Genomic DNA, 57244 nt, shown 5'->3' with positions numbered 1-57244 from the left:
GCAGAAGGTGCTCGTCAAGGACCTGCCGATGCTCGCCTACCAGGAGGCGGTCACCAACATCATCTCCGGCCCCAGGGCCGTGGGTGTGGTGGGTGTGCAGGACGGTGGCATGCTGATGGACCGGGTCGGCCTGAAGTAGCCGAACGCCGGTCCCGGATCGCCTCCGGCTGATCCGACACACCGTCACCTCGGGTGTCCGGGAGGCCCGTTCGCAATCCGCGAGCGGGCTTCCCGGCCACCTCCCGGGCCGGAAAAGTCCGGTCTCCCGACACGATTCGACAACTGTCTGTAACGATGTAACAGATCGGCTTACAGGTCGTGCAAGTTGCGCCGAGTGGACCTACGGTGTGCCGCACGCAGTACCGATTCGGCAGTGCCCGCTCCACAGCTCATGGCTCCCGGCACCACTTGTGTTGTTCCCGGCGGAGGTGGCAAGAACGTTGTCTGCACGACGCACGACCGCACGTCGCACGGCTCTCGTCTCGATGATGGTGGTCCTCGGTATCACGGCCACCGCGTGTGGCGGATCGGACGACTCCGGCTCCTCGGGCGGCAAACAGTCGACCGTCCAGGGCGAGGCCAAGTCCGGCGGCAGCATGACCATGCTGGCCGTCCAGGACTCCGCCTCGCTCGACCCGTTCAAGGCCGCGTCCGTCGCGGTGGCGGACGAGCCGCGCCTGGCGGCACTGTACGACCCGCTGTTCTACATCGACGCGGCGGACAACTCGGTCAAGCCGCACCTCGGTGCGAGCCTGGCCACCTCGGACAACGGCAAGACCTGGCAGCTCAAGCTCCGGCCGGGGGTCGTGTTCTCCGACAACACGCCGTTGAACGCCGAGGCGGTCAAGTTCAACTGGGACATGCACGCGAAGGCGGAGACCCAGTCCCAGCACCGCCAGATAGCCGCCGGGCTGACCAGCAAGGTGGTCGACGAGACCACGCTGGAGATCACCCCGCTGGGCATGCCGAACGCCAACCTGGACCGCGCGATCGCGATCGACCTGACCTACATCGCGTCGCCCGCGTCGCTGGCCAAGGGTCCGGACGAGTACCGCAACAAGCCGGTCGGCGCCGGCCCGTTCAAGCTGGAGAGCTGGACCCGCGGCAGCCAGCAGGTCTACGTCAAGAACGAGAACTACTGGCAGAAGGACAAGGGTCTGCCCAAGCTGGACAAGCTGACCATCAAGAACGTGCCGGACGTCAAGCAGCAGTACAACACCGTCAACAGCGGCGGCGCGGACATCTTCGTGAGCTCCGACAACGCCACCATCGCGCAGGCGGAGAAGGCGATCGGCGTCGTCCAGCGCTCGGTCGACGGCGGCCAGATGATCCAGTTCAACATGACCAAGCCGCCGTTCGACGACCCGCGGGCACGGCAGGCGATCACCCTCGCCCTGGACCCGGCCGGCATCCCCAAGACCCTCGCCAACGGCTACGTGCCCGCGAAGGGCTACTTCGCCCAGAAGTCGCCGTTCTACGACGCGGCGAGCGCGCAGGCCGCGCCCGACAAGGCCAAGGCCAAGCAGCTCTTCGACGAGCTCGAACGCGACGGCAAGAAGGTCGAGTTCAACTACCTGCTGCCGCAGAACCCGTCCTCGGTCAAGGTCGCCGAGTGGATGCAGACCCAGCTCGCCGAGTACAAGAACGTCTCGATGAAGCTGGAACCGCTGGAGATCGGCGCCTACATCGAGAAGTACGCGTTCCGCCGCGACTTCCAGGCGATGCTCTTCCAGCAGTGGCTGGTCGACCCCGAGCCGCTGGCCTTCAACAACTGGTTCTCCAAGAGCCCGACCAACTTCATCGGCTGGAACAACCCGGCGGTGGACGCGGCCCTGGTGACCGGCCGCAACTCGACCGACCCGACCATCCGCAAGAAGGCCTACTCGGAACTGCAGAAGGCGATGTCCGCCGACCTGCCGGTGTGGACGTACGCCGAGTCCTCGATCGGGGTCCTGTTCAACAAGAAGGTCACCGGTGTCGCGCAGTACAACACCGGCGTCTTCTTCATGGACCGGGTCGGGCTGAAGTAGTCCCGCCTCCCCGCCGTTCGGCCCCCGTCCGCCTCGCGCGGGCGGGGGCCGACGCGCGTCACGCGGTGGGGAACGGCGCCTCGGGCAGCTCGCGGGCCACCCGGGCGGCCAGGTCGCGCACCGCGGGATCGCTCGGGAAGCGCCCGGCCAGTGCCTCGACGGTGCGCCGCAACCGCACGATCAGCCGCTCGGAGCGCACCCGGGAGGCGATCTCCAGCGCCGCGCCGGCCTGCTCGACCGCGGCCGGCGGGTCGTTCTCGATCAGGAACACCGTGGCCAGCCCCACCCGGGCGAGCGCGAGGCTGCGGACGAACTCGTCGGTGCCCCGCAGCAGCCGTACGGCCTCGCCCAGCCGCTCCCCGGCCGGGGTCACGAACGCCGGTCGGGTGTAGGCGAGATCGCGATACGCGTGCCCGCTCTCGGCGAGCAGTTCGGCCCGGTCGAAGTAGCGGATCCAGTCCGGCTCGGTCCCGGGCCGGCTGTCGGCCAGCGCCTGTTCGGCCAGGCCCAGCGCGCGCCTACATCGATCCGCGTCGCCCAGCGCGGCGTACGCACGCCCCTCCAGCGCGCACAACATCGCCTGGAGCCCCGCTCCGCCGGTGTCCCGGCTGCCGTACTGGGCCAGGTGGATCAATTCCAGCGCGTCCTCGGGCAGCTCGTAGTGGATCATCTGCCGGGACATCACCCCGAGCACGTTGGCCCCGAACGGCGCGTCGTCGCACTCCTTCGCGGCGTGCAGCGCGAGCACCATGTACTTCTGCGCGCCCGGTTGCAGGCCGGTGTCGTAGGACATCCACCCGGCGAGCAAAGCGAGTTCGGCGGTCAGACCGAGCAGCCGGGTCCGGACGGCGGCCGACCGCTCGGTGCGCAACAGGTCGGTGAGCGCGTTGAGTTGTCCGATCACCGCCTTGCGCCGCAGCCCGCCGCCGCCCTGCATGTCCCAGCGCCGGAACAACCGCACCGAGTCGCGCAGATGTTCGGTCGCGGCGGCCGGCAGCCGCATCGGGCGAGCCGGCCCCGAACGGTCGCCGACACCGATCGACGGCGCGCTCGGTGTCGCGGGCAGCGGCGCCGACCAGCGCTGGAGCGGTTCGACCAGATCGCGGCCCGCCGCCAGGCGCAGCGCCGGGCCGACGAACTCCTGTCGGCCCAGCAGCAGATCGCCGCGGGTGTACTCGCCGAGGATCTCCACCACGGTCTCGAACGTCCAGGGCAGGTCCACGCCGAAGTCGCCGTGCGGCTCGTCCGGCTCGCGCAGGCCCAACTCGTCGATGCTGACCACCCGACCGAAGCGTCGGGTGAACAACTCGGCCAGGATCTGCGGTATCGGCTCGCGCGGTTGTTCCCCGTCCAGCCAGCGGCGCACCCGCGAGGTGTCGGTGCTCACGTGGGGGGCCGACATCGCCCGCGCGTGCCGGTTCACCTGGCGGGCCAGCTCGCCCTTCGACCACCCGCTGCGGGCGAACCACGCGGCGAGCCGGTCGTTGGGTTGCCGCCCGCCGTCCGGCTCGTGTTCGTCCGCGGACCCGCCGTCCCGCGTTCGCGTCGTCGCCACCGCATCGCCCCCATGCCCTCAGCGGTCCGGCCGGTCAGGCGTCGGGCCCCGATGGGAACCGTACGCGCAGGCCCGTTCGCCGAACGTATTCGCAACTCGCGCGCAGGCGTCGGTCGATGCGCCAAACGCCAGGCTTCGCCACCCCACGCGCCCGGGACGCGCCAGGGGGGAACCGGCGTTTGACTGATCATCGACACAGCGTCGACGACGACTACCGGTCCTGTTCATATCGCGCGGAGCCGACAGCCGTCGAGATGACGTTCTGCGGTCACACCGTAACCAAACGTAATGAGTGCCGTTGGGGAGGACATGGACATCATGCTCGGATCGCGCCGGCGTACGCGGGCCGCACTGTGGCAGGCGGTGGCCGAGTTCGCGGAGGAACGCGGCTGGCCGGTGGCCCAGGGTGCGCACCTGGTACGCGACGGACGCGGCACCCACTGTTCGTGCGGCCGCGTCACGTGTGCCGCGCCCGGCATGCACCCGGCGGACCCGCGCTGGTCGGAGCGGGCCACCGCGTCGCCGGCCGCGGTGCGCTACCTGTGGTCGCAGTGGCCGGACAGCACGGTCGTGGTCCCCACCGGCCGGGTCTTCGACGCGATCAGCGTGCCCCGCCAGGCGGGCACCCGGGCGCTGGTCCGGCTGGAGCGCATGGGCACGCCGCTGGGCCCGGTGCTGGCCACGCCGACCGGGCGGGTCGCGTTCCTGGTCGCCCCCGGCGCGGCGGCCGAACTGCCCCACCTGCTCTACCAGATGGGTTGGGACGACGCCGTCCTGGACCTGCGCTGCCACGGTGAGGGCGACTACGTGTTCGCGCCGCCGTCGCCGATGGGCATGCTCGGCCCGGTGGAGTGGATCCGCCCGCCCGAGAGCGGCGACCCGGCGCTCCCGGAGGCCCGTCTGCTGCTCGGTACGCTGGCCTACGCGTGCCACCGCAAGGACGCGTCGTCGACCGGCCGAGGACTGTGGCTGGCGTCCTGACGCCACCCGGGTCCGGACCCGAAAACGCCGGACGGGCCGTGTCGGCCCGCCCGGCGTCGCAGCTCGAACCCGCTCAGTCGCCGATCAACGCGTCCACGAACGCGGACGGCTCGAACGGCGCCAGGTCGTCGGGCCCCTCGCCCAGGCCGATCAGCTTGACCGGCACACCCAACTCGCGCTGCACCGAGACCACGATGCCGCCCTTGGCGGTGCCGTCCAGCTTGGTCAGCACGATGCCGGTGATGTCCACCACCTCGGCGAACACCCGGGCCTGGACCAGACCGTTCTGACCGGTGGTGGCGTCCAGGACGAGCAGCACCTCGTCGACCGGACCGTGCTTCTCCACCACCCGCTTGACCTTGCCCAGCTCGTCCATCAGGCCGGTCTTGGTGTGCAGGCGGCCGGCGGTGTCCACGAGCACCGTGTCCACGCCCTCGGCGATGCCCTCCTTGACCGCGTCGAACGCGACACTGGCCGGGTCGCCCGCCTCCGGCCCGCGCACCGTGTGGGCGCCCACCCGCTCGCCCCACGTCTGCAACTGGTCGGCGGCGGCCGCACGGAAGGTGTCCGCGGCGCCGAGTACCACGCTGCGGCCGTCCGCGACCAGGACCCGTGCGAGCTTGCCGGTCGTGGTGGTCTTGCCGGTGCCGTTGACGCCGACCACGAGCACCACGGCCGGACGGTCGCCCCCCTCGCCGCCGGTGTGCCGGGCCGTCTTGAGGGTGCGGTCCAGGTCGGGGCCGAGCAGCGTGAGCAGTTCCTCGTGCAGCAGCGCGCGCAGCTCCGCGGGCGTACGGGTGCCCAGCACCTTGACCCGGGTACGCAGGCGCTCGACCAGTTCCTGCGTGGGCGCCACGCCGACGTCGGCGGTCAGCAGGGTGTCCTCGATCTCCTCCCAGGTGTCCTCGTCCAGGTGCTCGCGCGCGAGCAGCGCCAACAGGCCCTTGCCGAGCGTGCTCTGCGAGCGGGCCAACCGGGCGCGCAGCCGGACCAGCCGCCCGGCCGTCGGCTCGGGCACCTCCAGCGGAACGAGTTCCGGCTCGGCCGGCACGACGACCGACGTCTCCGGCAGATCGACCGTGTCGACGGTGCGCCGGGGCGCTTCGACGGGCGGGGCGGCCTCGTCGCCGACACCCGGCTCGACCGGTGTGCGCGGCGGCGCAGGCGGCGCGCCCTTGCGGCGCGAGCCGACCACGAACCAGCCGGCGGCGCCGAGGACGACGAGGGCAATGACGACGATCAGGATCACAGTCTCCATAGGACCTCCAGTCTCCCAGACCACCCGGCGCCGAACCGCGACCGGCCGCTCCCGGCGGGTCCGCGTCCGGCCGCCCGGCCGTGACCGGAAGACCGTTGAATCCTGACACTGCGTCAGATAGCTTGCCAGAGCCAAGCACCGTCCGGCAGATGACACGTGTCCGAGACGGCTTCGGCTCGACCCGGAAGGTGTTCACGCTCCATGGCTGTCACGAATCTGCGGTTCAACCAGGTCCTCCCCGGTCTCGACCGGCAGGAGATGTCCGCGCGTTATCGGGCCACCGTCGAGATGGCGGCCTTCGCGGACAAGAACGGGTTCGACATGATCAGCCTCGAGGAGCACCACGGCGCGGACAACGCGTGGAGCCCCTCCCCGCTGAGCACCGCGGGCGCGATCTTCGGCGCCACCGAGCGGATCGGCGTGATCGTCTGCGCACTGCTCGCCCCGCTGTACGACCCGATCCGGCTGGCCGAGGACATCGCGGTCCTGGACAACATCAGCGGCGGCCGACTCTCCCTGGTCGCCGGCCTGGGCTACCGGCCCGAGGAGTACGCGGCGCTGGGCAAGGACTGGAAGCGGCGCGGGAAGATCCAGGACGAGGTGCTGGAGACGCTGCTCAAGGCGTGGACCGGAGAGCCGTTCGAGTACCGCGGCACCACCGTCCGGGTCACCCCGAAGCCGTTCACCGACCCGCACCCGATGGTCATGGTCGGCGGCACCGCCAAGGCGTCCGTACGCCGCGCGGTGCGACTGCGCCTGCCGTTCTACGCCGCGGCGCCGATCCCGGAGCTCGAGCAGTACTACTACGAGCTCGCCGCCGAGGAGGGCTTCGAGGGCGGCTTCGCGATCCTGCCCCCGGTCAAGACCCGGATGATCTTCTGCACCGAGGATCCGGACAAGGCATGGGCGGAGTACGGCGAGTACTTCCTGCACGAGGCCACCACGTACGCAGGCTGGCAGACCCCCGACATAGCGTCGGTGGTCGAGTCCTCGGCCACCACGGTCGCCGCACTGCGCGAGGAGGGCATCTACTGCTGCCTCACCCCCGACGAGTGCGTCGAGATCGGCCAGGCCGGCGGCCTGACCGACGCGCTGATCCTGCACCCGCTGGTCGGCGGCCTGCCGATCGACGCGGGCTGGGCCAGCCTGCAACTGTTCAACGACAAGGTGATGCCGCGCAACGTGCCGGCCGAGTAGCCCGGCGCCCCGCACACGGCGGCGGTCACACCCTCGACTCGACCGGGGTGTGGCCGCCGTTCGTGTTCACCCGCTCGCGGCGACCCCGCTCATCGGCTCCGCGTGCTCGGACGCGACCCGCCGGTCCTCCTGCCGCAGCCGCTGGCTGATCACCGTGGTCACCCCGTCGCCACGCATCGAGACGCCGTACAGCGCGTCCGCGACCTCCATCGTGCGCTTCTGGTGGGTGATCACGATGAGCTGCGAACTCTCCCGCAGCTCCGCGAAGATCCCGATCAGCCGCTGGAGGTTCATGTCGTCCAGCGCCGCCTCGACCTCGTCCATCACGTAGAACGGACTGGGCCGGGCCTTGAAGATCGCCACCAGCAGGGCCACCGCGGTCAGCGAGCGCTCACCGCCGGAGAGCAGCGACAGCCGCTTGACCTTCTTGCCCGGCGGCCGGGCCTCCACCTCGATGCCGGTGCTCAGCATGTCGTCCGGATCGGTCAGGATCAGCCGGCCCTCGCCGCCGGGGAACAGCCGGGCGAACACGCCCACGAACTCGCGCGCCGTGTCGTGGTACGCCGCCGTGAAGACCTGTTCGACCCGCTCGTCCACCTCCTTGACCACCGTCATCAGGTCGCGGCGGGTGTTCTTCAGATCCTCCAACTGCTCGGTCAGGAAGTTGTGTCGCTCCTCCAGGGCGGCGAACTCCTCCAACGCGAGCGGGTTCACCTTGCCCAGTTGCACATGCGCCTTCTCCGCCGCGCGCAGCCGCTTCTCCTGCTCGGCCCGGACGTAGGGCCGCGGCAGCGCCTCGGGCGAGTCCGGGTCGCGCTCCTCGCCCTCGGCCGGCGGCGACGGCGGCACAAGTTGGTCCGGGCCGTACTCGGCCAACAGGCCCTCGGCCTCGATCCCGTGCTCCTCCAGCGACCTGGCCTCCAACTGCTCGACCCGCAGCCGCTTCTCCGCGCGCAGCATCTCGTCCCGGTGCACCGAGTCGGTCAGCTTCTCCAACTCGGCGGCGAAGGCGCGGGACCTGCCGCGCTCGCGGGCCAGCTCCGCCTCGTGCGCGGCCCGGGCGCCCTCCGCCGCGTCGCGCTCCGCCCCCGCGCGCGCCAACGAGGCGTCGACGTGGCGCAGCAGTACGTCCGTGCCCGCGAGCACCGCGCCCGCGACCCGCGCCTCCACCGCCATCCGCTCCCGCCGCCGGGCGGCGCTCGCCCGCACCTCGCGCTCGGCCCGCGCGCCCCGATCCAGCGCGTCGGCCCGCCCGGCCAGCGAACGCACCCGCTCCTCGTGCGTGCGCACCGCGAGCCGGGCCTCCATCTCGGCCTGCCGTGCGGCACTCGCACCGCCCGCGAGCCGGTCCCGCTCGGCGGTGTCCGGTTCCTCGTCGCCCTCGGCCGCGTTGTACTCCTCGGCCGCCTCCAGCCGCGCCGACAGTTCCTCGACCTTGAACTCCTCCTGGGCCCGCGCCGCCTCGGCCTCGGCCACCGCGCCCGCCAGCCGCTCCGCCTCGCCGGCCGCCGCCCGGGCCTGGCCGCCGAGCCGGCCCAACTGCTGCGCCGCCGCGGCGGCCTTGTGCTCCGCCTCGCGTCGTTGTGCCGTGATCCGCTCGACCGCGGCAGCCGCCTCGCGCCGGGTCGCCACCGCATCCGCCAGCGCGTCGCCCAGCCGCGCGCACCGCCCGGTCAGCTCGGCCAGCCGCTCGGCCGCCTCGTCCACCGCCGCCTGCACCTCCAGCAGGCTCGGCGCGCTCGCCGACCCGCCGTGCGCGAAGCCCTCGCCGACCAGATCACCCGCCCGGGTGACCGCCCGCACCCCGGGCAGCGCCCGCACCAGGTCCGCGGCGGCGGCGAGGTCCTCGACGACCGCGACCCGATCGAGCAGCCCGGCCACCGCTCCGCGCAACTGCTCCGGTACGGACACCAGACGCGCCGCGTACACCGCGCCCGCCGGCAGCGCAGGCCACCGCGCCGGACCCCCGGCCGCCGACCCCGCCTCCGCGACCCCGCCGAGCAGCAGAGCGGCCCGGCCCGCGTCGTCCTTGCGCAGCAGCCGCAACGCCTCCACGGCCGGCTGCACACCGGTCACCGCGATCGCGTCCGAGGCCGCGCCCAGCGCCGCCGCGACCGCCTGCTCGGCGCCGTGCTCGACGGTGACCAACGCGGCCACCGTGCCCAGCACGCCGGACAACCGGTCCCCCGCCGCGAGCAGCGCGCCCGTACCGTCCTTGCGCCGAAGCCCCAACTCCAGCGCCTCCTTGCGCGCGGTGACCGCCGAGCGCTCCCGCTCGGCCTCCTTCTCCGCGTCGCGGGTGGCCGTCAACGTCTCCTCGGCCTCGGCCAGCGCCTCCTCGGCCGTGCCCAACCGGGCCTCGATCACGGCGAGTGCGGACCCGCCGCCGTCCTGCGGAGCGCCCTCGACCCCGAGCCGGAGCAGCTCGTACTCCTCCTGCGCGGCCGCCGCGCGCTCGTGTGCCTCGTCCCGGGAGCCGACCAGCCGACCGATCTCGGCCTCCGCCGCGGCCACCCGGCTGCGCGCGGCGCCGACCCGGCCGACCAGCCGGGCCAACCCCTCGCGGCGGTCCGCCAGCGCCCGGGCGACCTCCTTGAGCCGGCGCTCCTCCTCGACCAGGGCGCGCTCCAACTCGCCGCGCCGCTCCACCGTCACGGCCAGCTCGACCTGCGCGGACTCGAGCGCGGCGGCGAGTTCCGCCTCCTGCTCGCGGATCCGCTCCGCCTCGCGCTCCATCTCCTCCGGGTCGCGCCCGCGCCGCTCGTCGGCGGGCGCCGAGGTCGCGTGCTTGACCCGCTGCCGCGCCAGCCCTGCCGTCCCGCGCACGCGTTCGGCCTGTGCGGACAGCGCGTACCAGGTCTCCTGGGCCCGGGCCAGCCGCGGCGCCATCGACCGCATCTCGGTCTCCAGGTGCGCCTCGCGTACCTGGACCGCCCCGAGTTCGCGCTCCACCGCGGTCCGCCGCTCGCGCAACGCGGCCTCGTCCGCGACCTCCTCGGCCAGCGCTCGCTTGAGCCCCACGAGGTCGTCGGCGAGCAGCCGCAGCCGCGCGTCCCGCAGATCGGCCTGGATCGCCGCCGCCCGCCGGGCCACCTGGGCCTGCCGTCCGAGCGGCTTGAGCTGCCTGCGCAGTTCGTTGGTCAGGTCCTGCACCCGGTTCAGGTTGGCCTGCATCGCGTCCAGCTTCCGCAGCGCCTTCTCCTTGCGCTTACGGTGCTTGAGTACGCCTGCGGCCTCCTCGATGAACGCCCGTCGGCCGGTCGGGTCGGCCTGGAGCACCGAGTCGAGCCGCCCCTGGCCGACGATCACGTGCATCTCCCGGCCGATACCGGAGTCGGAGAGCAGTTCCTGGATGTCCAGGAGGCGACAGGTGCTGCCGTTGATCTCGTACTCGGATCCGCCGTTGCGGAACATCCGTCGGGTGATGGTGACTTCGGAGTAGTCGATGGGCAGCGCGCCGTCCGCGTTGTCGATGGTCAGGCTCACCTCGGCGCGCCCGAGCGGCGGTCGACCGGCGGTGCCGGCGAAGATGACGTCCTCCATCTTGCCGCCGCGCAACGTCTTGGCGCCCTGCTCGCCCATCACCCACGACAACGCGTCGACCACGTTCGACTTGCCGGAGCCGTTGGGCCCGACGACGCACGTGATCCCCGGCTCGAAGCGCAGCGTCGTCGCAGACGCGAAGGACTTGAAGCCACGCAGTGTCAGACTCTTCAGGTGCACGCGACGAAAGAGTAGTCGGGGGCACTCGGGCGATTCGTCCGGTCGGTCCCTTCCACGGCGTGTCGGGTGCCCCGGATGGGGGTATCAACCGCTGGAAGCGAGTGGGTGGGCGCAAGGGGGCATGGCGGGGACGGGCACAGGGGGAAGACCGAGGTACCGGGCGCGCGGATGGTGGTGCGTGCCACAGGGGTCGCGCGGGACCCCGGGAGAGCGAGTCGCTCAGACATCGGGTTCGCAGACACAACCGGCTTCTCGGACCGGGTGGTTCGGGGCACACTGCGGTTCGAGAACACCTCCGGAAACGACAAAGGGACGCCGGAAGGCGTCCCTGGTTATCGCTTGCGCGGACCTACGCTCGCGAAAGCGCGGGTTCCGCCGCCGCGGATACGTCGAAGCCGGCAAGCAGCTCGTCCGAAGCGGCGGCGTTGAGCGCGTCGTTACGCTCCTGGGCACGGACGAGTTCCGTTTCCAGGTCACGAACACGCTGCTGGAGCCGTCGATTCTCGGCGAGCAGTCGGGGATCGGGGCCACCGACGTAACCGAGAAGCGCCTTCGCCATGAGAGGGTCCTCCACGCTGAAAATGAATGACCACGCAGATTCGCGGGTCTAAATGTGGCACCCGGCCGCAAGGCTCCTGATAGGGTGCGCGGGCTTCCAGCGTCGCACCAAAAACGCAGGAGGTCAATATCATAACGGCACGATAACGAGACCTTCACCCGATCAAACGCGGTTCGACCGCGGACTGGGGTGACGGCTGTCGTGCTGGGTGTACGAGATCATCTTTCGACCTCCACCGTCAAGAAGATTCCGGTTGTCCGCCAACTCCGGACGGCCGTGCCCTAGAGTCACTCCGGCACGACACCCGTTCGGGTGAACTGATATCCCCTGCCGGAAGGTGACTCAACCCTCCATGGCCCGGCACAGCCGCACCTCCTCGACCCCGGCCCGCCCGCGTCGACGACGCGCGAGGGCCCGACGTCGACGCGTCGCCCCCCTGCTCGCCCTGTTGGCCCTTCTCGCGCTCGGCGGGACGGTGGCCGGCCTGGTCGTCTCGGATCGGGCCGGCGAGTCCTCCGGCAACCGGGTCGCCGGTGCCGACAAGCCGTTGCCCGGGCACGGCGCCGACGGGTCCGGCCCGTCGGGCGCCGCCGGAGCCGACCGCACCGGCGACGGAGCGTCCCGAAGCCTGCTCCCGGGCGCGGCGACCACCGGCCGCACCGCGCTGCCCGGCGCGAGCGCCGACCCCACGCCCTCCGCGAGCGCGGTGCCGAGCGCACCGACCACGAGCGCGGCCGGCACCCCGAGCGCGACCGCCTCGCCGAGCAAGCCCGCCCCCACCCCGAGCACGAGCACCCCGACCCCATCCAGCGGCCCCGAGGACAAGGTGCTCGCGGCGGTCAACGAGGAGCGGGCGAGCGCGGGCTGCGGTCCGGTCAAGAACGACGCCAAGCTGGTCGCGCTGGCCCGTGCGCACAGCGCCGACATGGCCGCCCGCGACTACTTCGACCACAACACACCCGAGGGGCTCACCCCGTGGGACCGCGCCGAGAAGGCCGGCGTGAGCTACCTGGGCGCGGAGAACATAGCGCGCGGCCAAAAGACCGCCGACGCCGTGATGCGCGCCTGGATGAACAGTCCCGGCCACCGCCGCAACATCCTCGACTGCGGCCTGACCAAGCTCGGGGTCGGCATCAAGGAAGGCGCCAACGGCCCCTGGTGGACCCAGGAGTTCGGCCGCTGACCCGACGGCCCGGCCCGGGCGGACCCGGGCCGGGCCTCGGCGCGAGCCGAGCCGGCCGAGCGCCTCAGCGCGGCCCCACCCCGAGCCGGTCCGCGAGCAGGCCGAACACGTACAACCCGGATTCGCCCTGGTTGCGGGCGAGCACGAGGTCGACCGCCTGTTCGCCGGCCGCCCGACCCGCCGCCCGCGCCCAGCGCACCGCCGCCGCGACCACCTTCGGGCGGGCCCGGTCCAGCACCTCGCCCACCTCGTCGCGCAGTCGGGCATAGCGCTCGGGCCGACGCAACTCGCCGTCGTCGTCGAAGACCTCCGCGCCGGCCCGGGCCGCCTCCACCTCGAGTCGGCCCATCGCCAGATGCGCCGCCGCCTCCCCCGGATTCAGCCACGCCTCCCACGCGCCCGCCTCGCTCATCCCCTGGACGTGCGCGACGTGCGTCTCGAAGACCCAGCACACCAACACCGGCGAGTCCGCCTTGGCCGCCAACGCCTCCAACCACGGCCGCTCGAAGGCGTACGGGTCGTCCTCGTGCCGCACGTGGGTCGCGGTCCAGCCGTCCGACGACTCCCACATCGTCCGGGCCGGGTGCGCCGCCGTGTCCACGTGCGGCGCGAACTCGGACAACGGCCGCGCCCCACGCACGACGACGATGTCCCCGTTGAATCCCATGACACGCGCTCCCTGGGTTCCGGTGCCTACGCCCCGACCGTCGCCTTGCGTGGCGTCCGCTGACAGGTCGGACAGAAGTAACTGCTGCGATTCATGAACGAGATCCGCCGGATCGGCGTCGCGCACCGGTTGCACGGCTCGCCCTCGCGGCCGTAGGCGTCCAGGCCGCGCGAGAAGTAGCCGCTCTCGCCGTTCACGTTGACGTACAGGCTGTCGAACGAGGTACCACCCGCCGCCAACGCGTCGGTCATCACGTCCCGCGCGGACGTGAGCAGCAGCGTGGTCTGCGCGAGGGTGAGTTTCCCGGTCTGCCGGGCACCGTGCAGCCGGGAGCGCCACAACGCCTCGTCGGCGTAGATGTTGCCGATCCCGCTGACCAGGGTCTGGTCCAGGAGTGCGCGTTTGACCTCGGTGTTGCGCCGGCGCAGCGCCGCGTGGAAGAGCGCGTCGTCGAACAGCGGATCCAGCGGGTCGCGGGCGATGTGCGCCATCGAGGGCGGCAGTTCGGCGCCGCCGCGCTCGACCGCGAGCCCGCCGAAGGTGCGCTGGTCGACGAAGCGCAACTCGAGCCCGCCGTCGGTGAAGGCGAACCGCACGTGCAGGTGCTTCTCCCGGGGTGCCTCGGGCGGCTGGACCAGGAGTTGGCCGCTCATCCCCAGGTGTGCGAGCAGCGCGTCCTCGGGCGCCTCGGCACCGGGCGCCACCAGCGGCAGCCACAGGTACTTCCCGCGTCGGCGGGCGGCGTGCACCCGGGCACCGGCGAGCGCGTCGGCGAAGTCCACCAGGCCCGCCAGGTGGCGCCGGACGGCGCGCTCGTGGGTGACCTCGACGTGTGCGATGGTGCGACCCACCACCCACTTCTCCAGTCCGCGACGGACGACCTCGACCTCGGGCAGTTCGGGCACCTTGCACTCCCCCTGGGGACGGCACAACCGGAGACGACACGACTGGAGAGAACACGAACGCACGGGACACGACACGGACGCCGGCCCGGGCCGGATCCGAGAATGCGAAAATGCCTGCCGGTAGGTGAGATCGTGCCGGGCGACCGTGAGGTCGGCGACCGGTTCGAACTTACCTATCGGCAGGCATTGGCTCGGAGACTACGCGGTGGCGGCCGGCGGCGTGCCGGAACCGTCTCCGTACTTGGCGCGGATCGAGTGCCAAGCGCTTTCGGCGGCCTGCTGCTCCGCCTCCTTCTTGCTCCGCCCGACACCGGTGCCGTAGTCGACACCCGCGACCCGGGCCAGTGCGGTGAAGGTCTTCTCGTGGTCGGGACCGGTCTCGGAGACCACGTACTCGGGGACTCCGATGCCCGCCGCGGCGGTCTGCTCCTGGAGGCTGGTCTTCCAGTCCAGGCCCGCGCCGAGATTCGCCGACTGCTCGATCAGTGGATCGAACAACCGGTGGATCAGCTCGGTCGCCGCGTCGAGACCCTGGTCCAGGTACACCGCACCGAGGATGGCTTCGAGCGTGTCCGCGAGGATCGAGGACTTGTCTCGCCCACCCGTGCCCACTTCACCTCGGCCGAGCCGGATGAAGGCGCCCAGGTCCAGTCGTCGACTGACGCCCGCGAGGGCGCGCGAGTTGACGACCGCGGCCCGCAACTTCGCGAGCTGGCCCTCGGGCAGGTCGGGGTGCCTGCGGTACAGCGTGTCGGTGACGACGAGGCCGAGTACCGAGTCGCCCAGGAATTCCAGGCGCTCGTTGGTCGGGAGCCCGCCGTGCTCGTACGCGTACGAGCGATGGGTGAGGGCGCGTTCCAGAAGGGCGGCGTCGAGCGACCAGCCCAGCCGCCCTTCCAGATCCGCGTATTGCGCGAGTGATTCCGTCACCGGAACGACCACCGGCCTGATCAGACGTCGAGGACCTGGCGGCGGTTGTAGGTGCCGCAGCTCGGGCACGCGATGTGCGACAGCTTCGGCTCACGGCAACGCTCGCAGGTCACCAGGTTGGCGGCAGTGGCCTTCCACTGGCTCCGGCGGTGCCGGGTGTTGCTGCGCGACATCTTCCGCTTCGGAACAGCCACGGCTACTTCTCCTGGTTCTCGTCGGCGCTGGACGCGCCGTCAACGTCGGCTTCGGCGGAAGGTCCGTCGAAGATGTTGGTCAACTTCGCCCACCGGGGGTCGGCGAGCTCGTGACTGTGGTCGGGGTCCTCCGCGAGCAGCGCTCCGCATTCGGAGCACAGGCCCGGGCAGTCCTCCCGGCACAGCGGCGAGAGCGGCAGTGCGAGCACCGTCGCGTCCCGCAGCACCGGCTCCAGGTCGAACAAGTCGTCCGTGAGCCGGAAGGCGTCCTCGTCGGCTTCCGCGTCCGGGTAGACGTACAGCTCCTGGAAACGCACCGTGAGCTCACGCTCGAGCGGTTCCAGGCACCGGACGCACTCACCGGTCAGCGGCACCTGCGCGACGCCGGTGACCAGCACACCCTCCATGACCGCTTCCAGCCGGACACCCAGCTGGATGGGGGCACCTTCGGGCGCGCCGATCACATCTGCCACACCCATGTCCTTCGGGGCCGGCACGGAGCGGGACACCTTCAGCATGGATCCAGGCCGACGCCCCAGCTCGCGTGTGTCGACGACGAGTGGTTTGCGGTGATCCAAGCGGTCCAGGACGTCCTACCTCATGCAGTGCCACCCCCCGGGATGACGGGGGGCTCGAATGGTCAGGGTGCCGACCCTCGGGGCACGCGAAAAACACGCCTCGGGCAGGGTCGGTCCGTAAGAGTATCGCAGCCCGCGCGCCAGGCCCCAAACGGGGCCATTCGAGCGGGACGATCAAGCGGCGATTCCCGCGACGCCCGGACCGACCGGACGCCGCGAGCGGGCGCCGCGAACGGCGGTGCCCGTCGCCGGACAGGGCCTAGCGCCCGCCGTCCTGCTGGAACTGGCGGACGTCGATCAGACTCGTGTCGAAGAAGCTGGTCTCGTCCAGCGACTGCGCGTACTGGGCCTGCGGGTCGTAGGCCTGCTGCTGCCCCGTGCTCGCCGGGTCGTGCTGCGCGGCGTACGGCTGCTGCTGCCCGTGCTGGTCGTACTGCGGCATGTCGTACTGGCCCTCGTAACCGCCGGCGTATCCGGTGTCCGGTCCGGTGCCCTGCGCGTAGGCGGGCTGCCCGTAGGCGTCCTGGCCGTAGCCGTGCTGACCACCGTAGGGGCCGGCCTGCGCGGGCACGGTCGGCGCGGCGGGCGGCGCGGGCGGGTAGTCGGGCTGAGCGGGCTGAGCGGGCTGAGCGGGCTGAGCGGCGAACGTCTCCTCGTGCCCGTCGAGCTGCGCCTGGAGGCTGCCCGGCCGGCCCTTGGCCTGCGCGTCGGCCAACTCCTGCGCCTGCATGTACTCGCCGAGTTCGTCGGACGGGCGGCGACCGCGCATCTTGTCCCGGCCGCGACCGATCGCGCCGAGCGTCTTGGTCAGCACGACCTCGAAGTTGGCCAGCTTCTGGTCGACGTAGTCGTCGGCCTCCTCGCGGATGCGCTGGGCCTCGCGCCGGGCCTCGGACAGGATCCGGTCGGCCTCGCCGTACGCCTCACGGGCCACCTCGGTGTCCGCGATCAGCGAGCCGCGCTCCTCCCGGGCGGTGGCCAACACCCGCTCGGCCTCGCGGCGGCCCTCCTCGATCACCGACTCGCGGTCGCCGAGCACCCGGCGCGCGTGGTCGAACTCCTCGGGCAGCAGGTTCTTGAGTTCCTCGAGCCGGGCCACCACGTCCGCACGGTTGACCACGCACGACGCCGACATCGGCATCGAGCGGGCGTTCTCCACCAGTGCGATCAGTTCATCGAGCTTGGGCTGCACGTCCACGGGCTTGCTCTCTCTCCTCAAACCGACGGTAGCCGTCGTGTTCGCCGGCATCGCGTGACGGACCGACTCGCCGCGGGCGGTCGGCCCGGCGACGAGGCACGTGCCGCGTCAGCCCTGCGCGAGCCGCTCGGTGAGCCGACGTAGCACCGTCTCCGGCACCAGGCCGGACACGTCGCCTCCGTACGTCGCGACCTCTTTGATGAGACTCGACGACAGAAAGCTGTAGAGGGGGTTCGTCGCCACGAACAACGTCTCCACCTCGGTAAGACCGTAGTTCATCTGCGCCATCTGCAACTCGTAGTCGAAGTCGGTGACCGCGCGCAGACCCTTGATGATCGCCGGGATCCCGCGCTCCTGACAGAAGTTGACCAGCAACCCCTCGAACGCCTCGACCTTGACGTTCTTGTACTGATCGACCACCTCGTGGAGCATCTCGATGCGCTCCTCGATGGTGAACAGGCCGGAGCGCTTGGCGCGATTGAAGCCGATCGCCACGTAGACCTCGTCGTACAGGCTCGAGGCCCGTCCGATGATGTCCAGATGACCGTTGGTGACCGGGTCGAACGAACCGGGGCAGACGACTCGACGCAACGGAGGTTCCCCTCGAAATCGGGTGCCGACGGGTCCGGACCCGATGGCCCGCCCGCCTGGTCAGGCTTGCGCGGCGCGACCGTACCAGAGCGTTCCCTCGCCGTAGCGACGGGATCTGATCTCGGCGAATTCGGCGGGCCACGCGAATGGCCCCCCGCGCGTGGCACGTTCGACCACGATCAGCGCCTCCTCGGCCAGCCAGCCGTGCTCGGCCAGCGCGCCGAGCAGCGCGCGCACGTCCTCGTCGGTGACCGCGTACGGCGGATCGAGGAAGACCACGTCGTACGGCTCGTCCGGGCAGGGCACGGCGGCGGTCTTCTCCGCGCGGGCCGGGCGCAGTTCCGCGCCGGGCAGCGCGACGAGCCGGATGTTCGCCCGGATCGTGCCCGCCGCGCGGGGGTCGGACTCGACCAGGAGCACCCGCGCCGCGCCCCGGGACAGCGCCTCCAGGCCGACCGCGCCGGAGCCCGCGAACAGGTCGAGCACCCGCGCGCCGTGCAGGTTGCCGCGCAGCGACTGGAGGGTGGAGAACAGTCCCTCACGGGCCCGGTCCGAGGTCGGCCGGGTGCCCTCGCCCGGCGGTGTGCTCAGTCGTCGACCGCCCGCCGCCCCGGCGATCACCCGGGTCATGCGTGCCCTCGCGGGTACTGGTGGGGCTCGCCGGTGCCCGGCGGGTCGGCCTGCGCGTACGTGTCCTGCATGGCGCCCACGCTATCGACTGGTCGCGGTGGACGAAATCCGGGCCCGTGCACTTTGTGCGACGTGTCATACACACGGAGCCACTGGATCGTATGAGGGGTGTGCACGGCGGGGGCGCCACCGTCGTGCACCGGCGACACCGATCGCCGTCCAGGCACCGACCCCACCCGATTCCCACCCGACCCGGGAGATCCGATGAAGCTCCGTACCTTCCTCGCCACGGTCGTCGCCGGCGCCGCGCTGGCCGCGACCGGCATGGCCCCGGCGGTCGCCGAGACCGCCGCGCCGCACACCCCCGCCGCGAACTGCTACGTCGACAGCAACGGCACCCTGCACTGCGCCAACGGCGCGAGCGACCTGCGCTCGGAGCCGTACTTCCGGGCACCCGTGGTCAGCCGGCTGAACACCACCTACAGCTACTTCAGTTGCTGGACCTCCGGTGACCCGCACTCGGGCGGCAACGACATCTGGTACTACACCGACGGCGACGACGGCGGGCACGGCTTCCTGCCCGCGCAGCGCGTCTTCACGCCGCAGGACCCGATGCCGGGCATGTACCACTGCTGACCGGTATGCGATGAGCCCACGTGGTCGGGGGACGGAGATCGTCCCGTCCCCCGACCACGTGTCCGCGCCGACGCGGCGGCGCCGATCGCACTGCCCCGTCCCCCGGAGTCCCGGTCGCGCTCTCCGGTCAGCGCGCGCAGTCCGGTACCTCGGTCTCGTTGCGGGTGCGCACGCCGGGCAGCCAGCCCTCGGCGTTGGTGCCCAGCACCACCACCCGGTACCAGTGCCGGGAGGCGACGCCGGTCTCGTCGGTGACCCGCGGGCCGTCCGTGAGCAGGCAGACCAGGAGCAGTCGGTCGCCGTGCCACACCCGATCCGCGAGGTCGGCCGTGCGCGAGGACAACTTCGGCTCCTTGAACACGCCCATCGAACACTCGAGCGTGCGCAGCGCCCGGCACGGCACCTCGGAGTTGTGGACCTCGCTCTGCACACTCGCCGCGCGCGCCGCGGGCGGCCTGGGGGCGGGCGCGTCGCTCGCGTCGTGCCGACCGACCAGGAAGGCGCCGAGCCCGACCACGGCCGGGACGAGCACGGCGGCGAGCGCGATCGCGAAGGTGCCGCGCCATCTCGACCGCGGGGCCGGCCGGCGCAGCACTCGGACCGCGAGGCCGGGCGGTTCGACACAGGCGGCCTCCGCGTCGCGCAGCCGGGTGCGCAGTTCGTGGACCGCGTCGTCCGGGTCGTCGAGGTCGGGAGGCGAGGGGTTCACCGGGTGACTCCTTCGTGTCGATCCCGGCGGCGGAACCGGCCGGAGGGGCCGCCGAGGCCGGCGCGCAGCCGGGTCAGGGCACGCTCGCGCGAGCGGGACACCGTCCCCCGGTGCACGCCGAGGATCTCGGCGGCCTGATCGATCGTGTATCCGTCCAGGTCGACCAGGAGCACCGCCGCGGCCTGCTTGGCGGGCAGCGAGCCGAGCATCCGCACGGCCTCCCACTCGGCCTCGCGCCGGGCGATCGGGTCGGCGGCGGACCGGGCCCGCTCCCCCGGCTCGGGCGGTTCGGGCAGCAGGACCTGGCGGCTACGCACGCGCCATATGTCGCGGGTGACACTCACCAGTGCCCGGAAGGCATAGGCGTAGGGCTCGGGATGGCCGAGCAGGCGGTCGGGTCTGCGGGCCAGTTTGAGGTACGTCTCGTGCACCGCGTCCTCGGCGCTGCCCTCGCCGGCGAGCAGCACGGCCCGCCGATACAACCGAGGGAGCAACCCGCAGAAGAGCGCGTCGAAACCCTCGTCCCCCGTGCGTGCGTCCATGGCCCCCATTGGTAGCCAACCGACGGGGTGTTCCGCGTGCTCCGAACGGGTGACCGGTGGGGGCGCGTCGGAGCGGAGGGAGGGCGGTCAGCCCTTGTCGAGGTATTCCGCGCGCTCGTCGTCCAGGATGCTGGCGAGCGCGCTGCGCAGGTCGTGGTGCTCGATCAGATCCGGGTCGTTCGCCACGATCGAGCTCGCCTCCTCGCGGGCGGCCACGATCAGTTCCTCGTCCCGCACCACCTCCAGCATCCGCAACGAGGAGCGCGAGCCGGACTGCGCGTCGCCGAGCACATCGCCCTCGCGGCGTTGCTCGAGGTCGATCCGGGAGAGTTCGAAGCCGTCCAGGGTGGCCGCCACCGCGTCCAGGCGTTCGCGCGCGGAGGTGCCGCCGGGCATCTCGCTGACCAGCAGGGTCAGTCCGGGGGCGCTGCCCCGGCCGACCCGGCCGCGCAGCTGGTGCAGTTGCGAGACGCCGAACCGGTCGGCGTCCATGATCACCATCGCGGTCGCGTTGGGCACGTTGACGCCGACCTCGATCACCGTGGTCGCCACCAGCACGTCCAGTTCGCCGGCGGTGAAGCGGCGCATCACGGCGTCCTTGTCGTCCGGCGCCATCCGGCCGTGCAGCACCTCGATCCGCAGGCCGGCCAGCGGACCGGCGCGCAGCGACTCGGCGACGTCCAGCACGGCCAGCGGCGGGCGCCGCTCCTCGCCGCCCGCGGCGTCCGCGCCGATGTCCTCGGGGTCGTCCAGGTAGGCCTCGGCGGGCAGGTCCTCGTCCCGCGCGGCGGCCTTCGCCTTCGACTTCGCCTTCTTCTTGGCCTTCGGGTCGTCCTCCTCGTCGCCGATGCGCGGGCACACCACATACGCCTGGTGGCCGTTCTCCACCTCCTCGCGCACCCGCTGCCAGGCGCGGTCCAGGAAGTGCGGCTTCTCCTTGGCCGGGACCACGTGCGTGGCGATCGGCGATCGGCCGGACGGGAGCTGGGCCAGGATCGAGGTCTCCAGGTCGCCGAACACGGTCATCGCCACCGTGCGCGGGATCGGCGTCGCGGTCATCACCAGCAGGTGCGGCGGGCGCTTGCCCTTGCCGCGCAGCGCGTCGCGCTGTTCGACGCCGAAGCGGTGCTGCTCGTCGACCACGACCAGGCCCAGGTCGTGGAACTCCACCTTGTCCTCGATCAGCGCGTGCGTGCCGATCGCGATCCCGGCCTCGCCGGTGACCAGGTCCAGGAGCGCGGCGCGGCGCGCGGGCACCCCCATCGAACCGGTGAGCAGGGTGACCTTGGTGCCGATCTCCGACCCGCCGAGCATCCCGGCACCCTCGGCCAGCGGCCCGAGCATCTCCACGATCGAGCGATAGTGCTGCTGCGCGAGCACCTCGGTGGGCGCCAACAACGCGGTCTGCCCGCCCGCGTCCACCACGGTCAACATGCCCCGCAGCGCGACCAGGGTCTTGCCGGCGCCGACCTCGCCCTGGAGGAGGCGGTGCATCGGGTGTTCGGTGGCCAGGTCGGTCTCGATCTCGGCGCAGACCTCCTTCTGGCCGTCGGTGAGTTCGAAGGGGAGGCGGGCGTCGAAGGCGTCCAGGATGCCGTTCGCGCGGCGCGGGCGGGCCACCGCGGACTGGGCCCTGGCGTCCCGGCGGCGGCGGGCCAGGGCGATCTGGAGGACGAACGCCTCATCCCACTTGAGGCGGTCCTTGGCCGAGTTCACCTCGTCCCAGGAGTTCGGCCGGTGCACGTGCCCGAGCGCCTCGGCCAGTCCCGGCATGCCGCGCCGCTCGCGCATCTCGGCGGGCAGCGGGTCGCCGACCTCGCCGAGTGTGTCCAGCGCCATGCCGACGCACTGCGCGATCTTCCAGGACGGCATGTTGGCGGCGGCCGGATAGACCGGGATCAGCGCGCCCGCGAACAGGTTCGCCACACCGTCCTGATCGTCCTCGCCGATCAGCTGGTAGTCGGGCTGGCTGAGCTGGATCACGTTGTTGTACCGCCCGACCTTGCCCGCGAACAGGCCGCGCCGACCCGGGCGCAGCTCCTCCTCGCGCCAGGCCTGGTTGAAGAAGATCAGGGTGAGCTTGCCGCGCCCGTCGGTGACCTCGACCTCCAGGAGGTTGCCGCGCCGATTGCGGAACTGGCGCTTGTTCACCTTGGCGATCTCCGCCATCACGGTGACGTGTTCCTCGGGCTCCAGGCGGGAGAGGTCGGTCAGGCGCCCGCGCTCCGCGTAACGCCGGGGGTAGTGGCGTAGCAGGTCTCCGACGGTGTCCAGCTTGAGGGACTTGGCCAGCACCGTCGCCGTGCGGTCGCCGACGAGTTTCTTCAGCGGTTCGTCAAGGCGCGACATGCCGCCCAACGGTACTGGTCGAGGGTGTCATCGGGCCGTTCCAACCGCCGGACCGATCGCTACTCGACCCCGATGAGCAGCGGGTACACCTCCTGGCCGCCCTCGTAGACCATCACGTCCACCCCGAGTCGGGTGGCCCGCAGGTGTCGCTCGATCGAGGCGGCCAGGCCCGGCGGGCAGGCGCTGCCGGTGACCAGGGTGACCAGCTCACCGCCGCCCGCGAGCATGCGGTCCACCACCACGGTGCCGGTCTCGCGCTGGTCGTGGCCGATCACCGCGATGTCGCCCTCGATCACGCCGAGCACGTCCCCCGCCTGGCACACGCCGGCCATCGTCCACGACTCGCGGACGGCGACCGTGAGCGCGCCGTAGCGGGTGGCGCCCGCCGCCGAGGTCATCCCGACGATGTCCTGGTCGAAGCGCCGGCCGGGCTCGTGCACGGCCAGCGCGGCCAGGCCCTGCACGGCGGCCTTGGTCGGGATCACCTGCACCCGGACGCCGTGCGCCTGTGCCTGTTGGGCGGCCACCCCGGCCACCGCGTGGCAGTCCGCGTCGTTGGGCAGCAGCACCACCTCGCGCGCCTCGGTCCGCAGGATCGCGTCGACGAGCACGCCGGTGGACGGCCGCCGGCCCGGTCCGGCCTGCACGACGTGCGCGCCGTTGTCCGCGAACAGGGTGGCCAGGCCGTCGCCCTGGGCGACCGCGACGATCCCGCGCGTGGGGCTGGGCACGGGCGCCGAGAGGCCGGCCAGGCCGCGCTCGAGGTGGGTGATCCGGATCCGGTGCGGCCGGCCGGCGGCGATGCCCGCCTCGACCGCCGCGCCCGCGTCGTCCACGTGCACGTGCACGTTCCACAGGCCCTCGCCGCCGACCACCACGAGCGAGTCGCCGAGCGCGGCGAGCCGTTCGCGCAGCTCCGGCAGCGCGGCGTCGGGCGCGTCGAGCAGGTAGATCACCTCGAACCCGGGCCCCTGGGTCGCCTCGTTCGACCCGACCGGCGTGGTGAACGGGACCGGGACCGGGATCTGCGCCTGGTGCGGGTGGATCCGGTACGCCGAGCGCTCGCCGGTGACCACCGCGAGCAGCGCGTCCAGGAGCACGGTCAGGCCGCGCCCGCCCGCGTCCACCACACCCGCCCGGCGCAGCACCTCCAGTTGCTCGGGCGTACGGGCGAGCGCGCCGTGCGCGGCGGTGGCGGCGGCGCGCACCACCGGTCGGATCTCACCGCCCGCCCCCGCCGCGGCTTCGGCGGCGGCCCGGGCCACGGTGAGCATGGTCCCCTCGACCGGCCGGGCCACCGCGGCGTACGCGGCGTCGGCGGCGGTGCGCAGCGCGTGCGCGATGGCCAGCCCGGCGGGCACCTCGCGGCCGGTCTCGACCGCGCCGGCCTGTTCGGCCTCCAGTCGCTCGGCCATGCCGCGCAGGAGTTGGCTGAGGATCACCCCGGAATTGCCGCGCGCGCCCATCAACGCGCCGTGCGCCAGTGCCCGGAACGCGGTCGGCAGGTCGGGCTCGGGCAGGTCGCGGCCGAACAGCGCGTCGACCTCGGCGATCCCCGATTCCAGGGTCAGGAACAGGTTCGTGCCGGTGTCGCCGTCGGGCACGGGATACACGTTGAGGGCGTCGATCTCCTCGCGCGCTCGCCCCATCAGCTCCAGGGCGACGCGGCCCCAGCGGCGTACCGCCGGACCGTCCAGCTCTCCCAGCAGGCCCTGCACGCCCACCTCCTGTACGAATCCGTTGTGCGCGTCCCGTCCGCCGGCCACGTTATCGAGACGGGGAGCGGTAAAGCGGCCCACCCGGATGGGTTAGGCTTGGCGGGAAGCATGACGAGATCGGCTGATCGCCTATGCCCGGATCATCCCGGGTTCGCGCATCGCCTGGTTCGTCGGTTACTCTTCTGCGGTTGTCCGGCATTCGCCGGCACGTGTTCGTACGCAATTCCCATTCGTCTTTGGAGTGTTCCCGTGGCTGCCAACTGCGACGTCTGCGGCAAGGGGCCGGGCTTCGGCAACAGCATTTCGCACTCTCACCGCCGGACGCCCCGTCGCTGGAACCCCAACATCCAGACGGTGCGCGCGATGGTTGGTGCCACGCCGAAGCGCCTCAATGTCTGCACCTCTTGCATCAAGGCGGGCAAGGTTTCCCGCTAGTTGCTCGATCGCTCGACATCGAAGGGCCGGTTCACCCCAGGGTGGATCGGCCCTTCGGCTTGTCCGGGACGGCTTGGCGGAACACGAACGGGTCCGCGCCGTCGACGCGGACCCGTTCGTGTCGGTGTTCGTGCGCCGCTCAGAATTCCTCGCGCCGGCGCCACGCGTGGTCGACCGGCCCGATCCCCTCGCCCAGCGGGAAGCCCGCCCGGATCGCGCCGGTGACGTAGTCCTTGGCGGCGGCGACCGCGTCCGGCACGGTGTCGCCGACGGCCAGGCGCGAGGCGATCGCGCTCGCCAGCGTGCACCCGGTGCCGTGGGTGTGCCGGTTGTCGTAGCGCGGGCTGGTGAACCAGTGCTCGTGGGTGCCGTCGAAGAGCAAGTCGGCGGCCTCGCCCTCCAGGTGTCCGCCCTTGACCAGGGCCCAGCGCGGACCGAACGCCAGCACCGCCTCGGCCGCGCCGCGCATGTCGGCCCGTTCGCGCACCTTGTGGCCGGTCAGCAGCTCGACCTCGTACAGGTTGGGCGTGACCACCGTGGCGACCGGCAGCAGGCGGGTGCGCAGCGTCTCCAGCGCCTCGTTCGCGAGCAGGGTGTCGCCGTGCTTGGAAGAGGCCACCGGGTCGACCACCACCGGCACGGACACCTCGGCGAGCAGGGCCGCGACCACCGCCACCAGGTTCGGCGACGCGAGCATGCCGGTCTTGATCGCCTGGACCCCGATGTCGTCCACGACGCTGCGGAACTGCGCCCGGACGGCCTCCTCCGGCAGTTCCCAGTAGCCCTGCACACCGAGCGAGTTCTGCGCGGTCACCGCCGCGATCACACTCATCCCGTGCACGCCGTGGGCCAGCATCGTCTTGAGGTCGGCCTGGATCCCGGCACCACCGCCGGAGTCGGAGCCGGCCACCGTCAGCACGCGTGGAGGAGTCTGCACCATGTCGGGCAGCCTATCCACGCCGCGGGCGCGCCTATCGGCCACGCCCGAAGTGGTCCCATCCGCCCGCCAGGCCCGGGTCCCGGCCGTCGACGGTGACGCCGCGGCCGGCGTGCACCCGCCCGATCACCCGCCAGCGCGCGGGCAGCGCGGTGCCCGCCGGGAAGGTGGCGACCAGGGCGTGGTCCTCGCCGCCGGTGAGCACCCAGTGCAGCGGGTCGGCGCCCAGCGCGCGGGCCACGTCGCGCATCTGCGCGGGCACGTCCAGCCGGCCGGAGAGGATGTCGATCCGCACGTCGGAGGCGCGCGAGAGGTGGCCCATGTCGGCGAGCAGGCCGTCGCTGACGTCGATCATCGAGGTCGCGCCGAGTATCGCCGCGCCGGGGCCGGCGTCGTAGGGCGGCTCGGGTCGGCGGTGCGCCTCCACGAACGCGCGCGGCGCTCGGTGCCCGTGGCCCAGTATCGCCAGCCCGGCGGCCGACCAGCCCAGCCAGCCCGCGACCGCGAGCACGTCGCCGGGCCGGGCGCCGGAGCGGACCACGGGAGCACGGCCCTGGAGGTCGCCCAGCGCGGTCACCGCGACGGTGACGGTCTCGCCGCCGACCACGTCGCCGCCCGCCACGCCCGCGCCGACCACCGCGCACTCGTCGCGCAGGCCGTCGTACAGCTCCAGCGCCCACCCGGTGGGCAGGTCCGGCGGTCCGCACAGGCCGATCAGCAGCGCCGTGGGCACCGCGCCCATCGCCGCGACGTCGGCCAGGTTCTGCGCGGCGGCCTTGCGGCCCACGTCGTACGCGGTGGACCAGTCCCGCCGAAAGTGCCGACCCTCGACGAGCAGGTCCATGGTGGCCACCACGCGCCCGTCGGCGGCGGCGACCACGGCGGCGTCGTCGCCCGGTCCCAGGGACACGTGCGGCCCCGTGGGCACGCGGGCGACCAGTGCCCCGATCAGGCCGAACTCGCCGAGATCGCCAAGCGTCCCGCTCATCGCCGCTCTCCTGCCATGCCCATCAGCCCTGATCCGCCTCGTTCACCGTGTCCACCGTGTCGGCCGTGATCCATCGGCTCCCGCTGTGGTCGCCGATGCCCCGCCGGGCCGACAATGGTCGCAGCAGCGGGGATCACGTCAAGATCCCATCATCCTGCGCGCCGGGAGGCCGTGGTGGTACAGGCATACATCCTGATCCAGACCGAGGTCGGCCGTTCGGCTTCGGTGGCCCGACGCATCGCCGAGCTGTCGGGGGTGACCCGGGCGGACGACGTCACGGGCCCCTACGACGTGATCGTGCGGGCCGAGGCCGCCGACGTCGACCAGTTGGGCCGCATGGTGGTCGCCGAGGTGCAGCGCATCGACGGCATCACCCGCACCCTGACGTGTCCGGTGGTCAACCTGGGGTGAGCACCCGCGAACGACCCGGCGCGGGCGCGACCTAGGATCGAGGCCGTGCGCCCTACTCGACTCATCGCCTGCCTGCTCCCGGTCATCATGCTGACGGCCGCGGGGTGCGGCGGCGACGGATCGGGTCCGGTGCAGGTCGCCGTGCCGACCCCGCCGCCGGGGGCCGCGGCCGACGCGTGCCGAGCGCTGCACGACGCGCTTCCGGCGAAGGTGATGGACGCCGGGGCGCGGAAGATCTCTCCCGAGTCCACCCTGACCGCCGCGTGGGGCGATCCGGCCATCGTGTTGCGCTGCGGCGTGGGCCTGCCCGCGTCGCTGCGCGTGGTCGATCCGGCCAAGGCCGGTTCCGAGCCGGTCGACTCGGTCGAGGTCAACGGCGTGACCTGGGCCTTCGCGAGGTACGCCGACGGGGTGCGGTTCACCACGGTCTATCGGCGGGCCAACGTCGAGATGACCGTCCCGAAGAAGTTCGCCGAGCCGGCCGCACCGCTCGTCGACGTCGCCGACGCGGTCGCCCGCACGGTGCCGGCCACCCTGGACCTGAGCAACGCGTGAGGGGCGGCCGGGAGGTCGACCGCCCCTGGTGTGCGTACGGGTTCTAGCGCAGCAGCGCGTTGGGCCGCCGCAGCGCGGCCTGGATCAGCCGGTCGACCAGCTCCGCATAGCCCACGCCGGTCGCCTGCCACATGCTCGGGTACATCGACACCGGTGTGAAGCCCGGCATGGTGTTGACCTCGTTGATCACGAAGTGGCCGTTCTCCAGCAGGAAGAAGTCCACCCGGGCCAGGCCCTCGCAGGACAGCGCCTCGAAGGCGGCCACCGCGAGTCGCTGCACCTCGGCGGTCTGCTCCTTGGTCAGCACCGCGGGCACGTCCAGTTCGGTGCCGTTGTCCGGCAGGTACTTCGCGGCGAAGTCGTAGAACTCGTGGTCGCCGCCGACCCGGACCTCCGCGGGCAGGCTCGCCCGCGGCCCGTCCTCGAACTCCAGGACGCCGCACTCGATCTCACGGCCCGTCAGCATGCCCTCGACGATCACCTTGGGATCGTGCCGACGGGCTTCCTCGATCGCCGCGTCCAGGTCCTGGATCCGGTGCACCTTGGTGATGCCCATGCTGGAGCCCGCGCGGGCCGGCTTGACGAACACCGGGAAGCCCAGCGAGGACACCGCCTCGCGCACCGCGGCCGGATCGCGCTCCCATTCCCGGGGGCGGACCGTGGCGTACGGGCCGGAGGGCAGGCCGAAGCCGGCGAACAGGGCCTTCATGTACTCCTTGTCCATGCTCGCCGCGCTGGCGAACACGCCGGACCCGACGTAGGGGACCTGGGCCAGTTCCAGGAAGCCCTGGAACGTGCCGTCCTCGCCGTAGGGGCCGTGCAGGAGCGGGAAGATAACGTCGACCTCGCCGAGCAGCTTGGGCAGCGCGCCGGGTTCGAGCACGGTGATCTCGCGTGCCGTGGGGTCGGCCGCGAGTACGACGGCGGCGGTGGACTCCGCGACGTCGGCCACCGAGGGCAACCTGTCGCCGCGGATCGCCAGCCGTTCCGGGTCGTCGTCGACGAGCAGCCAGCGCCCGTCGGTGCCGATGCCGATCGGCAGCACGTCGTACTTGGAGCGGTCGATCGCGGCCAGCACGCTGCCGGCGGTGACGCAGGAGATCGCGTGTTCGGAGCTGCGGCCGCCGAAGACGACCGCGACGCGGGGGCGCGAGGAGGGGTGCGGGGTGGCGGAAACGTCGTTCATGGTCGGACGACCCTATCCCGCTTGCCGTTCGGACGGGGTATTGCCCGCCGGGCGCCCGGCGTTGCGCCGCCGGCGTGCCCCCGCCGCGCATCGTCCCCGCCCTGGTCGCGTCGCCCGCGGATCACCGGCCCGGGTCACGTCGCCCGGGTCGTGTTGCCCGTGTCGTGTTGCCGGTGTGGCGTCGCCGGTGTCGCGTCGCCGCCGCGTCTCGTCGCCGGCCGGCCGGAGAGCGCGGGTCCGGCCGGCGACGTTCGTCACGACAGGCGATGGTGGGCTACGACTCGTAGCGTTCGGGCTTGGCGGAGCGCGAGAGCAGGGCCATGCCGACCGACGGGGGCTTGCCGCCGTGCATGATCGAGACCACCACGTCGGTGATCGGCATCTCGACGCCGTACCGGCGTGCGAGCGTCTGCACCGACTCGCAGGACTTGAAGCCCTCGGCGATCTGCCGGCTGTCCCGCACCGCCTCCTCGATCGGCGTGCCCCGGCCGATCTTCTCGCCGAAGGTGCGGTTGCGCGACAGCGGTGACGTGCAGGTGGCCACCAGGTCGCCGAGGCCCGCCAGGCCCGCGAAGGTGTGCGCGTCGGCGCCCATCGCGGCACCCAGCCGGGCCGTCTCGGCCAGTCCCCGGGTGATCAGCGTCGCCTTGGTGTTGTCGCCCATGCCCATGCCGTCCGCCATCCCCACGGCGAGCGCGATCACGTTCTTGACCGCGCCGCCGAGTTCGCAGCCGACCACGTCGGTGTTCGTGTACGGGCGGAAGTAGGGCGTGTGGCTGGCCTCCTGGAGCCGCCTGGCGACCTCTTCGTCGGTACACGCCACCACGCTCGCGGCGGGCTGGCGCTGGGCGATCTCCATCGCCAGGTTGGGCCCGCTGACCACCGCGATCCGGCCCTCGGACACGCCGGTGACCTCGCGGATCACCTCGCTCATCCGGTTCGCGGTGCCCAACTCGACGCCCTTCATCAAGCTGACCAGGATCGCGTCGTCGGGCAGCAGCGGCGCCCACGCGGTGAGGTTGCCGCGCAGCGTCTGGGAGGGCACCGAGAAGACCACGAACTCCGCGCCCTCGGCCGCCTTCGCCGGGTCGGTGGTGGCCTGGATCCCGGTCGGCAGCGCGATCCCGGGCAGATACTCGTCGTTCTCGTGCCGCGCGTTGATCGCGTCGGCCATTTCCGGGCGCCGGCCCCACATCACCACGTCGCAGCCCGCCTCGGCGAGCACGATCGAGAAGGCGGTCCCCCAGGAACCCATGCCGAATACCGCGCAGCGCGTCATGCGCGGCCATCCTCGGTGTGCTCGGTGCCGGTGCGCTCGCCCGCGGGCCGGTCGGTCTCGGTCTTCGCCGCCTCGGCCCCGGTCGGGACCTCGACCCTGGGCACCTCGACCTTGCCGACCTCGACCCTGGCGGCCGCGGTGCGCGGCGGCTCGGCGGGCGCCGGCTCCGGCGCGGTGGACCCGATCGGGTCGGCGCCGCCCGGAACCTCTCGACTCGGCTCGATCCCGGCCTGTGCCTCGCCCTCGTCCTCGCCCTTGCGGCCGGACGCCTTGCGGACGCCGGCGTTCGGCGGAGCGGGCTCCTCGCGGAGCTCGGCGAGCAGTTCGGTCACCGCCTCCATGATCCGGTCGGTCGCTCCACGCAACACGTCCGCGGTCAGCTCACGCCCACGGAACTCGTCCAGGTCCACCGGCGGCCCGGCCAGCACGTGCATCGTCTTGCGCGGCAGCAGACGCGGTCGCTTGCCGTACGGCGGCAACAACTCGTGCGCGCCCCACTGGGCCACCGGGATCACCGGGGCGCCGGTGGTCAGCGCGATCCGCGCCGCGCCGGTCTTGCCCGGCATCGGCCACAGTGCCTTGTCCCGGGTGATCGTGCCCTCCGGGTAGACCGCGACGCACTCGCCCTTCTCGACCGCCTCCACGGCCGCGCGGAACGCGAGCGCGGCGTCGGCGGAGTCCCGGTACACCGGGATCTGGCCGGCGCCGGCCAGCACCCGACCGACGAACGGGATCTTGAACAGGCCGGATTTGGCCAGGAAACGCGGCACGCGGCCGCTGTCGTACTGATAGTGCGCGTAGGTCAGCGGGTCGACATAGGAGATGTGGTTCACCGCCGTGACGAACCCGCCCGACGTCGGGATGTTCTCGGTGCCCCGCCAGTCACGTTTCGTGAACAACAACAGCAGGGGCTTGATCACCACGACCGCCAGGCGGTACCAGAAACCGATCCTTCGGCGGGCCACCGGCGTTCCTCCCGTTCATGTGTTTCAGATCCGTGCGTGTCGACGCGAAAGTCCCGCCCCGATGTTTCCGCCGCCGTGTCGCTCCTCACACCATCGACGTTCCCCGCGAGAAGCACGGAACATCGATTCTGGCGGAACATCGATTCAGTACGGCGGACCCCACAGTTTCCCCCGGGCCTTCCGCATTGTCGAGAAACGTCCTCGTCGACCGACGAGGATATGGGCTTACGGTACGGATGCGAGGATCTTGCCGATGTCCCCCGCGACGGATTCCACCGCCCGGCGCCGGCCCGCCGGCGACGGGCGTCCCGCCTCCTCCGGCACGCGCTCGTGGCGGCTCGTGGTGCCGGTGAAACCGCTGTCGATCGCCAAGAGCCGCCTCGCCGGCACGATCGGTCCCGGCCATCGCCCCGAACTCGCCCTCGCCTTCGCCCTGGACACCGTTCGGGCGGCTCTGGCCTGCGCTCGCGTGCACGGCGTGCTCGTGGTCACCGACGACGCGCGGGTCGCGGCGGCGATCCGCGCGCTGGGCGCGGACGTGATCGCCGACGTCGGCGGCGGCCTGAACGCCGCGCTCGCGCACGGGGCGCGGGTGGCCGGCGAGCGCCGGCCACGGACCGGGGTGGCCGCGCTGTCCGCCGATCTTCCGGCGTTGCGAACCCGGGAGTTGGATCGGGTGCTGGCCGCCGCGACGCGCGCGCCGCGGGCGTTCCTGGCGGACGCGGCGGGTGTGGGCACCACGTTGCTCACGGCCGCGGCCGGCGTCCCGCTCGCGCCCGGCTTCGGCGGCCCCTCCCGGGCCCGGCACCTGGCCTCGGGCGCGGTCGAACTCACGCCCTACGACGTGGATTCGGTGCGTCGGGACGTGGACACCGGCGAGGATCTGCGGACCGCGATCACGCTGGGCGTCGGCGAGGCCACCGCCGCGCTGCTCCCGTCCGTGCCGTTTCTGCCGCGTGCGGCCGCCTCCTGACGCCGCGTCGGATCGACGGCGGTGCGTGCGTTCGCGGCGGCGGTGGGTGACGGGTGACGGACAGGCGAGAATGGGGTCATGCAGGGGACCGTGTACACCTTCGAGACCGACTCGCGAGAGGGCGTCGTGCTGCTCGACGACGGCTCTCCCGTGCCCTTCGACGCGGCGGCGTTCGACGCCGGCGGAATGCGGTTCCTGCGCCCCGGTCAGCGGGTGCGGATGACCATGGACGCCACGGGGGATCGGGTTGTGCTGGTGACGCTGTACACGTTGCCGGATCCGCTGCGCTGACCCTCGCGCCGGACGGCGGCACGCACGGCGACGGGCCGGAACCCCGAGTGGGATTCCGGCCCGTCGTCCTCGTCGGCCGTCGGCCGGCCGCCGATGTCCGCCGCGTCAGGCCTTCTTGGCCGCGCGCTTGGTAGCGGGCTTCTTGGTCGCGGGCGCCTTCGCGGCGGCGGCGGGCTTGGCCGCGGCCGGCTTGGCGGTCGCGGCCTTCGGCGCGGCCTTGGTCGCCTTCGCCTTGGTCGCCGGAGCCTTGGCCGCGGCTGCGGCCGGAGTGCTCTTGACGGCCTTGGTGGTGGTGGCCTTGGCGGTGCCGGTCGCGGCCTTGGCCGTGACCTTCTTCGCCGCGGCCGGCTTAGTCGCGGCCTTGGTCGCGGGCGCCTTGGTCGCCTTCTTGGCGGCGGGCTTGGCGACCGCCGTCGTCTTGGCGGTGGCCGCGGTCTTGCGGGTGGTCGCGGCCGGGGTCTTGACCGCCGCGGCGCGCGTGGTGGCCGGCTTCGCCGGCGCCTTCTTCGCCGTGGTGGCCTTGCGGGTCGTCGCCTTCGCGGCGGGCGCCGTGGCGTCCGTCGCGATCACGCGCGGAGTCGGGCTGCTCTTGGCGGCCGCGCTCTTCACGTTGGGCTTGGGGAGCTTCTTCGTCCCGCTGGTGTAGTCCTTGAAGCCCTGGCCCGCGCGGAAGCGCGGCACCGAGGTCTTCTTGACGCGCACCCGCTCACCGGTCTGCGGGTTGCGGGCGTATCGAGCCGGACGGTCCACCTTCTCGAACGAGCCGAAGCCCGTGATGGACACCCGGTCTCCTCCCGTGACCGCACGAACGATGGTGTCGAGGACGGCATCGACTGCCTCTGCGGCGGCCTTGCGGCCACCCAGTCGGTCAGCGACCGCCTCGACGAGCTGCGCCTTGTTCACGTCTTCCCCTTCGGAAACCGATGCCGGGACAGTTCAGCCGGCATTGGGCACGCTAAGCATCCAAAAGTGCCGAAGCAATTACCGAACGGGCGAATCACCCTTGTGTCGCAACGGATTCAGGCTTCGGCGGTGTCCCGCGAACTCGCGGGCCCCGCGTCCAACTCGTCCATGAGCTTGGTCAGTCGCCGCGAGGCGTCCGCCAAATCATGCTTTGCCGCGTCGGTGATGACCAACAAGCGGCGTATTAGCGCCACTTTAGCCTCGTTCGGTAGTCGGAGCCTACGCACCCGGGCGTGGGCGACCTTCAACCGGGTGGCCAGTTCGGCGAAGAGTTCCACTTCTTCGAACTCGTTCACGTGTCGGCCTTGGTGCTCCACACCGCAATTGTGACAGCTCATCCGGCTATGGGCACAACGGGGCGCCCATTGGGGCGAACGCCGAACATGCGAACGGCGGGACGCGATCGCGTCCCGCCGTTCAATCCTCGCGAATTCCCTTGCACTGCAAGGTAGTTCGTAATCAGCCCACCGGTTGGGTGCGCGGCAGCCAACTCGGCCGGTCCGCCTCGAACGAGGTGATGTCCTCCTCGTGACGCAGGGTCAGACCGATGTCGTCCAGCCCTTCCAGCAGCCGCCAGCGCGTGTAGTCGTCGATCTCGAAGTCCGCGACGAGCTCGCCCGCGCGGACCTGACGGCCCACCAGATCAACGGTGATCTCGGCGGTGGGATCGGCCTCGGTCAACGCCCACAGGCGTTCGACCGTCTCCTGCGGCAGCACGACGGTCAACAAACCGCCCTTTTGCGAGTTGCCGCGGAAGATGTCCGCGAAGCGGGCCGAGATGACGGCGCGGAACCCGTAGTTCTGCAGGGCCCACACCGCGTGCTCACGCGAGGACCCGGTGCCGAAGTCGGGACCGGCCACCAGGACCGTGGCGCCGGCCCGCTCCGGCCGGTTCAGCACGAACTCCGGGTTCTTGCGCCAGGCTTCGAACAGTCCGTCCTCGAAGCCGTCGCGGGTGACCTTCTTGAGCCAGTGCGCGGGGATGATCTGGTCGGTGTCCACGTTGCTCTCGCGCAGCGGGACGGCCGTTCCGGTGTGGGTGGTGAAGGCTTCCATCGCTCAGACTCCTGCGGTGTTCAGGTCGGCGGGTGCGGCCAGGTGGCCCAGCACCGCGGTCGCGGCCGCGACCTGCGGCGAGACCAGGTGGGTGCGGCCGCCCTTGCCCTGCCGCCCCTCGAAGTTGCGGTTGGACGTGGACGCGCTGCGCTCGCCGGGGGCGAGTTGGTCGGGGTTCATGCCCAGGCACATCGAGCAGCCCGCGTAGCGCCACTCGGCGCCGAACTCGGTGAACACCTTGTCCAGGCCCTCGGACACGGCCTGGAGCGAGACCCGCACCGAACCGGGAACGACCAGCATCCGCACGCCGTCGGCGACCTTGCGGCCCTTGATGATGCCGGCCACCTCGCGCAGGTCCTCGATCCGACCGTTGGTGCACGAGCCGACGAAGACCGTGTCCACCGCGATCTCACGCAGTTTCTGGCCCGCCGTCAGGCCCATGTACGCGATGGCCTTTTCGGCCGCCGCGCGCTCGACCGGGTCCTCGATCGCAACCGGGTCCGGCACCGAGTCGGCCAGCGGCGCACCCTGACCGGGGTTGGTCCCCCACGTGACGAACGGCGACAGTTCGGCCGCGTCGATGACGACCTCCTTGTCGAACACCGCGTCCGCCTCGGTCGCCAGGCTCTTCCAATACGCCAGCGCGGTGTCCCAGTCGGCACCCTGCGGCGCGTGCGGGCGACCGTTCAGATACTCGAACGTGGTCTCGTCCGGGGCGATCATCCCGGCCCGGGCGCCGGCCTCGATCGACATGTTGCACACGGTCATCCGGCCCTCCATCGAGAGGTTCCGGATCGCCTGACCGCGGTACTCGATGACGTAGCCCTGACCGCCGCCGGTGCCGATCCGCGCGATCACCGCGAGGATCAGGTCCTTGGCGCCGACCCCCTCGGGCAGGTCGCCCTCGACAGTGACCGCCATCGTCTTGAACGGCGCCATCGGCAGCGTCTGGGTCGCCAGCACGTGCTCGACCTGGCTGGTGCCGATGCCGAACGCCAGTGCGCCGAAGGCGCCGTGGGTGGCGGTGTGGCTGTCGCCGCAGACCACGGTCATGCCCGGCTGGGTCAGACCGAGCTGCGGGCCGACCACGTGCACGATGCCCTGTTCGACGTCGCCCAGCGAGTGGATCCGCACCCCGAACTCGGCGGCGTTCTTGCGCAGCGTCTCGATCTGGGCGCGCGAGACCGGGTCCGCGATGGGTTTGTCGACGTCGAGCGTCGGCGTGTTGTGGTCCTCGGTCGCGATCGTCAGATCGGTGCGCCGGACCGGCCGACCGGCCTGGCGCAGACCGTCGAACGCCTGCGGACTGGTCACCTCGTGCAGCAGGTGCAGGTCGATGTAGAGCAGGTCCGGCTCGCCCTCCGCGCGGCGCACCACGTGTGCGTCCCAGACCTTCTCCGCGAGTGTCCGTCCCATCGCTGTCCCTCCGGCCGGCGCCATTGCCGGCGCTGTGTGTCTTCTGTCGCGCGGGTGCGGCTGATTCCGTATCCGCGGTCGACGCCCTGACGCGTGCCCGCGTCCCGACGGCTCCCGGCTGTTGCCCCGGTGCTCGGGTTCGGCGCGTTGCGCCACTGTGCCGGCACCGGCCTCGGTCGCGGACTTGCGTCTCGTAATCCGAGACGGCAATATCAAGGCATGGACAATTCTAGCGGAGTCGGCGTTCTCGACAAGGCCGCTGTCGTGCTGGCCGCGCTCGAAGCCGGTCCTGCCACGCTCGCGGGACTCGTCGCCATAACCGGTCTTGCCCGGCCCACCGCACATCGACTCGCGGTGGCCCTGGAACACCACCGTCTGGTCGCGCGCGACATGCAGGGGCGCTTCGTGCTCGGCCCGCGGCTGGCCGAGCTGGCCGCCGCGGCCGGCGAGGACCGCCTGCTGGCCGCCGCACACCCGGTGCTCGCGCACATGCGCGACATCACCGGCGAGAGCGCGCAGCTCTACCGACGCCAGGGCGACATGCGCGTGTGCGTGGCCGCGGCCGAGCGGCTCTCCGGCCTGCGCGACACCGTCCCGGTGGGCAGCACGCTGCCGATGAAGGCCGGGTCGGCCGCGCAGTGCCTGCTCGCGTGGGAGGAGCCCGAGCGGCTGCACCGCGGCCTGCAGGGTGCGCGGTTCACCGCGACCACGCTCTCCGGCGTGCGGCGCCGCGGTTGGGCGCAGAGCATCGGCGAACGTGAACCCGGCGTCGCGTCCGTCTCCGCCGCCGTGCGCGGCCCGAGCAACCGCGTGGTGGCCGCCGTGTCCGTCTCCGGCCCGATCGAGCGGCTGACCCGGCATCCGGGCCGCCTGCACGCGCAGGCCGTCATGGAGGCCGCCGCCAAGTTGTCCGACGCGCTGCGTCGGGCACAGGTGGAGGTCTGACCGCCCCGCTCCCCGGGCGCCGACGGGCGTCCGGGGAATCACGCCCCATGTCGCGCCTCGAAGCGGAGCCGGCCGCCCCCGGCGAACGGCACCCCGAAGCGCGAAGCCGCACCAACGACGAAGCCGCACAACGAAGAAGACCTCCCGCGATTGCGAGAGGTCTTCTTCTTCGAGGTAGCCCCGACGGGATTCGAACCCGCGCTACCGCCTTGAGAGGGCGGCGTGCTAGGCCACTACACAACGGGGCCTCGTACCACTGGTGTTGCTCGGTGCCGTGGAAGCCGCGAACGGCTGATCTGGTAGCCCCGACGGGATTCGAACCCGCGCTACCGCCTTGAGAGGGCGACGTGCTAGGCCACTACACAACGGGGCCAGATCATCAATCATGAACTTCTTCCAGCGACATCGCCCGAAGACGGACGATGCAGCTGGGGTACCAGGACTCGAACCTAGACTAACGGAACCAGAAACCGTCGGGCTGCCAATTACCCCATACCCCAATGCTCCGTCCTTCGCGTTACCCGGGGGCTTTTGCGAGGACTTCGCTCCGTGCCGCTCCCTTGCGGGGCGGCACGAGAAGAACTTTACCCGATGAGGCGCGCGTGACCAAAACGGGTTACCGGACCCTCGTTCGAACCACCACAAGTCCGGGTGTCCCGCCCGTGATCGGCCGCGCGCGACGAGTCATCCGCGTTTGATCACCGTGTTCGTGAGGGTGCCGACGCCACCCACGGTGACCGAGACCCGGTCGCCCACGTGCAGCGGACCGACCCCCGCCGGCGTGCCGGTGAGCAACACGTCGCCGGGCAGCAGCGTCATCGCCTGGGTCACGTGCACGATCAACTCGGTGACGGTACGGATCATCTGCCCGGTGCCGCCGGCCTGACGCACCTCGCCGTTGACGGTGCACGCCACGGTCAGGCCCTCGCCTTCGGAGACCTGGTCGAGGGTGATGTCGGTCTCCACCCACGGGCCCAGCGGGCAGAAGGTGTCCATGCCCTTGGCCCGACCCCACTGGCCCTCGGCCCGTTGCAGGTCGCGCGCGGTCACGTCGTTGGCGCAGGTGAAGCCGAAGATCACCTCGGCCACCCGCTCGGCCGGCACGTCCCGGCACATCCGACCGATCACCACGGCCAGTTCGGCCTCGTGGTGCACATCGTCGGAGATCTGCGGGTAGGCGATCCCGTCGCCGTGCCCGATCACCGACGTGGACGGCTTGAGGAAGGTGATCGGCGCCTCGGGCACGGCGGAGCCCATCTCGGCGGCGTGCGCGGCGTAGTTCCGGCCGATCGCGACGACCTTGCTCGGCAGTACGGGCGCGAGCAGGCGGACCGAGGACAGCGCGTGTTGCGCACCGGTGGGTCGCAGTTCGCCGAACGGGTGGCCGGCGAGGGCGTGCACCACCAGCGACTCGGGTTGGTCGGCGTCGCCGGTCACCACCCCGAAGGAGACGGAGTCGTCGGTGGAGAACCTGGCGATGCGCAAGATGGGTCACCCTTGCCGGAGAGTCACGAACGAGACGTGCCCAAGGCTACGCGGGCCCGGGCCGCCTCGGCGTGCGGTCCGACGGGGTCAGGCCGGGGTGTCCATCAGGTTGGTGCGCCTGGGGTTCGCGGTCCGCACCTCGGCGATGACCGACTGCTCGACGCCTGCCTCGGCCACCCGCTGGTGGGGCAGCACCACGTCCAACTGGGTGCGCCGGGGGTTGGCCGTGCTGGGGCGGTGCGTGCTGATGTTGTCCACGGTTCCCGGTTCTCGCTCTTCCTCGTCCGTACGCGGTTACACGTGCGTGTCCGCAAATGCGTGCAGGGTGCAGCCTTGTTCTTCGAGATTACCCGTGGTTACGTCAGGGGTGGTCACGGGTGACCCGACGGCCTCGATCACCGACTGCGCATCACGGTTTACACCAGGTGTTCGAACCCGGACGTCAATATGTGATTTTCACCTCCCCGGAACATCAGCAAACGTGTGGCGTTTTGCCCCTGATTACCCCTTAATACCGGTTGTTTTCCTGGCGAAACGGCTTAACCGCCGACACCGGGTGCAATGGACATTTGTCCGGACCCCGCTATCTTGTTGCGGCCCCGTGGCTGTGCTGAAATGCCTGCGACCACGGGGGTGGTTCCCATCAAGCGGAGTTCCTTCACCTCACCGCGCGAACGCGGCCGAGGTGCCCTGGGAAGACGCGAATCCAGGGATTAACGCACACGAGCCTCGCCTTACCGGCGGGTCTAACGACTGGTCACAAGAGGTTGCGACGCTAGTGCAGGGACGTCGGAAGAAGCAGCACGACTCCGCAGGGGCCCCGGCCACGGCCGGTCCCTCCACGCCGGAGGTGCGAGCCCCGCAGCAAGCCAGCGGACCCCAGGATGCCAACGAGCCCGCCGACTCCGTCGGGGACTCCATAGCCGGCGCCGGGGCAGCCCGGCCCGCCGGGACGGCACCGTCCCGGCTCAAGTTGCTGTTCTCGATCAGGAACTGGCGCATCCGTACCCGGATCACCGCGCTGCTCCTGCTCCCGGTCGTGGTCGCCGCGTTGCTCGGCGGCCTGCGTATCCAGTCGTCGATCGACAAGACGCGCGAGATGGACACGGTGCAGAAGGCCGCGGCCATCATCGACCAGGCGTCGACGCTGGCCGCGTGGCTGGAGCAGGAACGCGACCTGCTCGCGCAGGCGAGCGTGGCTCCGTCGGCGGATCTGACGGCCGAGGTGAACAAGGCCAAGAAGACCACCGACGACCAGGTCACCGTCTACAACGCGACCGTCGCGAAGATGAACACCGATTCGATGCCGGTGCTCGGCGCCACACTCAAGGACATCGGCCACTCGCTGACGGAGTTGAACCGAACCCGTCAGGACGCCTTCCGCACGAGCACCCGCAGCACGGTCGACGCCTACAACAAGATGATCCTGCAGTTGTTGCAGATCAACCAGGAGGCGCCCGAAGTCACCCGTGACGCCGATCTGATCCAGGGCGCCCGCGCGCTCGGATCGTTCGGTGAATCGAAGGCGTACGCGTCCTCGCAGCGTGCCGCGGTGATCGCGTACGGCCTCAAGCCGAACGAGATCCCGCTGGAGGCGAGCGAGACGCTCGCGCGCCTGAACGAGGCCGAGCAGAACGCGATCCGCGGATTCACCAGCGTCGCGCCCTCCGACTGGAACGCCGTCTACAAGGCCAACGTCAGTCGGGACAAGATCACCGCCGTCGAGGAGCGCTTCCAGCTCTTCAAGAGCATGGTCAACGCCGCGCTGTCGTCCTCCAACAAGCCCAACGGTTTGGCCCGGCTCGAGAACGCGAACGACTTCACCACGCAGGAGTGGTGGACGCTGTCCACCGACAAGATCAGCGCGCTCGGCCAGGTCGAGGCCCAACTCGGGCTCAAGCTGACCGCCACCGCGAAGGACCTGCGCGACGAGGCCCGCACCGACGCCCTGCTCAACACGATCCTGGTCGTCGGCGCGCTGTTGATCACCATCCTGCTCGGTGTGATCGTGGCGCGGTCGCTGGTGCGTTCGCTCAACACGCTGCGGCGCTCCGCGCTCGAGGTCGCCGAGGAGCGACTGCCCGAGACGGTGCGTCGGCTCTCCGAGTCCGATCCCGGCGACGTGGATCTGGCGATCGAGCCGATCGGCGTGTTGTCCAGGGACGAGATCGGCCAGGTGGCCCGCGCGTTCGACGCGGTGCACGCCGAGGCCGTGCGACTGGCCGCCGAACAGGCCCTGCTGCGTGGCAACGTCAACGCGATGTTCGTCAACCTCTCGCGCCGCAGCCAGAGCCTGATCCAGCGTCAGCTCGCGCTCATCTCCGACCTGGAGAACCGCGAGGCGGACCCGGACCAGCTCGCCAACCTGTTCAAGCTCGACCACCTCGCGACGCGTATGCGCCGCAACGGTGAGAACCTCCTGGTGCTCGCGGGTGAGGAGCCCGGCCGTCGCTGGACCCGACCGGTTCCGCTGGTCGACGTGCTGCGCGCGGCGGCCTCCGAGGTGGAGCAGTACGAGCGGGTCGAGTTGGGCGCACTGCCCACCACCGACATCGCCGGCCGCGCGGTCAACGACCTCGTGCACCTGCTCGCCGAGTTGCTGGAGAACTCGACCACGTTCTCCAGCCCGCACACCAAGGTGCGCGTGACCGGCCACATCCTCCCGGACGGCCGCGCGCTCATCGAGATCCACGACAACGGCATCGGCCTGACCGGCGACGACCTCGCCGACGCCAACCAGCGACTGGCCCGCCCGCCGGTGGTGGACGTGTCCATCTCGCGCCGCATGGGTCTGTTCGTGGTCGGCCGACTGGCCACCCGGCACGGCATCCGCGTCCAGCTCCGGCCGGGCGAGGGTGGCGGTACCACCGCGCTGGTCATGCTCCCGATCGAGCTCATCCAGGGCGATCGCCCCGGTGGCGGCGACGGGTGGAGCAAGGGCGGCGACAAGACCGCCGCGGCCGTGTCCGGTTGGTCCGAGGAACTGCCCTCGGCCGCGCCGGTCGCCCAGGCCCTTCCGGGGCCCCGGGTGGGCAGCCGCGCCGAGGAGCGCAACCGGCGGCGCGAACTGCCGCAGCGCGGTGCCGACGCACCGGCCCAGCCGGTCAACCAGGCCCCGCAGCCGACGCAGATCCCGAGCAACCGGCCCGCGCAGCCGCCGGTCCAGCAGGAGCCCTCGTACGGCAGCACGCAGTCCTTCGCGGCCCCGTCCTTCCAGGACGGTTCGGCCGGGACGGACACGCCGTACCCGGGCACCGTGAACCCGTTCGCGAGCGAGCCGGGCGTCACCAGCACCGGCGCGCACCGCGCGCCGAGTTCGCCGCCGCCCGCCACGCCCGGTCGGGACAACCCGTTCGCACCGGTGCTGCCGCAGCCGCCGCAGCACCAGCCGCGACCGGACGACCCGCGCACCGGGGCCTTCCCGGCCGCGCCCTCGGCGCCGATGTTCGGCACCGGCGAGGACGGCCGCGAGGTCGAGTCGCAGCAGGCGCGATACGGGCAGGACACCGGGTCCTTCCCGGCCGCTCCGCAGTCGCCGGCCGACTCCGGACGCGCCGGTGACACCTCGCAGTTCGCGTTCGGTACGCCCTACGCGGACGAGTCGCAGCCCGCGGCGGAGTTCGACCGGGGCGGTTACGAGCAGCCCGCGCAGCCGTTCGGCGGCCCGGGTGCGGAGCTCGCGCCGCGGTCGCAGGAGCGGGCGCCGGCTCCGTGGGGCACCGAGTACGACGAACTCGCCCCGGTGGCCCCGCTGCCGGTCGAGCCCGTCGCACCGCCGGCCGACGTGCCGTCGGCCTACGACGCGCCGCGCCGCGAGGAACTGACCCGTCGCGAGGACCTGCCGCAGCACGGCCAGGGCCCCGCGGACGGCCGGACCTCGGCCGGCGACGCGTTGCCGGTACTGCGCGGTCTGCCGCAGGCTCGTCCCGAGCCCGCCCGGCAGGAGCAGGACGAGCACACCCGGGCCGAGCAGGCCCGCGGCCCGCAGGGTGACGTGCGACCGGCGGTCTCGCCGTTCGCGCCCGCCGGACCGGGTCGTTCGCAGGGCTCGCCCTTCGCGCCGGTCGGTGGCTCGGAGAGCGCCGAACAACTGCCCGCTCCTTCCGAGTTGGACATGAGCGCGCCGCCGAGCACCGGCGATGACGGTAGGCTGCCGATCTTCGACACGCTCGAGTCCGACTGGTTCCACCGGCAGGGCAACCGCGGCGGTCGGATGCGTGCCGCACAGGTCCGTTCCACGCCGCGAGGCGGGGAGCAGGCCACGCCGGCGCGCGAGCAGGCGGAGCCGGAGGCCGGTCCGCTCGGCGGTCTCGACCGCCGGGTGCCGATGGCGACCAACCCGCCGCAGACACCGGCACCGGTCGAGCAGGTCCCGACCTTCGGTGCCGGGCGTCCGCAGCCCGTCACCGACATGTTCGGGACACCGACGGAACCGGACGAGATCGTCGAGCAGTCCCCCGCGGTCGCACCCGCCGTCGGCCCCCAGGGTCAGCAGTCCGGCTGGTACTCCGCCGGTGACGACGGTTGGCGCGCGGCGGAGGCCGCTCGCGAGCCGTCCTCGGGTGGCACCACCGGAGCGGGTCTGCCCCGTCGCGTGCCCCGCGCCAACCTGGTGCCGGGCGGCGTCGAGCAGTCCGGCGGCGCCCAGGCGTCGGGTCACCCGGGTGCGGGTCCTGCCGCTCCCGGCACCCGTCAGGAGCAGCCGGGCCGGCAGGCCGCGCCGGGCGCTCCGGGCCTGTCCCGGTCGCCCGACGAGGTTCGCGGGCGTCTGACCAACTTCCGCCGGGGCATCCAGCAGGGTCGCACCGCCGGGTCCGGGGGATCCGCCCCTCGGCCTCGTGACGAGAACAACCAGGAGCAGGCATGACTGAGAAGTCGTTGAGCCAGGCCGCGCAGAACCTGAACTGGCTGATCACGAACTTCGTGGACAACACCCCTGGGGTGTCGCACACGGTCGTGGTCTCCGCGGACGGCCTGCTGCTCGCCCTGTCCGAGGGCTTCCCTCGCGACCGGGCCGACCAGCTCGCCGCCGTCGCATCGGGTTTGACCAGCCTGACCCAGGGTGCGTCCCGTATCTTCGAGGGCGGGCACGTGACCCAGACGGTCGTGGAAATGGAACGGGGTTTCCTCTTTATCATGTCGATTTCGGACGGCTCGTCGTTGGCCGTGCTGGCGTCGCCGGAGTGCGACATCGGCCTGATCGGCTACGAGATGGCCCTGCTCGTCGACCGCGCGGGTGCCGTGCTCACGCCGGCCTTGCGCGCCGAACTCCAAGGTGCACTGCCGCGATGACACCTCCGGATATGTCCGATCACGGGGACCAGGAGTTTCACGAGACCCTGGTCCGCCCGTACGCCATGACCGGTGGTCGCACCCGGCCTCGCTATCAGCTCGCGCTGGAGGCCCTGGTCACCACGACACCTCAGGTGGCCAACCCACCCGGCCTGTTGCCCGAGCACCAGCGCATCTGTGCGCTGTGTCGGGAGGTCAAGTCGGTAGCCGAGATCTCGGCTCTGCTCACCATCCCGCTCGGCGTCGCCCGCGTACTCGTCGCGGACCTCGCCGAAGCCGGGCTGGTGGTCATCCACCAGCCCGGGAACGACCAGGGGCAGCCGGACGTCACGCTGCTCGAAAGGGTGCTCAGTGGACTTCGCAAGCTCTAGCCCGGGCCCGGTCCCCGCCAGGTCCTCCACCACGTCGGCGAAGATCGTCGTCGCCGGCGGATTCGGCGTGGGCAAGACCACGCTCGTCGGTGCCGTCTCGGAGATCGCTCCGCTGCGTACCGAAGCGGTCATGACGTCCGCGAGCGCCGGTGTCGACGACCTGTCGGCGACGCCGGACAAGCAGACGACGACGGTCGCGATGGACTTCGGTCGTATCACGCTGGACGAGGATCTGATCCTGTACCTCTTCGGTACGCCGGGTCAGCACCGATTCTGGTTCATGTGGGACGACTTGGTCCGCGGTGCCATCGGCGCCGTGGTTCTCGTGGACACCCGCCGACTCGCCGATTGCTTCCCCGCGATCGACTACTTCGAGAACAGCGGACTGCCGTTCATCGTGGCGTTGAACTGCTTCGACGGATTGCAGACCCACCACGCGGAGGATGTCCGCGAGGCATTGCAGATAGGGCCCGACACACCGATCGTGAGCTGTGACGCACGGCGCCGCGAATCGGCCAAGTCGACCCTGATCACGCTGGTGGAGCACGCACTGATGGCTCGCCTGCGCTGACCTTCGGGTCCGTCCACGCCGGTCTTCGGTAACTGCTCGAACCTGTTTTTTCGTATTGCGCACCACCTCACCTCAGGCGAATCCCATTGCGGGGTTCGCCTGAGGTGTTGTGGTCGCGAACCCCATGTGGCGGGATTCCCAAGGGTGTTCGGGCCCGGGCGTTCGAGAAATTCGACAAACGTGTGACAGGACTCCGCGACATGCCCGGCCGAGTCCCCGCCTCGACCCGCACATTGCTAAGGTCCTCCCATAGTCATCTGTTGCCCAATTGATATCAGAACGTTTTGAGGCGCAGGCCCAACAACGAACCGAGGTGGGTTCGGTGGACGACAACAGCAGGCGCGCGGCGCAAGCGGCCCGCCTTCCGATGGTCGACGGAACGACCGAGTCGGGGCTGCCGCGAAGGCCCCCGCAGGCGAACCTGCTGCCGGGTGCGGCGGCCGAGGAGTTCGGCCTCGATCGCGAGCTGTCCGTGTCGCGGGAACCGGAAGAGGTCCGAGGGCGGCTGGAACGATTCGCCGTCGGACGCGAGTTGGCACGTCTCGAAGAGAGCGAACCGCTGCTGCCGCCCAATCCGATGACCGCGGCGAGTCCGCTGGCCTCGTCGCCCGTCCGCCCGCCCGCCCCCGCGCCGGCCCCGCTCCAACCGCGGGCCGCGAAGCCCGCCCCACCGGTCCCGCCGGTCCCGCCCGCGATGCCGTCGCCACCGCCGGGGTCGCTGTCGCCGCTGCCGGCGGGCTGGGACGAACCGTGGGGCGACGGATGGCGATCGTTCCGCCCCGGCCGCCCCTGACGGTTCATCACCTCTGGTTCTAGGTACGGTCGCAACCCTCGGTGTCGTGGGCACCGGGGGTCAGGCCCGCCTTGAGCAGACCGTAGGTGTACGCGTCCTCCAGGGCCTGCCAGGACGCCGCGATCACGTTCTCCGCGACCCCGACGGTGCTCCACTCCTGCTTGCCGTCGGTGGTCTCCACCAGGACGCGGGTGATCGCGTCGGTGCCGTGCCGGCCCTCCAACAGACGCACCTTGTAGTCCACCAGCTCGAACGCCGCGAGCTGCGGGTAGATCCGCTCCAGGGCCAGCCGCAGCGCGCGGTCGAGCGCGTTGACCGGGCCGTTGCCCTCGCCGGTCGCCACGATCCGCTCGCCCTTGGCCCGCAGCTTGACGGTGGCCTCGTTCACCGGCACGCCGTCGCCGCGCTGCTCGCTGATCGCGCGCCACGACTCCAGCGCGAAGAAGCGCGCACGGCCCAGGCTCTCGTCGCGCAGCAGCAGTTCGAAGGACGCGTCCGCGGCCTCGTACGTGTAGCCGGCCGCCTCGCGCTCCTTGACCTGGTTGACCACCCGGCCGACCAGATCCTTGTCGTTCGAGAGGTCGTAGCCCAGTTCCTTGCCCTTGAGCTCGATCGAGGCGCGTCCGGCCATGTCCGAGATCAGCATCCGCATGTCGTTGCCGACCAGCGCCGGGTCGATGTGCTGGTACAGGTCGGGGTCGACCTTGATCGCCGAGGCGTGCAGGCCGGCCTTGTGCGCGAACGCGGACACGCCCACGTAGGGCAGGTGCGTGGAGGGGGCCAGGTTGACCACCTCGGCGATCGCGTGCGAGATCCGGGTCATCTCGCGCAGCTTGCCCTCGGGCAGCACGCGCATGTCCTGCTTGAGCTCGAGGTTGCCGACCACCTGGAACAGGTTGGCGTTGCCGACGCGTTCGCCGTAGCCGTTGGCGGTGCACTGGACGTGCGTCGCGCCGCCCTCGACGGCCGCGATCGTGTTGGCCACGGCACAACCGGTGTCGTCCTGCGCGTGGATGCCCAGGCGTGCCCCGGTGCCCGCGTGCACGGCACCGACGATCTCGCGGACCCCGCTGGGCAACATCCCGCCGTTGGTGTCGCACAGCACGACCACCTCGGCGCCCGCGTCGTGCGCGGCGGCGACCACGCTCAGCGCGTACTCGGGATTGGCCCGGTAGCCGTCGAAGAAGTGCTCGCAGTCGACGAACACCCGGCGGCCCTGGGCGCGCAGGTGGGCGACGGTGTCCCGGACCATCTCCAGGTTCTCGTCCAGCGTGGTGCGCAGCGCGAGCGAGACGTGCTTGTCGTGCGACTTGGCCACCAGGCACACCACCGGCGCCTGCGCGTCGAGCAGGGCCTGGACCTGCGGGTCGGCGGCGGCGGTGGTACCGGCCTTGCGGGTCGAGCCGAACGCGACCAGGACCGCGTGCGCGAGATCGAGCTCCTCCCGGGCCCGGCGGAAGAACTCGGTGTCGCGCGGTACCGCGCCGGGCCACCCGCCCTCGATGAAGCCCACGCCGAAGTCGTCCAGGTGGCGAGCCACGGTGAGCTTGTCGGACACCGTCAGGTTGATGCCCTCGCGCTGCGAACCGTCCCGGAGGGTGGTGTCGAAGACGTGGAAGGCGCTCGGGTCGGTCGTCGTGGGGTGCATCGGCCTCGGTTCTCCCGTCGATCAAGAAATGGCGGGCCCGTGCGCGCTCGCTCGCCGCGTGGGTGGTGCGGCCAAACAAAAAGACCCCTCGCGGTCGCGAGAGGTCTGCGTGCGGGCGGTGGGCGGTATGGCACCCCTTGTAGGGGGTCAACCCGTTGCCGGCACGCTGCGGCTAATAATGAGCCACTGCTGCATACTCGCGAGTCTCGCACATGAGATTACGCGTGGTGCGAGGGTCTCACTATGTGGGCCATGGTCGGGGCGCGGAGTTTTGTGTTCGCCCGCCCGCTCCACCCGTTGCGTCGAGCGGGCGGGTTGCGGTTTCGGGCGGAATGCCGCGCGGCGGCGGGCTCCGCGACGACAGGCAGGATGAGGGCCGCTGCGGACCCCGGCCGCTCTCCCGGCGCGTCAGCGCCCACGACTTGATCGTCGACCGGTGATCGACGAGCCTGCGAGGAGAGCGGCGGGGCCGCCCGTTCGCGCGTAGCGCGTTTCATCCGTGCCCACGACTCGATCGTCGACCGGTGATCGACGAGCCTGCGAGGAGAGCGGCCGGAGGCCGCCGGCGGCGCAGCCGCCACCGCGCGAAGCGCGGCGTACAGCGCGGCTTACACCGCGTGCGTCCAGCCGTGGGCGTCCTCCGCGCGGCCGGTCTGGATGTCGACCAGCGCCTTGCGCAGTTCCATCGTGATCGGGCCCGCCTCGCCGGTGCCGACGGTCCAGTTCCCGGTGCTGGACTTGACCGAGCCGACCGGGGTGATCACCGCGGCGGTGCCGCACGCGAAGACCTCGGTGAGCGTGCCGTTCGCGTTGCCCTCGCGCCAGTCGTCGACCGAGATCAGCGCTTCCTCGGTGGCGTAGCCGCGGTCGGCGGCGAGTTGCAGCAGCGAGTCCCGGGTGATGCCGGGCAGCAGCGAGCCGGTCAGTCGCGGCGTCACGATCCGCGCGTCCTTGCCCTCCCCGTACACGAAGTACAGGTTCATGCCGCCCATCTCCTCGATCCAGCGACGCTCCACCGCGTCCAGCCAGACCACCTGGTCGCAGCCCTGCTCGATGGCCTGGGCCTGGGCCACCAGCGACGCGGCGTAGTTGCCGGCGCACTTGGCCTCGCCGGTGCCGCCGGGCACGGCGCGCACGTACTCCTGCGAAAGCCACACCGAGACCGGCCGCACGCCGCCCGCGAAGTAGGGGCCGGCCGGCGACGCGATGACCAGGAAGAGGAACTCGTTCGCGGGGCGCACGCCGAGGCCGACCTCGGTGGCGAACATGAAGGGCCGGATGTACAGGCTCTCCTCGGGCGCGCTGGGCACCCACGCGATGTCCTGGCGGATCAGCGCGTCCACCGCAGCCACGAACAGTTCCTCCGGCAGCTCGGGCATGGCGAGCCGGCGGGCGGAGTTGCGGAAGCGGGCGGCGTTCGCGTGCGGCCGGAAGGTGGCCACGCTGCCGTCGGGGCGGCGGTAGGCCTTGAGGCCCTCGAAGATCGACTGCGCGTAGTGCAGCGTCATGTTCGCGGGGTCGATGTCGAGTGACGCGTAGGGCGTGAGCTGCGCGTCGTACCAGCCGCGTCCCGCACTCCACTTGATGCCGACCATGTGCTCGGTGAACACGCGGCCGAAGCCCGGGTTCTCCAGGCGCGTGGCGCGCTCGGCGTCGCTCAGCGGGTGTGCGGTGGGCTTGAGGTCGATCGTCAGGGAAGCCTGGAGGGCGGGCTCCTGCGGGGCGGCAGTCGTCATGGCTGGTTCTCGTCCTTCACCGTGGAGTATGGCGGGGCCGGGTGCTGCTGGGACCCGGCTTCCCGTACCGGACGTACTGGAAGTGTTCCCGGGAACCGCACCCACGTTCCACCCGGTGAGACGTTAACGCAGTCGACCGGGATCCCGACAGGCGCGGCCCCTGACCCGCCGAACGACCGATTCGCCGGTCCGGCAGGGGGCACGCGTCGACGGTCCCGGTCGACGAACGTGATGGTGCCGGCGAATCAGCCGGCTACTCGGGCGGCGAGCGCGTCGCCGATCTGCGACGTGCTGCGGGTGCCCAGGCCGGCGCGCTCGGCGAGGTCGGCGTGGACCGCCTCCTCGACCCGGCGGGCCTGGTCGGTCAGGCCCAGGTGCTCCAGGAGCATCGCGACCGAGAGCACGGTGGCGGTGGGGTCGGCCTTGCCCTGGCCAGCGATGTCCGGCGCGGAGCCGTGCACCGGCTCGAACATGGACGGGAACTCGCGGGAGGGGTTGATGTTGCCGCTGGCCGCGAGGCCGATGCCGCCGGCGATGGCGGCGGCGAGGTCGGTGATGATGTCGCCGAACAGGTTGTCGGTGACGATCACGTCGAACCGCTCGGGCTGGGTGACCATGAAGATGGTCGCCGCGTCCACGTGCAGGTAGTCGGTGGTGACGTCGGGGAACTCGGCGGCGACCGCCTCGAAGATCCGGGTCCACAGCCGGCCGGCGAACACGAGCACGTTGTTCTTGTGCACCAGGGTCAGCTTCTTGCGCGGGCGGGCCTGGGCCCGGGCGAACGCGTCGCGCACCACCCGCTCGATGCCGAACGCGGTGTTGACGCTGACCTCGGTGGCGACCTCGTGCTCGGTGCCGGTGCGCAGCGTGCCGCCGTTGCCGGTGTACGGGCCTTCGGTGCCCTCGCGGACCACCACGAAGTCGATCGCCGCGTCCGCGCCCAGCGGCGAGACCACGCCCGGCGCGAGCCGGGCCGGGCGCAGGTTGACGTGGTGGTCGAAGGCGAAGCGGAGCTTGAGCAGCAGGCCGCGCTCCAGGACCCCCGAGGGCACGCTCGGGTCGCCGATGGCGCCGAGCAGGATCGCGTCCTGGCCGCGCAACTCGTCGAGCACGCTGTCGGGCAGCGTCTCTCCGGTGCGGTGGTACAGGCGGGCACCGAGGTCGTACTCGGTGGTCTCGATCTTGATATCGGCGGGAAGTACGGCGCCGAGGACCTTCAGACCCTCCGCGACCACTTCCTGGCCGATGCCGTCACCGGGAACCACTGCGAGACGAATGCTGCGAGACATGCGGTGGACCTTACCTTCCGTCCCAGGGACTGATCATGTGCAGTCCGGATGATGGGACGCAACGGGTGGATCGAGGGTCAGCGGTCCTCGTCGGCGGGCCTGCCGCCGTTGTCGCGACGGTCGAGGGCGCGCTGGAGGGCACGGGCTGCGTTGCGGCGCGTGGTTTCGTCCATGACTGCACTTCCTTCACAAGGCTCGGGTGTCTACACGGTGTGTGACGGACACGTGCAGGGGCCTTGTGGGCGTGCTGAAATTTCCTGCCGTACGGGGATTTCCGGGTACGGAAGGGCCGTCTGCTTTCACGGTAGGCGACGGGTCGCGTCGATGTCTGCAATTTACTCGGAGTTCCTACTATCTGAGATCGACCGTCCGCCACGCGGCGTGGCGAGGGGCCGCGACCACCCGCTCCCGGACATGCCGAAGGCCCGGGAACCACATGGGTCCCCGGGCCTCGTACGGCGTGTCTCGCGCCCGTCGCCGGCCGCGGCCGGCGTCAGTCGTCCAGGTTCACCGAACGCATGAAGACCGCGCCGATCTCCTCCGCGATGTCGGTGAGGATCTGCGGCTCGACGGTGGTGTCGACGGTGAGTGCCACCAGCGCCTCGCCGCCCTTGGCGGCGCGGGCCACCTGCATGCCGGCGATGTTGACGCCCGCCTCGCCGAGGTGCCGGCCGATCACGCCGACCACGCCGGGCTTGTCCGCGTAGCGCAGGAAGACCATGTGCGCGGTGAGCACCAGGTCCACGTCGTACCCGTCCACCTCGACGATCTTCTCGATGTTCTTGGGGCCCGCGAGCGTGCCGGAGACCGAGATCTCGCCGCCGTCGGCGAGCGTGCCGCGCACGGTGACCAGGTTGCGGTGGTCCGGGCTCTCCGAGCTCGTGGTCAGCCGGATCTCCACACCGCGCTCCTGGGCCAGCAGCGGGGCGTTGACGTAGGAGACCGACTCCTCCACGACGTCCGCGAAGACACCCTTGAGCGCCGCGAGCTCCAGCACCTTGACGTCGTGCTGGGTGATCTCGCCGCGCACCTCGACATCGAGTCGGACCGCGACGCCGCCCGCGAGGGCGGTGAAGATGCGACCGAGCTTCTCGGCCAGCGGCAGGCCCGGGCGCACGTCCTCGGCGATCACGCCGCCCTGCACGTTGACCGCGTCCGGCACCAGTTCGCCGGCCAGCGCGAGCCGTACCGACCTGGCCACCGCGACGCCGGCCTTCTCCTGCGCCTCGTCGGTGCTCGCGCCCAGGTGCGGCGTGGCCACCACGCTGTCGAACTCGAACAGCGGGCTGTCCGTGCACGGCTCCTTCGAGAACACGTCCAGGCCGGCCCCGGCCACCCGGCCCTCCTTGAGCGCGGACGCCAGCGCGACCTCGTCGACGATCCCGCCGCGCGCGGCGTTGACGATGCGCACCGTCGGCTTGACCTTGCGCAGCGCCTCGTCGCCGATCAGGCCGAGCGTCTCCGGCGTCTTGGGCAGGTGCACGGTGATGAAGTCGGACTGCTCCAGCACCTCGTCCAGGCTGAGCAGTCGCACACCCATCTGCGCGGCGCGGGCCGGCTGCACGTAGGGGTCGTAGGCCACGATGTTCATCCCGAACGCGGACATGCGCTGGGCGACCAGGACGCCGATCCGGCCCAGGCCGACCACACCGAGGGTCTTCTCGGAGAGCTCGACACCGGTGTACTTGCTGCGCTTCCACTCGCCGTTCTTGAGCGCGGCGCTGCCCTGCGGGATGTTGCGCGCGACCGAGATGAGCAGACCGCAGGCGAGCTCGGCGGCGGTGACGATGTTCGAGGTCGGCGCGTTGACGACCATGACGCCGGCCTTGGTGGCGGCCGGGACGTCCACGTTGTCGAGCCCCACACCGGCGCGCGCGACCACCTTGAGGCGGTTCGCGGCGGCGATCGCCTCGGCGTCCACCTTGGTGGCGCTGCGGATCAGGATGGCGTCGACGTCGGCGATCGCGGACAGCAGCTCACCGCGGTTCGCACCATCGCAGTGGCGGATCTCGAAATCGGGTCCGAGGGCATCGACGGTGGCCGGGGACAGCTCTTCGGCGATGAGAACGACGGGCTTGCTCACGGTTTTCCTTCGCGTGCTGCGATGACGGGTGGCCGCGTGGAAGACGCACGACGGGGTGGCCTGACGCGTGGCCGATCCTACCGCCGCCCTTGTGAAGGACTTCACAGATGTCCGATGTGTGGACTCCGGACGGGTGGGGGCAACACTCCTGACCTGTCGTCAGATCAGCGGATGGATCGGCTCGGGATCGATTCGACGCTCAGTCGCCGGCCAGGAACCACCCGATGGTGACCCGGCGCTGCCCGTTCAGGTCCAGGATGACCACCTCGCCGGAGCCGCGGTTGGGCAGCGGCGCGGTGCCGCCGTAGGGCAGCGTGCGTGTCTCGCCGTCGTCCACCTGGACCTCGGCCACCGGCGCGTTCTGCGAGCCGCGCCGCCAGGTGACCCACCACGTCGTGTCGTCGTCGCACTGGAATTCCAGGTGCACCCGGGAGACGAACAGCCAGTCGGCCGGCGTCACGAGATGGCAGCGGGTCGCGTCGCGACCGACCGCCAACGTCGCCCCCGGCCGACTCGGCGCGCTTGCCATCAGCATGGCGACCGTCGCCGCGTCGTCCGCCCCCGAAGTCGACGCCATGTTGAGATCGAGCACCGGTTTCCTCCCCCACGCTCCTGGCCGTCAGTCCATCCACAGTCGATCCCGCGTGCCGGCCCGCCGTGCGGCCGACCCCCCGTGGTTCAGTCGATCGATCCACCGCGACGTGCGCACGGGCACGGTTCGCGTCCCACAATGCCGCAGGTGACCGCCGTCTGGGCGATCAGGTCCCAACCTCCGTGCACATGCGGGGTGGTGTCCAGATAGTCGGGCCCCAGCAAGTGGTTCAATTCCGGGCAAAGTTCCGAGCTGTAGAAGTCCCGGCGCAGTTCCGTCTTGCAGCGCTCGACCGTGGCCTTGGCCATGTAGAGCATCTCGCACAGCTCGTCGGTGGTCTTGGGCCGCTTGGTGGCGCGGCCGTGGATCCAGTCGCAGGACATCGCCGCGAGCACCTCCAGCCGCACCCCGCTCAGCTTGGTGCGCAGTTCCTCCGGACCGATGTCCACCGTGTCCGGAGCGGTCCCGACCAGCGACGCGGACGTACTGGGCCGGACCGGCTGCATCGCCCGCCACGCGAGCACCACGCTGCGCCGCCGGGCCAGGTCGCTGACCAGGATGTTGCCGCTGGTGCGCGCGGGCAGCGGCAGGATCGCGCCGTACGGCATGTCCTGCGAGGTCTCGCCGCGCTTGATCCGAACGATCGCCACCGGCGTGTCCCGCTGTCCGCGCGGCCACTCCACGGTCCAGCCCCGGTCCTCGCTGTACTCGAAGACCAGGTGCTTGCGCGAGACGAACAGCCAGTCGTGCGGCGTCAGCAGCGGCCGGCACACGCTGGGGTCGCGCCCCACGAACACCCGCGTGCCCGCCACCCCGGGCTTTCGCACGCTCTTGGGGCTCGGCAGCGGATCACGCTCCGCCTCGCGGCCGTCCTCGATCGCGACGAACGACATGTTCAGTTCGAGCATGATCCCCTCGCCCCCTCCCCGGTCCTACCGCTCACCTGGTACCCGCGTGCGGCGCGTCCGCACCACACGGGCACGGACCGCGTCCCGTTATGCCGTGGGTGACCGCGGTCTGCGCTATCAGGTCCCAGCCCCCGTGCACGTGCCGCACGGTGTCGAGGTAGTTCGGACCGAGCAGGGAGTTCAGCTCCGGGCACAGGCCCGAACTGTAGAACTCGCGGCGCAGCTTGGTCTTGTACCGCTCGACCGTGGCCGCGGACAGGTGCAGCAGCTCGCACAGTTCCTTGGTCGACTTGGCCCGCTTGACCGGACGACCGTGCACCCAGTCACAGGACAGCGCGGCCAGCACCTCCATCTCCGTCTCGGAGAGGCGGTTCTGCAACACGAACGGCGCGACGTCCTGGGTCTCGGGGACGCCCACGTCCGGTTCGGTGGGCTCCTCGCCCGGGCGTTGCGGCAGGGAGACCCGCCACTCCACCAGGACCCGTCGCCTTCGGGCCAGGTCGGTGACCACCACCCGGCCCGGGCGCAGCGAACCCAACGGCAGCGTCGCGCCGTAGGGCACCGGTTCCGACACGCCCTCACGATCGATCTGCACCAGCGCGACCGGGCGCGGGTGCGAGCCCTGGAGCCACTCCACGCTCCAGCCGCGCTCCAGGGAGTAGACGAACTCCAGGTGCACACGCGACACGAAGCGCCAGTCCTTGGGCGTGACCAGGCCACACCGCGACGGGTCCCGGCCGATCGCGATCTTCTTGCCGGGCTCGCTTTGCACCTTCACCGTGCGCGGCCGGGCCAGGTCCGACTCCTGCTGGTCGGCGTCGTCCGACGTCGCCACGGTGAGGATCAGTTCGAGCATCGCCATCCGTCCGGTCTCGTGCCCCGCCCTGGGGCATCGCCCATCTTCGCCCGGTGAACCGTCACCAGGCAGTCCCGCCGTCCGACCGTAGGGCCCCGGGGGCACTCGACGCATCCTCCGGTTGTTCCCTGGGGTCGGCGCCGGAGCGATGACCCGCCGGAACCGGCAGTGCGTCGCATTCGACCACGACCGCCGTCGCGTCGTCGTCACCACTCTCGACGGCCGTCCTGGTCAAGGTCGTTGCCGCGTGGAAGGGGTCGCCGTGCACGAGGTCGGCCACCGTCTCGTCGGGCAGGTGGCCGACGCCGTCCGTGGCGAGGACCACACGGTCGCCCGGGTGCAGTTCGATGCGTTGCAGTTCGGGATCGGGGGCCTGGGAGCCGCCCAACGGGGTGGAGGTCAGCAGCCAGGGACGGCCGAATTCGGCCGCGTTGCCCTGTTCGGTCAGCCGGAACGCCCGGCCGCCGCGCACCAGCCAGCACACGCTGTCGCCGCAGCCGGCCAGGTGCAGCCTGCCGTGTTGCAGGACGGCCGCCACCACGGTCGTGCGCATGCCCTCGTACTGCGCGACACCGTGCCGGCGCACCGCCAGGTCGGCGACCGCGATCGCGGCGCTGAGCCGGTCGCTCCAGCCCGCGGCCAGGTCGGCGGCGGCGAGTTCGGCCACCAGCGTGCGCACCGCGACGTCGGCCGCGTACCAACCGGCGGGGTGGCCGCCGAGGCCGTCGGCGACGATGAACACGTCGCCCGTCGCGGCATACCGGTCGTCGTTGTCGCGAGCGGTCAGCTCCGGGCCCAATCCGCGCCGTTCGCGCCGCGCGGCGCGTCGCCGACCGGGGTGCGAGGACGTGGACCACGCGGACGCCTGGACGCCCAGCGGCGGCCCGGTGTCCTCCGGGACGTCGCCCTCGGCCGCGTCGGCCCGACGCAGGCTGTCGCTGCGCGAGGTGGTGGGTACGTCCAACTCGTCCGCCTCCTCGACCGGTTCGGGCACCGGCGGGTCGGCCGGCAGCAGCCGGGTCTGCGGTTCGGGCACCGGCGGCGGCGAAGTGGGCATCGGCGGCACCGAGGGCGGCGGCGGCACCGCGTGCCCGGCGGCGAAGGTGGTGTCGGCGGAGCCGCCGGAGATCGTCGGCGGCGCGGGCACCGGTGGCGGCGCGGCCGGGATGCCGCCCTCCGGGCGGACCGCGCGCGGGGTCACGGTGTGCGGGATCGCGTCGGGCCCGCGCTCCGCCGCGTCCGGCCCGGTCGCGAACGTCTCGGCGGGCCGGGGGGCCTGGTCCCACAACGAACGCGACGCGGCCTCGGGCGCCTCGGCCGGTGCCGCCTCGGCATCGGCCTGCGGCAGGCCGGAATCCGCCGCCGGCGCGGGCGCCGGATCGTCCGCCGGGTCGGCGTCGTACCCCTCGTACGACGTGGCGGCGTCCGCTCGCGGCCGGCCGTCGTCCGGCTCGGATTCGGCCGCGAACTCGTCGGCCGAGCCGTTCGGCGCGGGCTCCGGATCGTGCGTCGGCCGCGGCTGCGCCGGCCCGTTCCGCTCGGCCGGCTCGCGGGCGGGCGCGTCCTCGAAGTCGAGGTACAGGTCGCCGAAGATGTCGTCGTCCGCCGCCGGTGCCCGCTGGGCGCGCAATTCGTCCTGCCGCAGCGTCCGTTCCGGGAAGCCACCGCGAGCCGGCACGGTCGTCTCCCGACCCGAGTCCCCTCTGCCCCTCATGTGTCTCACGCTCCACGATGTCGGCCCGGAACGGCAAGTCCGGTGCGGCGATAGCACTGCCTCGTTCAAGCATGCTGCCTCGGATACGGCCCTGGCATGTGATCCGGAAGGCCAATTCCTTCGGGTTTTCCGGGCACAGCCGCGCGGATGAACCCGGATGGACCGCGTCGTGGCCTAGGAGCGTCCGGTCCGGACCGCCTCCGAACCGTCCGCGAGCAGGCCGGCGAGCGCGGCGCGGCCCCGGGACAGGCGGGCCTTGATGGTGCCCTCGGGCGCGCCCTCGTGCGCGGCGATCTCGGCCACCGACAGCCCGCCCATGTGATGCATCACCACCGCACGGCGCTGGGCCTCGGGAATCTGGCGCAACGCGGCGACCAGGGCCACGGATTCGGGGCCAGGCGCGGGCAGATCCCCGTCCGGGCCGTGCCGGATCCAGCTCTTGAGCGCGGTACGGGTGCGCCGCCACCTGCTGACCGCGATACGTTGACCGACCAGGCGGATCCACGCGACGGGGTTCTCGTAGTCGCTGATCCGCTCCCAGTCCTTCCAGGCTCGGATGTAGGTCTCCTGCGCGGCCTCCTGGGCCTCGCCGAAATCTCCGGTCAGCGCGTACAGGTGTGCGACGAGGGCGCCGTGGCTCTCCGCGTAGAACACGTCGAAGTCGGCGCGACCGCCCGTGTCCCGTCCCATCGTTCCCCCGCGTCCCGTCGCGGCGTGTCTGTCCTGCCGTGACCCGGTACTTTATCCGGCCCGGGGCGCGCACCCGATGTCGGTTCAGGTCGCGGAACACCCGCCTCGAGCGTCTCTCCCCCACCCACGCACACGACCGGGTGATCGGTTCCGTGCAACGACCAACCGGAGCCCCGAAACCACCACCACGATCCCGACCCCGACGCAGGCGAGCCGCCGACGCCGACGCCGCGCGATCAACACCCCCAAGGCCGGCCGCCCTCCGTCCGGCCGCTCACCAAGCACACGCCGCACGTCCCGTTCGAACGCGCCGAACGCATCGGAAAGCGCCTCCCCCTCCCCCATGCCACGTCCCCCGTCCCTCCCCGCACCGCCCCACGCGACACCCCCGGTACGGTCCACACGCACCCCACCCCCCACCGGTTGCGCCCAACCCCCGGCGCATCAGCGCCCCCGACCCCAGTAATCAACGCGCGAAGCGCGGACAGCGGCCGAGCCGCAGGTCGGACTACGTGGCCCGGAGCGAAGCCCCAAACCCCGGGCGCGTCAGCGCCCCCCCCCCCCCCCCCCCCCCCGGAACCCCCCCCCCCCCCCCCCCCCCCGGGGCGCCCCCCCATTTTTAATAATTGCCCACAAAGAAAAGCCAACCCAACTAAAAAAACAAACCCTATTGAAAAGGGTTT

The 57244-nt window shown here is 71.5% G+C and carries 53 protein-coding genes and 3 tRNA genes (1 of these 56 cut by a window edge); 17 read left to right on the top strand and 39 right to left on the bottom strand.

All coding sequences use genetic code 11. From position 1 onward, the window contains the following. Both ACIBSV_RS41585 and ACIBSV_RS41580 read left to right on the top strand, forming a co-directional pair. Positions 1-139 carry the end of an ABC transporter substrate-binding protein gene (locus tag ACIBSV_RS41585; protein ID WP_395872648.1) on the top strand. It extends 1448 nt beyond the left edge of the window, so only the last 139 of its 1587 coding nucleotides appear in the window; its start codon lies beyond the left edge, outside the window; the stop codon is at positions 137-139. 301 nt (positions 140-440) lie between these two features. After that, positions 441-2030 (top strand): ABC transporter substrate-binding protein, encoded by a 1590-nt coding sequence (locus tag ACIBSV_RS41580; protein ID WP_395872646.1) that lies wholly within the window; start codon positions 441-443, stop codon positions 2028-2030. Between the two features lie 58 nt (positions 2031-2088). On the opposite strand, the gene ACIBSV_RS41575 is transcribed toward ACIBSV_RS41580, so the two are convergent. Continuing rightward, positions 2089-3585 (bottom strand): hypothetical protein, encoded by a 1497-nt coding sequence (locus ACIBSV_RS41575; RefSeq protein ID WP_395872644.1) that lies wholly within the window; start codon positions 3583-3585, stop codon positions 2089-2091. A gap of 288 nt (positions 3586-3873) precedes the next feature. On the opposite strand from ACIBSV_RS41575, the gene ACIBSV_RS41570 reads away from it, so the two are divergent. Further along, entirely contained in the window at positions 3874-4566 is a 693-nt protein-coding gene (locus ACIBSV_RS41570) for a bifunctional DNA primase/polymerase (RefSeq protein ID WP_395872642.1), read from the top strand. Between the two features lie 73 nt (positions 4567-4639). Here the strand turns inward: ACIBSV_RS41570 and ftsY are convergent, their stop codons facing one another. Further along, on the bottom strand, positions 4640-5824 hold the full coding sequence (gene ftsY, locus ACIBSV_RS41565; protein ID WP_395872640.1) for a signal recognition particle-docking protein FtsY: 1185 nt from the start codon (positions 5822-5824) through the stop codon (positions 4640-4642). A 201-nt stretch (positions 5825-6025) separates the two neighbouring features. Here ftsY and ACIBSV_RS41560 point away from each other — a divergent pair, with 201 nt between their 5' ends. Beyond that, positions 6026-7021, top strand: coding sequence for an LLM class flavin-dependent oxidoreductase (locus tag ACIBSV_RS41560; RefSeq protein WP_395872638.1), 996 nt, complete (start codon positions 6026-6028; stop codon positions 7019-7021). Positions 7022-7087: 66 nt separating this feature from the next. Here the strand turns inward: ACIBSV_RS41560 and smc are convergent, their stop codons facing one another. Together smc and ACIBSV_RS41550 are read right to left on the bottom strand one after the other, a co-directional pair. Beyond that, the gene (gene smc, locus ACIBSV_RS41555) at positions 7088-10744 is read right to left on the bottom strand and encodes a chromosome segregation protein SMC (protein ID WP_395872636.1); all 3657 of its coding nucleotides are present in this window, start codon (positions 10742-10744) and stop codon (positions 7088-7090) included. Positions 10745-11093: 349 nt separating this feature from the next. After that, positions 11094-11303: a hypothetical protein gene (locus tag ACIBSV_RS41550; RefSeq protein ID WP_395872634.1), complete on the bottom strand. Its 210-nt coding sequence runs from the start codon at positions 11301-11303 to the stop codon at positions 11094-11096. 352 nt (positions 11304-11655) lie between these two features. On the opposite strand from ACIBSV_RS41550, the gene ACIBSV_RS41545 reads away from it, so the two are divergent. Next, a complete protein-coding gene (locus ACIBSV_RS41545; protein WP_395872632.1) occupies positions 11656-12486 on the top strand; it encodes a CAP domain-containing protein in 831 nt (276 codons plus the stop codon). A gap of 64 nt (positions 12487-12550) precedes the next feature. Here the strand turns inward: ACIBSV_RS41545 and ACIBSV_RS41540 are convergent, their stop codons facing one another. The 8 genes from ACIBSV_RS41540 to rsmD form a co-directional block, all read right to left on the bottom strand. Continuing rightward, positions 12551-13153, bottom strand: a complete 603-nt coding sequence (locus tag ACIBSV_RS41540) for a hypothetical protein (RefSeq protein WP_395872630.1) — start codon at positions 13151-13153, stop codon at positions 12551-12553. 26 nt (positions 13154-13179) lie between these two features. Further along, positions 13180-14058, bottom strand: a complete 879-nt coding sequence (gene mutM / locus ACIBSV_RS41535; RefSeq protein ID WP_395872628.1) for a bifunctional DNA-formamidopyrimidine glycosylase/DNA-(apurinic or apyrimidinic site) lyase — start codon at positions 14056-14058, stop codon at positions 13180-13182. 198 nt (positions 14059-14256) lie between these two features. Further along, complete coding sequence (gene rnc / locus ACIBSV_RS41530) at positions 14257-15000, bottom strand: ribonuclease III (protein ID WP_395872626.1); 744 nt, start codon at positions 14998-15000, stop codon at positions 14257-14259. Between the two features lie 8 nt (positions 15001-15008). After that, a complete protein-coding gene (gene rpmF / locus ACIBSV_RS41525) occupies positions 15009-15182 on the bottom strand; it encodes a 50S ribosomal protein L32 (protein ID WP_026218805.1) in 174 nt (57 codons plus the stop codon). Positions 15183-15184: 2 nt separating this feature from the next. Continuing rightward, the gene (locus ACIBSV_RS41520; RefSeq protein WP_395872624.1) at positions 15185-15700 is read right to left on the bottom strand and encodes a YceD family protein; all 516 of its coding nucleotides are present in this window, start codon (positions 15698-15700) and stop codon (positions 15185-15187) included. 319 nt (positions 15701-16019) lie between these two features. Then, on the bottom strand, positions 16020-16958 hold the full coding sequence (locus ACIBSV_RS41515; RefSeq protein ID WP_395872622.1) for a cell division initiation protein: 939 nt from the start codon (positions 16956-16958) through the stop codon (positions 16020-16022). Between the two features lie 108 nt (positions 16959-17066). Then, positions 17067-17549 (bottom strand): pantetheine-phosphate adenylyltransferase, encoded by a 483-nt coding sequence (gene coaD, locus ACIBSV_RS41510; protein ID WP_395872620.1) that lies wholly within the window; start codon positions 17547-17549, stop codon positions 17067-17069. 60 nt (positions 17550-17609) lie between these two features. Then, entirely contained in the window at positions 17610-18179 is a 570-nt protein-coding gene (gene rsmD, locus ACIBSV_RS41505) for a 16S rRNA (guanine(966)-N(2))-methyltransferase RsmD (RefSeq protein WP_395872618.1), read from the bottom strand. A 264-nt stretch (positions 18180-18443) separates the two neighbouring features. On the opposite strand from rsmD, the gene ACIBSV_RS41500 reads away from it, so the two are divergent. Next, positions 18444-18815 (top strand): hypothetical protein, encoded by a 372-nt coding sequence (locus ACIBSV_RS41500; protein ID WP_395872616.1) that lies wholly within the window; start codon positions 18444-18446, stop codon positions 18813-18815. 127 nt (positions 18816-18942) lie between these two features. Here ACIBSV_RS41500 and ACIBSV_RS41495 read toward each other — a convergent pair whose 3' ends face one another. The 4 genes from ACIBSV_RS41495 to ACIBSV_RS41480 all read right to left on the bottom strand — a co-directional run bounded on the left by ACIBSV_RS41495 (position 18943) and on the right by ACIBSV_RS41480 (position 24139). Beyond that, complete coding sequence (locus ACIBSV_RS41495) at positions 18943-19524, bottom strand: hypothetical protein (RefSeq protein ID WP_395872614.1); 582 nt, start codon at positions 19522-19524, stop codon at positions 18943-18945. Next, complete coding sequence (locus ACIBSV_RS41490; protein WP_395872612.1) at positions 19521-20066, bottom strand: RNA polymerase sigma factor; 546 nt, start codon at positions 20064-20066, stop codon at positions 19521-19523. The genes ACIBSV_RS41495 and ACIBSV_RS41490 overlap by 4 nt, the downstream gene beginning before the upstream one ends. An 87-nt stretch (positions 20067-20153) precedes the next feature. Further along, positions 20154-22415 (bottom strand): ATP-dependent DNA helicase RecG, encoded by a 2262-nt coding sequence (recG, locus tag ACIBSV_RS41485; protein WP_395872610.1) that lies wholly within the window; start codon positions 22413-22415, stop codon positions 20154-20156. Between the two features lie 59 nt (positions 22416-22474). Next, positions 22475-24139 (bottom strand): DAK2 domain-containing protein, encoded by a 1665-nt coding sequence (locus ACIBSV_RS41480; RefSeq protein WP_395872756.1) that lies wholly within the window; start codon positions 24137-24139, stop codon positions 22475-22477. A gap of 243 nt (positions 24140-24382) precedes the next feature. Between ACIBSV_RS41480 and rpmB the strand changes: the two genes are divergently transcribed. Continuing rightward, positions 24383-24568, top strand: a complete 186-nt coding sequence (gene rpmB / locus ACIBSV_RS41475; RefSeq protein WP_079026714.1) for a 50S ribosomal protein L28 — start codon at positions 24383-24385, stop codon at positions 24566-24568. 139 nt (positions 24569-24707) lie between these two features. On the opposite strand, the gene thiD is transcribed toward rpmB, so the two are convergent. Continuing rightward, entirely contained in the window at positions 24708-25508 is an 801-nt protein-coding gene (gene thiD, locus ACIBSV_RS41470; RefSeq protein ID WP_395872608.1) for a bifunctional hydroxymethylpyrimidine kinase/phosphomethylpyrimidine kinase, read from the bottom strand. Between the two features lie 31 nt (positions 25509-25539). Further along, entirely contained in the window at positions 25540-26493 is a 954-nt protein-coding gene (locus ACIBSV_RS41465) for a thiamine-phosphate kinase (protein WP_395872606.1), read from the bottom strand. 174 nt (positions 26494-26667) lie between these two features. On the opposite strand from ACIBSV_RS41465, the gene ACIBSV_RS41460 reads away from it, so the two are divergent. After that, positions 26668-26904 carry an Lrp/AsnC family transcriptional regulator gene (locus tag ACIBSV_RS41460; RefSeq protein ID WP_395872755.1) on the top strand — a complete coding sequence of 79 codons (237 nt, stop codon included), beginning with the start codon at positions 26668-26670 and terminating at the stop codon, positions 26902-26904. Positions 26905-26949: 45 nt separating this feature from the next. Next, positions 26950-27459, top strand: coding sequence for a DUF3515 domain-containing protein (locus ACIBSV_RS41455; RefSeq protein WP_395872604.1), 510 nt, complete (start codon positions 26950-26952; stop codon positions 27457-27459). Positions 27460-27502: 43 nt separating this feature from the next. Here ACIBSV_RS41455 and ACIBSV_RS41450 read toward each other — a convergent pair whose 3' ends face one another. From ACIBSV_RS41450 to ACIBSV_RS41440, 3 genes are all read right to left on the bottom strand, one after another. Continuing rightward, complete coding sequence (locus ACIBSV_RS41450; RefSeq protein ID WP_395872602.1) at positions 27503-28645, bottom strand: D-alanine--D-alanine ligase family protein; 1143 nt, start codon at positions 28643-28645, stop codon at positions 27503-27505. A gap of 274 nt (positions 28646-28919) precedes the next feature. Then, positions 28920-29924, bottom strand: coding sequence for an NAD(P)H-dependent glycerol-3-phosphate dehydrogenase (locus tag ACIBSV_RS41445; protein WP_395872600.1), 1005 nt, complete (start codon positions 29922-29924; stop codon positions 28920-28922). Continuing rightward, entirely contained in the window at positions 29921-30889 is a 969-nt protein-coding gene (locus ACIBSV_RS41440) for a lysophospholipid acyltransferase family protein (protein ID WP_395872599.1), read from the bottom strand. Before ACIBSV_RS41440 ends, ACIBSV_RS41445 begins: the two co-directional genes overlap by 4 nt. 253 nt (positions 30890-31142) lie before the next feature. On the opposite strand from ACIBSV_RS41440, the gene cofC reads away from it, so the two are divergent. Together cofC and ACIBSV_RS41430 are read left to right on the top strand one after the other, a co-directional pair. Continuing rightward, positions 31143-31862, top strand: a complete 720-nt coding sequence (gene cofC, locus ACIBSV_RS41435; RefSeq protein ID WP_395872597.1) for a 2-phospho-L-lactate guanylyltransferase — start codon at positions 31143-31145, stop codon at positions 31860-31862. Between the two features lie 78 nt (positions 31863-31940). Then, positions 31941-32153 (top strand): hypothetical protein, encoded by a 213-nt coding sequence (locus ACIBSV_RS41430; RefSeq protein ID WP_360310697.1) that lies wholly within the window; start codon positions 31941-31943, stop codon positions 32151-32153. 105 nt (positions 32154-32258) lie between these two features. Here the strand turns inward: ACIBSV_RS41430 and ACIBSV_RS41425 are convergent, their stop codons facing one another. The 4 genes from ACIBSV_RS41425 to leuC all read right to left on the bottom strand — a co-directional run bounded on the left by ACIBSV_RS41425 (position 32259) and on the right by leuC (position 35588). Continuing rightward, a complete protein-coding gene (locus ACIBSV_RS41425; protein ID WP_395872595.1) occupies positions 32259-33056 on the bottom strand; it encodes an HU family DNA-binding protein in 798 nt (265 codons plus the stop codon). Positions 33057-33172: 116 nt separating this feature from the next. Then, positions 33173-33433 carry a hypothetical protein gene (locus ACIBSV_RS41420; RefSeq protein ID WP_379992908.1) on the bottom strand — a complete coding sequence of 87 codons (261 nt, stop codon included), beginning with the start codon at positions 33431-33433 and terminating at the stop codon, positions 33173-33175. A gap of 142 nt (positions 33434-33575) precedes the next feature. Beyond that, the gene (gene leuD / locus ACIBSV_RS41415; protein ID WP_395872593.1) at positions 33576-34172 is read right to left on the bottom strand and encodes a 3-isopropylmalate dehydratase small subunit; all 597 of its coding nucleotides are present in this window, start codon (positions 34170-34172) and stop codon (positions 33576-33578) included. A gap of 3 nt (positions 34173-34175) precedes the next feature. Then, positions 34176-35588, bottom strand: a complete 1413-nt coding sequence (gene leuC, locus ACIBSV_RS41410; RefSeq protein WP_395872591.1) for a 3-isopropylmalate dehydratase large subunit — start codon at positions 35586-35588, stop codon at positions 34176-34178. A 219-nt stretch (positions 35589-35807) separates the two neighbouring features. On the opposite strand from leuC, the gene ACIBSV_RS41405 reads away from it, so the two are divergent. Next, the gene (locus ACIBSV_RS41405; protein ID WP_026218813.1) at positions 35808-36533 is read left to right on the top strand and encodes an IclR family transcriptional regulator; all 726 of its coding nucleotides are present in this window, start codon (positions 35808-35810) and stop codon (positions 36531-36533) included. 175 nt (positions 36534-36708) lie between these two features. Here ACIBSV_RS41405 and ACIBSV_RS41400 read toward each other — a convergent pair. The 5 genes from ACIBSV_RS41400 to ACIBSV_RS41380 form a co-directional block, all read right to left on the bottom strand. After that, a tRNA-Glu gene (locus ACIBSV_RS41400) sits at positions 36709-36781 on the bottom strand. A 49-nt stretch (positions 36782-36830) separates the two neighbouring features. After that, positions 36831-36906: transfer RNA gene (locus ACIBSV_RS41395), tRNA-Glu, on the bottom strand. Between the two features lie 55 nt (positions 36907-36961). After that, positions 36962-37033, bottom strand: a tRNA-Gln gene (locus tag ACIBSV_RS41390). 184 nt (positions 37034-37217) lie between these two features. After that, positions 37218-38018, bottom strand: a complete 801-nt coding sequence (locus ACIBSV_RS41385) for a fumarylacetoacetate hydrolase family protein (protein WP_395872589.1) — start codon at positions 38016-38018, stop codon at positions 37218-37220. Positions 38019-38105: 87 nt separating this feature from the next. Further along, entirely contained in the window at positions 38106-38276 is a 171-nt protein-coding gene (locus ACIBSV_RS41380) for a hypothetical protein (RefSeq protein WP_395872587.1), read from the bottom strand. A 520-nt stretch (positions 38277-38796) separates the two neighbouring features. Between ACIBSV_RS41380 and ACIBSV_RS41375 the strand changes: the two genes are divergently transcribed. The 5 genes from ACIBSV_RS41375 (at position 38797) to ACIBSV_RS41355 (ending at position 45045) form a co-directional block, all read left to right on the top strand. After that, entirely contained in the window at positions 38797-42885 is a 4089-nt protein-coding gene (locus tag ACIBSV_RS41375; RefSeq protein WP_395872585.1) for a nitrate- and nitrite sensing domain-containing protein, read from the top strand. Continuing rightward, the gene (locus ACIBSV_RS41370; RefSeq protein WP_020553297.1) at positions 42882-43310 is read left to right on the top strand and encodes a roadblock/LC7 domain-containing protein; all 429 of its coding nucleotides are present in this window, start codon (positions 42882-42884) and stop codon (positions 43308-43310) included. The genes ACIBSV_RS41375 and ACIBSV_RS41370 overlap by 4 nt, the downstream gene beginning before the upstream one ends. Continuing rightward, complete coding sequence (locus tag ACIBSV_RS41365; protein WP_395872583.1) at positions 43202-43681, top strand: DUF742 domain-containing protein; 480 nt, start codon at positions 43202-43204, stop codon at positions 43679-43681. Before ACIBSV_RS41370 ends, ACIBSV_RS41365 begins: the two co-directional genes overlap by 109 nt. Beyond that, positions 43662-44252 carry an ATP/GTP-binding protein gene (locus tag ACIBSV_RS41360; RefSeq protein WP_078975288.1) on the top strand — a complete coding sequence of 197 codons (591 nt, stop codon included), beginning with the start codon at positions 43662-43664 and terminating at the stop codon, positions 44250-44252. Before ACIBSV_RS41365 ends, ACIBSV_RS41360 begins: the two co-directional genes overlap by 20 nt. Positions 44253-44574: 322 nt before the next feature. Continuing rightward, positions 44575-45045: a hypothetical protein gene (locus tag ACIBSV_RS41355; RefSeq protein WP_395872581.1), complete on the top strand. Its 471-nt coding sequence runs from the start codon at positions 44575-44577 to the stop codon at positions 45043-45045. A 19-nt stretch (positions 45046-45064) separates the two neighbouring features. Here ACIBSV_RS41355 and cimA read toward each other — a convergent pair whose 3' ends face one another. The 9 genes from cimA to ACIBSV_RS41310 form a co-directional block, all read right to left on the bottom strand. Then, positions 45065-46693, bottom strand: a complete 1629-nt coding sequence (gene cimA, locus ACIBSV_RS41350) for a citramalate synthase (protein WP_395872579.1) — start codon at positions 46691-46693, stop codon at positions 45065-45067. 608 nt (positions 46694-47301) lie between these two features. Then, complete coding sequence (locus tag ACIBSV_RS41345; protein ID WP_395872577.1) at positions 47302-48429, bottom strand: branched-chain amino acid aminotransferase; 1128 nt, start codon at positions 48427-48429, stop codon at positions 47302-47304. A gap of 245 nt (positions 48430-48674) precedes the next feature. Continuing rightward, positions 48675-49718 carry a 3-isopropylmalate dehydrogenase gene (locus ACIBSV_RS41340; RefSeq protein ID WP_395872575.1) on the bottom strand — a complete coding sequence of 348 codons (1044 nt, stop codon included), beginning with the start codon at positions 49716-49718 and terminating at the stop codon, positions 48675-48677. A gap of 493 nt (positions 49719-50211) precedes the next feature. After that, on the bottom strand, positions 50212-51801 hold the full coding sequence (serA, locus tag ACIBSV_RS41335) for a phosphoglycerate dehydrogenase (protein WP_395872573.1): 1590 nt from the start codon (positions 51799-51801) through the stop codon (positions 50212-50214). Positions 51802-52000: 199 nt separating this feature from the next. Next, a complete protein-coding gene (locus tag ACIBSV_RS41330; RefSeq protein WP_395872571.1) occupies positions 52001-52393 on the bottom strand; it encodes a hypothetical protein in 393 nt (130 codons plus the stop codon). Between the two features lie 86 nt (positions 52394-52479). Then, positions 52480-53301, bottom strand: a complete 822-nt coding sequence (locus ACIBSV_RS41325) for a hypothetical protein (RefSeq protein ID WP_395872569.1) — start codon at positions 53299-53301, stop codon at positions 52480-52482. Between the two features lie 31 nt (positions 53302-53332). Further along, positions 53333-54163, bottom strand: coding sequence for a hypothetical protein (locus tag ACIBSV_RS41320; RefSeq protein ID WP_161354475.1), 831 nt, complete (start codon positions 54161-54163; stop codon positions 53333-53335). A 55-nt stretch (positions 54164-54218) separates the two neighbouring features. After that, the gene (locus tag ACIBSV_RS41315; protein WP_395872567.1) at positions 54219-55871 is read right to left on the bottom strand and encodes a PP2C family protein-serine/threonine phosphatase; all 1653 of its coding nucleotides are present in this window, start codon (positions 55869-55871) and stop codon (positions 54219-54221) included. Between the two features lie 174 nt (positions 55872-56045). Continuing rightward, complete coding sequence (locus ACIBSV_RS41310; RefSeq protein WP_395872565.1) at positions 56046-56561, bottom strand: SigE family RNA polymerase sigma factor; 516 nt, start codon at positions 56559-56561, stop codon at positions 56046-56048. Between the last annotated feature and the right edge of the window lie 683 nt (positions 56562-57244).

This window comes from Embleya sp. NPDC050154, from assembly GCF_044460165.1.
Taxonomy (GTDB): Bacteria; Actinomycetota; Actinomycetes; order Streptomycetales; family Streptomycetaceae; genus Embleya.
The sequence above is the reverse complement of the archived record's forward strand: the minus strand, read 5'-3'. Positions and strand labels throughout refer to the sequence as shown.

Coding starts and splice junctions, on each gene's coding strand:
- ACIBSV_RS41570 (WP_395872642.1), top strand. CDS start 3,874: ATGAGTGCCGTTGGGGAGGACATGGACATCATGCTCGGATCGCGCCGG.
- ftsY (WP_395872640.1), bottom strand. CDS start 5,824: ATGGAGACTGTGATCCTGATCGTCGTCATTGCCCTCGTCGTCCTCGGC.
- ACIBSV_RS41560 (WP_395872638.1), top strand. CDS start 6,026: ATGGCTGTCACGAATCTGCGGTTCAACCAGGTCCTCCCCGGTCTCGAC.
- ACIBSV_RS41550 (WP_395872634.1), bottom strand. CDS start 11,303: ATGGCGAAGGCGCTTCTCGGTTACGTCGGTGGCCCCGATCCCCGACTG.
- ACIBSV_RS41545 (WP_395872632.1), top strand. CDS start 11,656: ATGGCCCGGCACAGCCGCACCTCCTCGACCCCGGCCCGCCCGCGTCGA.
- ACIBSV_RS41540 (WP_395872630.1), bottom strand. CDS start 13,153: ATGGGATTCAACGGGGACATCGTCGTCGTGCGTGGGGCGCGGCCGTTG.
- ACIBSV_RS41520 (WP_395872624.1), bottom strand. CDS start 15,700: ATGCTGAAGGTGTCCCGCTCCGTGCCGGCCCCGAAGGACATGGGTGTG.
- rsmD (WP_395872618.1), bottom strand. CDS start 18,179: ATGACCCGGGTGATCGCCGGGGCGGCGGGCGGTCGACGACTGAGCACA.
- ACIBSV_RS41500 (WP_395872616.1), top strand. CDS start 18,444: ATGAAGCTCCGTACCTTCCTCGCCACGGTCGTCGCCGGCGCCGCGCTG.
- ACIBSV_RS41490 (WP_395872612.1), bottom strand. CDS start 20,066: ATGGACGCACGCACGGGGGACGAGGGTTTCGACGCGCTCTTCTGCGGG.
- recG (WP_395872610.1), bottom strand. CDS start 22,415: ATGTCGCGCCTTGACGAACCGCTGAAGAAACTCGTCGGCGACCGCACG.
- thiD (WP_395872608.1), bottom strand. CDS start 25,508: ATGGTGCAGACTCCTCCACGCGTGCTGACGGTGGCCGGCTCCGACTCC.
- ACIBSV_RS41465 (WP_395872606.1), bottom strand. CDS start 26,493: ATGAGCGGGACGCTTGGCGATCTCGGCGAGTTCGGCCTGATCGGGGCA.
- ACIBSV_RS41450 (WP_395872602.1), bottom strand. CDS start 28,645: ATGAACGACGTTTCCGCCACCCCGCACCCCTCCTCGCGCCCCCGCGTC.
- ACIBSV_RS41445 (WP_395872600.1), bottom strand. CDS start 29,924: ATGACGCGCTGCGCGGTATTCGGCATGGGTTCCTGGGGGACCGCCTTC.
- cofC (WP_395872597.1), top strand. CDS start 31,143: ATGTCCCCCGCGACGGATTCCACCGCCCGGCGCCGGCCCGCCGGCGAC.
- ACIBSV_RS41430 (WP_360310697.1), top strand. CDS start 31,941: ATGCAGGGGACCGTGTACACCTTCGAGACCGACTCGCGAGAGGGCGTC.
- leuD (WP_395872593.1), bottom strand. CDS start 34,172: ATGGAAGCCTTCACCACCCACACCGGAACGGCCGTCCCGCTGCGCGAG.
- leuC (WP_395872591.1), bottom strand. CDS start 35,588: ATGGGACGGACACTCGCGGAGAAGGTCTGGGACGCACACGTGGTGCGC.
- ACIBSV_RS41405 (WP_026218813.1), top strand. CDS start 35,808: ATGGACAATTCTAGCGGAGTCGGCGTTCTCGACAAGGCCGCTGTCGTG.
- ACIBSV_RS41370 (WP_020553297.1), top strand. CDS start 42,882: ATGACTGAGAAGTCGTTGAGCCAGGCCGCGCAGAACCTGAACTGGCTG.
- cimA (WP_395872579.1), bottom strand. CDS start 46,693: ATGCACCCCACGACGACCGACCCGAGCGCCTTCCACGTCTTCGACACC.
- ACIBSV_RS41345 (WP_395872577.1), bottom strand. CDS start 48,429: ATGACGACTGCCGCCCCGCAGGAGCCCGCCCTCCAGGCTTCCCTGACG.
- ACIBSV_RS41340 (WP_395872575.1), bottom strand. CDS start 49,718: ATGTCTCGCAGCATTCGTCTCGCAGTGGTTCCCGGTGACGGCATCGGC.
- ACIBSV_RS41325 (WP_395872569.1), bottom strand. CDS start 53,301: ATGCTCGAACTGAACATGTCGTTCGTCGCGATCGAGGACGGCCGCGAG.
- ACIBSV_RS41320 (WP_161354475.1), bottom strand. CDS start 54,163: ATGGCGATGCTCGAACTGATCCTCACCGTGGCGACGTCGGACGACGCC.
- ACIBSV_RS41315 (WP_395872567.1), bottom strand. CDS start 55,871: ATGAGGGGCAGAGGGGACTCGGGTCGGGAGACGACCGTGCCGGCTCGC.
- ACIBSV_RS41310 (WP_395872565.1), bottom strand. CDS start 56,561: ATGGGACGGGACACGGGCGGTCGCGCCGACTTCGACGTGTTCTACGCG.